Origin of the sequence: Scandinavium sp., from assembly GCF_051650185.1 — a bacterium.
Classification (GTDB): domain Bacteria; phylum Pseudomonadota; class Gammaproteobacteria; order Enterobacterales; family Enterobacteriaceae; genus Scandinavium.
The window spans coordinates 1-51332 of the sequence record NZ_JBOFIN010000091.1 but is presented as its reverse complement, the minus strand read 5'-3'; the positions used below and the strand labels follow the sequence as shown (position 1 = coordinate 51332).

Below are 51332 nucleotides of genomic sequence, written 5' to 3'. Positions count from 1 at the left end.
TCACGCCTGAAACGCGGTGGAGGATGGACGCTATCGCCGTTACGGGGAATCGGATCGTTTTGAGATCCAGATTGACAGGTCTTTGTTTTTTCACATTTTTTATCATGAATAACGCCCACATGCTGTTCTTATTGTTTCCTTCCTCCGGTCTGCGTGCGGGTCAGACAGCGTCCTTTTCTATAACTGCGCGTCATGTAAAAACTCCATCTCAAGAGCTAAAACGACACATTACAACGCTGGGTGGCTCGGGATTGCAGGGGGTTTCCGGAGACCTGGCGGCAGTATAGGCCGTTCACAAAATCATTACAATTAACCTACATATAGTTTGTCGGGTTTTATGCGGAACAGTGATCGATGTCACGATAACAACATTATTTTAATTTTTACTCACCTGATTTGACAAATATTAAACATTATTGTTACAACCATCACCTAAAAAGGCATATAATGCGTAAAAGTTATGGGGTCATGCTTTCACCTGAGAATAAGTTATGTAACAGTGAGAAAGTATTGACCGATGTAATCTGACAGTGAATAGTGATAGACAGGTTTGAATAAACGGACTGCTAAGACCCTGATTTGCTGTAGTTTCATGGTGTAATGAACGTATGCCCCCAGGCGCCCTTTGCTCTGTACCCTGGTTTCCCTCTGACGCGGAGCTGTGAGCCAAATAACAAACTGGTAACGTCTAACTGCACCCTGGAAGCGAATCCGGCATCCGGCAGTCTTATGCAAATAAGGCGCTAAGGAGACCGTAAATGGCTGATACTAAGGCAAAGCTCACTCTCAATGGTGATGCTGCTATCGAACTGGATGTGCTAAAAGGCACGCTCGGTGAGGATGTTATTGATATTCGTAGCCTCGGCTCGAAAGGCATGTTTACCTTCGACCCAGGTTTTACTTCTACCGCATCCTGCGAATCCAAAATCACTTTTATCGACGGTGACGAAGGCATCCTGCTGCACCGCGGTTTTCCTATCGATCAGTTAGCGACCCAATCTAACTACCTCGAAGTGTGCTACATCCTGCTGAACGGTGAAAAACCGACTCAGGCGCAGTACGAAGAATTCAAAACCATCGTGACTCGTCACACGATGATCCACGAGCAAATCACCCGCCTGTTCCACGGCTTCCGTCGTGACTCACACCCTATGGCGGTGATGTGTGGCGTGACCGGCGCACTGGCGGCGTTTTACCACGATGCCATGGACGTGAATAACCCACGCCACCGTGAAATCGCGGCGTTCCGTCTGCTGTCGAAAATGCCGACCATGGCCGCGATGTGCTACAAGTACTCCATCGGTCAGCCGTTCGTTTATCCGCGCAATGACCTCTCCTACGCGGGCAACTTCCTGAACATGATGTTCTCAACACCATGTGAAGAGTATGAAGTGAACCCGGTTCTGGAACGCGCGATGGACCGAATTCTTATCCTGCACGCCGACCACGAGCAGAACGCTTCGACGTCAACTGTACGTACCGCTGGCTCTTCTGGCGCTAACCCATTCGCCTGTATCGCTGCCGGTATCGCTTCCCTGTGGGGGCCAGCACACGGTGGTGCAAACGAAGCCGCACTGAAGATGCTGGAAGAAATCAGCACCGTGGAACACATTCCGGAATTCGTTCGTCGTGCGAAAGACAAGAACGATTCGTTCCGTCTGATGGGCTTCGGTCACCGTGTGTACAAAAACTACGATCCGCGCGCTACTGTGATGCGTGAAACCTGCCACGAAGTGCTGAAAGAGCTGGGCACCAAAGACGACCTGCTGCAGGTTGCGATGGAGCTGGAACACATCGCTCTGAACGACCCGTACTTCATCGAGAAGAAACTCTACCCGAATGTAGACTTCTACTCAGGCATCATTCTGAAAGCGATGGGTATTCCGTCTTCCATGTTTACCGTGATCTTCGCGATGGCGCGTACCGTGGGCTGGATTGCACACTGGAGCGAAATGCACAACGAAGGCATGAAAATTGCCCGTCCTCGTCAGCTTTATACTGGCTACGAGCGTCGTGATTTCAGTTCAGATTTGAAAAAGCACTGAGTGTAATGGGTGCGGTCTGATGCCCTCACCCCAACCCTCTCCCACGTGGAGAGGGCGCAAACACTAAAAACGGTAACCTGAGGGTTACCGTTTTGCTTTTACCTCGCCCGCCAGCGCAAAGCTTGCCGGGCCTGTGTAGGCCGGGTAAGGCATCGCCGCCACCCGGCTTTTTTTATGTCTTAAGGAAGGCGAAAGGCAAGTTTTAGCGAGTCCTGAACCTGTGCGGACTGCGCCTGCAACTGGGGCATGTTGAGCTGGTGCAGAAGCCTGGCGACGGGTGTCGCTGCCCGCACTGCCAGCACCGCACTGGAGATCTCTTTTGCCAGCGACTGAGCGGCTGGCTGAGTTAGTGGCCCGATATTGAGCCCCACCTGCTCAAGAGGAATGAGGGAATCTTCCTGATGCCAGACTCCAGTGTCGATTTCCCCCAGGAACACCGCCCGGGGAAGTAGCGTAAAGTCCACTTCGACGTATTCGTGCCGATCTTCAGGAAACTGCGCACGCGTCAGACGCTGATGATCGCTGGAGTGAAAATCAATGCCCACCCGCAAACGCGTTGAAGAAGACGGCTGCGCCTTTTCCACCACCACCAGACTGTCTGGCCTGTAGTAGCTGCCATAGCCCACGTCGAACAGTTCGTAACCCCGTTCAGCGGCGTCCTCAAGCAGCATTTGCGCGGAACCGGAAGAGAGCAGAACGATATCCACCTCCCCCGCTTCCAGCGCCGTCAGACGAGAGCGTGCGCCACGCAAATAGCCGATGGTGGTTACCGCGCCCCATTCGTCCGCCTGAAGAACAAATGCGGAGGCAACCTGTGTTGCCTCCAGAGAGCCGCGCGGTGGCAAAAGCATGTGAATCGGGGGAAGACGGGCCGCGTCCCAGAGCGTAGTGAAATCCCAGGCAACAACAAAAGTCCCCTGATGACCGCGAGAAACGAGGGTCACAGCGCCATTTTTTTTCAGCTCCAGCAGCGCTTTTTGTACCGTGCCGGAGCCTATATCCAGCACCTCCTGAAACCAGGAGGTGGTAGGTAATCGGCCAGACAGACCGAGCGAAAGCACCGTTCGGGCGATAAACGCGACCGGTGAAAGCTGTTTCGCATCGTGTGCTATCACTGTCATTCTCTTTGTTGACTCTCCTGATCGAGCAACCGCAGTGCCTGCTCGACGCTTTGATTCTCGTGGACCACCGCATTCAGTGCCCGCAGGACACGAGCAGGATGCTCTGCCCGGAAGATGCGTCGGCCAAACATCACCCCTTTCGCCCCGGCCTCGATAGCCTGTGCGGCGAGTTGCAATGTCGAGCGCGGATCTTCGCCGCCAGCACCGCCCGCAAGGAGCACCGGAGTATAGCAGGTGCTTGTTACAGCAGCAAAATCCTCCACGGAACCCGGCCACAGCGCCTTCACCAGATCCGCCCCAATGTCGGCGGCTATGCGGCAGTACATGCTCATGACTTTCGCGCTCAGCGCATCCGGGTCGATCCCTTCCAGCGCAGAACGAGGTTCGATGATCACCGCGATCCCATGGCGCTCGCAGTCGCGAACAATCCTTGCGTTTCGCACGATCTCTTCCTGCTCCAGCGCCGTATCTTTCTGCCCGAGATACATATACGTCATCACCGCATCAATACCACAGGCCGCCACATCGCTGATGTCAGCCAGCTGTGCCAGCACGCCCTCACCTCGCCCGTCTTTTCCCGGCGTATAAAGCGAGCGCGCATGGTTTTTCCAGTCGAGATGCAGCACAAAACCCGGCCTGTCGCGTCCGACAAAAGTCTTCTCCACCAACGGGATCATGCCAGGTGTTACCATTACGCCGTCTGCACTGCGTAATTGTGCGAAGACGGTTTCAATTTCATCTCGGGTTTTCAGCCCTGACGGTGGGCCAGCCATGACACCATGCGAGGCCGCCACCACGACCGCGCGCCCACTTTCCGGGCGAAGAATACGACCTAAACGAACGGCTTTTCCGGTACGGGGATCCATCTTGCTCTCCTTCACAAATTTGAGGAAAAACGAAAAATGCAATTTGCAGCTTTCTGCAAATTGATCGTATATTAGCCATCAACACGATGTCAATGAAATCTGCCAGCGCGTTTTCACCTCACAAAATCGCCCGGCAGCTCTCTTTACCCGTCACCGCAGGAGCATGTATGTCTGACCTTTCCACGCTGATTTCCGCCCTGAAACGTCTGTTACCCGAACGACAAGTGCTGAACGATCCCGACACCCTTCAGGCCTCCAGTCATGATACCTGGCCGCTCTCCACAAAACTCAGGCGGCTAGGGTGCCATGATTATCAGGCAGATGTTGTGGTGAAAGTCACTGATGAGCAGCAGATCCAGGAAGTGCTGGCGCTGGCCACTGCGCAGGATATCCCCGTCACCCCTCGCGCCCTCGCCTCTTCCGTGACCGGGCAGCCGTTGCCCACGCGCGGTGGCATAGTGCTCGATCTCACGGAGATGACCCAGCACCGCGATATCAACACCACTAACCTGACGGTGGAAGTCTCCGCCGGTTACAACGGCGGCAAGCTGGAAGATGAGCTTCAGGCGATGGGCTGGACGTTGGGCCACTCGCCACAATCGCTTTATCAGTCAAGCGTGGGCGGCTGGCTGTCCACGCTCGCCACCGGTCAGTTTTCCTCTTATTACGGCGGCATTGAGGGTCTGATTACGGCCTACACCGTGATCCTCGCCACCGGGGAACGAATTCGCCTGAAAGCGTCTCCCCGTGCGGCAATGGGCCCGGATCTTCGCCAGCTGTTTATCGGGGCAGAGGGTACGCTGGGGGTGGTGACCTCCGTGCAGCTCAAGATTTTCCCTCTTCCTCAAACCCGTCTTTACGAAACGCTGGAACTCCCCTCTGTCGAAGCGGGTCTGGAAATCATGCGGGAGCAGGCAATGAGCGGGTTGCGCCCTTTCCTGCTGCGTCTTTATGACACCGCTGAAGCCCGTCACGCCATGCAAAACCCGGCGCAGGATAAACCAGTGATGTTCCTTGGCACACAGGGCGTCAATGCCATCGCTCATGCTGAAATGGAAGCCTTCATGAGCATCGTTCGGCGCCATGGGGGCATAACGCTGGGCTCTCAGGGCGTGCTGAAATGGATGGAGCGCCGCTTTGATTTCTCGACCGTGGAAAACCTGCTGGACACTACGGGTGGCTTTGCCGAAACCATCGAAGTGGCCCACACCTGGGACGGCATTGGCGACCTCTACCATGCGCTGAACAAGGCGCTGACGCCGCTGGCGGGCGAAGTGCTTTCGCATTTTTCACACGTCTATCCGCAGGGCACATCCATGTACATGATCCTGCTTGGTCAGGAAGCGAGCGACAGGGAGGCCGTCGAAAAATTGCGCGCAATCTGGCGCGAAGCCATGCGAGTCTGCCTGGAGCACAACGCCGAACTGTCGCATCACCATGGCGGCGGGCTGGTGCGTTCCCCGTATGCTCGGGAATCTCTTGGCTCATCTCACATGTTGCTGCGTCGCCTCAAGCATGCGCTCGATCCAAATGGCATTCTGAACCCAGGGAAACTGGGACTTAACTGACAACACAAGGGGATCACCATGTGGTTTCTTGGGATAGATATCGGCACCACGCATCTGAAAATTATCGGTAGCGATGAAACCGGCACGCTGTTGCCGGTGAAAAAATGCCGGACGCCCGTCATACAGCGCAATGGGCTGACTTTTCACGATGCCCACAGCGTCTGGGAAATGCTCTCTTCTCTGATCGTGGAATACTCGCGCTACGAGGCGAAACAGTGCGGCCCGCTGGCTGCGGTCTCTCTCGGCACGTTTGGTCAGGAAGAGTCCGTGGCTGTCAACCGCCACGGTGATGTGATCTATCCCTCGCTCGCATGGTGGGAGAACTATCCGCAGGCCGCTCTGGATGCAGATACCCAACAGTGGCTGGACAGCGAAGAGCACTACGCAGTATCGGGGATGCGCTCCCGCCCCAATCAGAGCCCGGAGAGGCTTAGCTGGCTGCGAAAACATCACCCTGATATCTGGCAGCAAACGGACAAATGGGTGGATTTCGGCAGCTACGTCATGTGGAAACTCACCGGGGAGTGGCGGGCCTGCTCCTCACAAATTACCCACTCACAGTGCGTGGATTTGCAAACCCTGAGCCTGCATGAACCGACGCTTGCACGGCTTGAATTGCCGCCAGAGCTGTTCGTCGCCGCGGCAGATACGGGCGAGCGCTGCGGGGAAATCCTCTCGCAGGCGCTGCCGGGCGTGCCTCTCCAGCCAGGGGCCAGCGTCTTTATCGGCGGTCACGATCAAATCGTGGGTGCCTGGGCGGTGCAAAACCGCCAGCCCACTCATGTTTTTGACTCCATCGGCACGTCGGAATACCTGATGGTGCTGACGCCACACTACCCGGACACGCATTTTGCCTGGCAGTTGGGCGTCGACATCGAACGCACCTGGCAGGCAGGTGAGTTTGTGATGGGCTGCGCCACGCCGTCAGGGAAAATTATTCAGACCCTCGCAGAGCTGTTTTATCAGGGCGATTACGACCAGCTTTTCCGCGAACTCCTTCAGGAGGCATCCGATTCAGATGTGCTGGTCGCCATTAACGATGATGGCGCATCGGGTCTCTTCTCGCTCCAGCATCTGAATGCGGGCGTCAGGCCAGGGCAGATTGTGCGGGCAACGCTCAACCAGATTGCCGATCGCGCTTTCCGCTTACTGCAACAAATGGGGGAAATTGGCGCCGTTCGCCCACAGGATGCCGTGCTGATGGGGTCACTGTTCCTGCGTCAGGAGATGCAGGAGCACCGGCGACGCCGCTGGCAAATGCCGCTGTTCGTCAGCGAACTCACCGAACCCGTTGCCATGGGGGCGGCGATGATCGCCCGTGAAAGCTGGCTGATTGCAACCGATCAGGAGAGACGCCTGTGAACGTACTCATAGCTTCCATCAATACCGCCATTGAGCGCTTGCTGCGTGTTGAAGAGCAGCGCCCCGGCGACGTTCACCGTCTGCTGGAAGACTCAACGCTTGCAGGCGGCAAAGGCGTTAATGTGGCAAGGGTGCTGCGCCAGCTACAGCCCCAGCTCGACAATGCCCCCTCGCCTTTCCTGACAGGCTTTCTCGGCGGTGCCACCGGGCGCTTGTGCCGGGAGTTACTGGACCAGGAAAAGCTGGAGGGCCGCTGGTGTGAAATAGCCGCCAGCACCCGCATCTGCGAAGTCATTACCGAGCGAAAAGCCCCTGAAAAAGCCAGCGTGTTTAACGCCGTCGGGCCAGTTATCCAGCCCGACGAACGTGAGCAACTGCACCAGTTACTCAATGAGCTGCTGCCGCATGCCAGCGCGCTTATCTGCACGGGGTCACTGGCAAGAAACCTGCCTTACGATGAATATGCCCGCTGGATCAGTGCCGCACGAGAACACGACGTACTGACTCTGCTGGATACGCAGGGCCCGGCGCTAAATCAGGCCATTTCAGCCCGCCCGGACATCATCAAAATCAACCGTGATGAGCTTCGCCAGGCCTGTAATGGCACCGAACAGGACCTCCCCGCCGTCTGGCTCAGCCAGGGCGTGCAATGCGTGATCATCACTGATGGCCCTAATCCTGTTATCGCCCACACGCCGGACGGCACCTTCAGCGTCACACCGCCCGCAGTAAGCACCGTCAGCTCGGTCGGTTCCGGTGATGCCTACTGTGCGGGACTTATCGCCAGCCTGCTTTCCCAGCCGCATGCCGGTTGGGTGGCTCACTTAACCCTGGCAGCAGCCTGTGGAGCCGCAAACGCCACCAGCCCGACAGCCGGGCTACCCGCCGATGCCAGCCTTGCTGCTTTACAGCAGCGCTGCACGGTTTCTCGTTTAACTGACCGCTAACGGAGAGTTCTATGACCACACATGCACATATCTCTGCCAAAAATGTCTGGATGCGTAACGTGGTCCTGATATCTCTGGTCACAGCCGTCGGCGGATTTCTGTTCGGTTTCGATAACGGCAGCATTTCTGGCTCGGTGGGCTTCCTGCAAAGCAAATTCGCCCTGGACGCCGACGGCATTGGCTGGGTGACCTCGTCGATTATCGTCGGTTGTATTCTCGGCGTGGCGCTGGCAGGCCCGCTGTCGGATGCCGTTGGACGAAAAAAAGTGCTGCTGCTGACCGCGCTGATTTTCATCTTTGGCGTGCTCGGCGAAGCGCTGGCAACCTCAGCAGAGATGCTGGCGTGGTTCCGCATCCTCGTGGGAGTCGGCATCGGCGTGGAAACCACCATCGCTCCGCTTTATATCGCTGAAGTCTCGCCTGCGCATCTTCGCGGGCGTCTGGTGTCGCTGAATCAGCTCTTCAACTGCATCGGCAATCTGGCTATTTTCTCGATAGCCGCCATTATCGCAAGCCTCGCCAGCGAGGCCTGGAACGTCGAGCACGGCTGGCGGATTATTTTCGCCACGGGTATCGTCCCGGCGATTATTTTCCTGCTGCTGCTGGCGCGGATACCGGAGAGCCCACGCTGGCTGCTGCGCAAAGGGCGTGACGCTCAGGGGCTGAACGTTCTGCGCCAGATAAACCCGGATGAAGCGGCAGCCAACGATCAGCTCCAGGCCATCAAAGTCGCGCTGAAACATGAGCGCCCGTCGCGGCTCAGCGAACTTCTGAACCCTCGTTTGCGTAAGGCGCTGGTGATTGGCTTTTGCGTCGCCCTGTTCCAGCAGATAACCGGGATCAACGCCATTTTCTACTACGCGCCGGAGATCTTTAAAACGGCGGGAGTGGACGTCAGCGGTGCGATGTCTTTTACCGTCTTGATTGGCCTGACGCTCGTTATCTCCACGCTTATCTCCATGTGGATAATCGATAAGGTGGGCCGCCGTTCACTGCTGATTTTTGGCTCTGTGGGGATGGCTGTCGCTCTGACCTGCACCGGGATGTTATTCAGGGCCGCTGAAGCGAACACCACTGCGCTGCTGATTTGCATTCTGGCTTATGTCGCCATTTTCGCCGTCTCTTACGGCACGGTGGCTTACGTCCTTATCTCGGAGATTTTCCCCATTCACGTACGTGGCCTGGCCGTTTCTGTGGCCACCTTCGCGCTGTGGGGCGGAAACTTCTTTGTTTCCCGCTTTTTCCCCGTGCTGGTCGAAAATATCAGCGCCGCCAACACCTTTTTTATTTTCGCAGGAACCTCAGTGGTCGCTCTTATTTTCGTAATGACCATGGTGCCGGAAACAAAAGGTAAAACACTTGAAGAAATTGAACTCGAATTACACGGTAAATAAAGAGCAGTCTCGATGTAAATAAAACCACCTATCTATTTCACTACCCTTATCCGGAGTACATGATGAGACCTGGAAAAATATTGCATCCGCAAATCGCCGGCGCCTTAGCCAGTCTCGGCCACGGTGATATTATTTTAGTGACCGATGCCGGAGCCCCCATTCCGGCAGAAGCCAACAGAATCGATCTCGCGTTTTGTGCCGGGAGCGTCGACCTGCTGGAAATACTGCGCGTATTACGTCACGAAATTTTTATCGAAAACGTTATTTTTGCGGCGGAAGTGCCGGACAGTAACCCCAATCTGTTCAGCAACGTCACCGATATCTTCACCGGTTCAGGCGCTGACTTCACCCTTGTACCGCACAACGAGCTGGTGGCTAATGTCTACCCCCGAGCGAAAATGGTGATACGTTCAGGCTCGTTAATGCCCTGGGGGAATTTTGGCCTGGTCGCCAGCACCGATCCCGATGCCTGGTTTGATGATTCGATGAGGATTATTCCTGAGTACGTCGAACGATCTCAAAAAATCAAAAACAACGCCGTCCCCGGAATCCATAAAGCTCAATGACTGGTGTAAAAAATGACAAATACACATCGAATGAGTTACAGGCTATCGCTGATCGCCTCATTAGCAGGATTATTATACGGGTTTGATTCCGCCGTTATTGCGGGCGCCATTTCCCACCTCGCTAACTATTTTTCCCTTAATGATATCGGCACTGGCTGGGCCGTCTCCTCCGTCGTATTGGGTTTTATGATTGGAGCCTTTAGCGGGCAATTTATTACCAACGCTCTGGGGCGTAAAAAAGCATTAATGCTGACAGGTGTTCTGGTTTTCCTGGCTGGCATATTTACCGCCTTCCCCTACAATTTTACGCTATTTATTATTTTCAGAATTATTGGCGGTATTGGCGTTGGGCTGGGTTCAGCCACAGCGCCGGTCTATATCGGTGAAATCTCCGCTCAGGACGTGCGCGGCAAAACCCTTGGCTTTTACCAGATGATGATTGCCTTAGGGATTTTATCCGTCTATCTGGTCAATGCGCTGGTCGCCAGCTGGGCAAGCGATGCGGAGTGGGCCACGCAGTACTCCTGGCGCTATATGCTGGGCGCAATGTCGATTCCGGGCTGCATTTTTATGATCATGGCCTGCTATTTACCCGAATCGCCGCGCTGGCTTATCAGCAAAAACCGTACTGCGGAAGCCAACGATATTCTTCTGTATGTGAACGGCCCGGGCTACGACACACACAAAGCGATTGCTGAAATTCAGGCCTCGTTTCAGCAGACTCACGCTTCGGTCAAAAGCGAAGCCATCTTGTCGCCAAAGTACCGCCGGGTGTCGCTCGTCATCCTGGCGATGGCGCTGCTGGCGAACCTCTGCGGTATCAACGCCGTGCTCTATTACGGCAATATCCTGTTTGAAAACATCGGCATCGCCAATGAGCAAACCGCCTATTATCAGCAAATTGTCATCGGCATTGCCTTCTTTGCGGCGGCGGTCTGGGCGGTACTGCGAATAGAGAAATACGGTCGGCGTCGGCTGCTGATTGTTGGTTCGTTTGTCTGCTTTGCGTCGATTACGCTGCTTGGGATCTTAATCTGGATGGGGGTCACCAACCTGTTTATGCTGGCGATCATGATTGTCTACATCCTGTTCTTCGGTGGCACCGTCGGCCCGATTTTGTGGATCATTATCCCGGAGCTTGCACCGAATATTCTGCGCGCCAGGCTGATGTCATGGGCCACGTTTTTAATCTGGACCGGCAGCTTTATCGTCTCCCAGACGTTCCCGATGCTGACGAATAACCCGACGCTCAATGCCCTGTTCAACGGCAGCTTCCCGTTCTTCCTCTACGGCTTTTTCTGCCTGCTATGGTTCCTGCTGAACGTGTTCTTTGTGCCAGAAACGAAAGACAAATCGCTGGAGCAAATCAGCGCTGAAATGAGTGCTGCCTGAGGATTGCCAGCCCGAAAGGGCTGGCTTTTACTGCTGGCAATGAGGGCACCAGTAAAAAGGCCGCGAAGACATCATGGTGCGCTCAATTACCCCGCCACACCGCTCGCATGGCTCTCCGTCACGGTGAAACACCTTAAAGCGGAATAACGCGCCATGGTGCTTGTTGTCATCCACGTTGCCGCGAGTGGCGTACGAAAGTCTCGGAATCGCCAACAGCGCTTCAGACAACGCATTAAGCTGCTTGTCAGTCAGCTCGCTGGCTTTGTGTGTTGCCGCCAGCCCACACTCCCACAGGATTTCAACGCGCAGATAGTTGCCAAGCCCGGCCAGAAAAGCCTGATCGAGAAACAGCCCCGAGAACTGGCGGTTGCGAAACGGTCTGGACAACAATCGCGCCCTCACCTCTTTTGAGGTTAAACGCTCATCAAGCACATCTGGCCCGACTCGCTGAAGAAAAGGATGCGTGTTGAGTTGCTCCGGCGTCAGCATGGCGATATCAGACGCACTGTAGAGCAGAATGGCCTTATCCGCAGTTTGTAGCTTCACGCGCAGCACTCGCTTACTTTCCGGCTGCTCGTCGGCGTCCACCACCCGCCAGACGCCATAAAGCTGGTTGTGGCTGTACAGCGTTAAGCCGCCTGAAAAATGCGTGAGCAACGCTTTGCCTCGGGTTTCGATGTGGGTCACCGTCTGGCCCACCAGCGTGGGCTCAAACGCTTTCAGCGAATCAAAAGCAAACCAGGCCTGAGTCAGGGGTTTGCCTTTAATTGCCGCTTCGAGGGTATCCGCCGCGCGGCGAATTTCCGGTCCTTCCGGCATCGTTTTGTCCTTAACCTTCTCCGTTCAACCGCCAGGCCAGCTGCTCCAGATAGCGACGCTGATCTTCGCGTGCCTTAAGCGCCTCTTCCAGGGTACATGGCACAAAGTGAATCGGCTGGCCTAACGGAATTTGCGCCAGCTGGTACATATCGGCTTCGATAATGCAGGCAATCCTCGGATAGCCTCCGGTGGTCTGCGCATCATTCATCAGCACGATAGGCTGACCGTTATGTGGCACCTGTACCACGCCGGGTATCAGGCCATGGGACAGCAGTTCGCGATCGGTGGTACGCACCAACGGTTGCCCTTGCAGGCGATATCCCATGCGATTGCTCTGCGGGCTGAGTTTCCACGGCGCGCGCCAGAAGTTTTCCTGCGAGGCAGTATCAAACTCATGATACTCCGGCCCCGGCAGCGCCCGAATGCGGTTCCCGCGCAGCAGCTGTTTTACCCCTTGCGGGCCATTGAAGGCTCTTTTTGCAGGCAGCAGTTTTAGCGTGTCGCCATCCTGCAATCGCCGCCCTTCCAGGCCGCCAATCCCGACTTTAAGGTCAGTACTTCGTGACCCTAAAATCTCAGGCACATCAATGCCACCTGCCACCGCGAGATAGCTACGAATGCCGTGCAGAGGGCGTTTAAGCACCAGCGTCTGCCCTGCCGAGACAGGAAGACGCCAGCCCGCCCATACAGCTTCACCATCCAGCATGGCTTCACAACCTGCGCCAGTAAGCGCAAACCAGCCATCCTGACCGAACTGAACCGTCAGTTGCCCGAGCGTGATTTCCAGCGCAGCCGCCTCCGGTTCGTTCCCCACCAGCAAGTTCGCGGTGACCAGGGCTGGCTTATCAAGCGCACCGCAGCGACTCACACCAGACTGACGGAATCCGTTACGCCCTCCATCCTGAACCGAGGTATACATGCCGGCACGAAGTATTTTCAGCATACGCCCTCCTTTTGCGGCACGAAGCGCACGGTATCGCCGGGCTGCAACAACACAGGTTCAGTCTTGCTGGCATCAAATAAGGCAAGCGTTGTATGACCAATTAACTGCCAGCCACCCGGCGTGGTGAGCGGATAAATACCGGTCAGCTCACCGCCAATCCCTACGCTGCCCGCAGGCACCTGCACGCGCGGTTCTGCCCGGCGTGGCATAGCCAATTTCGGGGATAATCCGCCGAGATAGGCGAACCCTGGCTGGAAACCAAGGAACCAGACCACGTAATCCGCAGAAGCATGAAGCTCCACAACCTGCTTTGGGGAAAGCCCACTGTGTTCCGCCACCAGCGGTAAATCGGGGCCGTGTCGGCCGCCATAAATCACAGGAATATCCACGCGGCGGGAGTCTGGCTCCAGCACTTCACTCTCTTCCCACCAGCGCTGCAGCCGCTCGATGGCATCCAGCGCCAGCGCCTGTGGATTGCGCAAAATGACGGTGATGTTATTCATCCCGGGAATGGCTTCCACCACTTCCGGGTAGTCCGGCAGACGCTGAGTCAGCCGCCAGATACGTTTTTGACTTTCCAGCGTCACAGGCGGTTCAAGCTCCAGAACAACTGCCGTTTCACCTAACAGATAACAACGCGCTCGCTGCACTTTACCCCTCTCTCATCAGGCTGGGTTGGGAATATCAATAAAGGTCACATCCAGATCAGTCGTTTCCGTTAGCCATTCGCTGAGGGCACGAATTCCCCCGCGTTCCGTCGCGTGGTGGCCTGCCGCATAAAAATGCAGGCCTTGCTCACGGGCAGAGTGAATAGTTTGCTCGGAAACTTCACCGGTAATAAAAGCGTCCACGCCGAAACGGGCCGCGCTGTCGATAAAGCTCTGGCCGCCGCCAGTACACCACGCCACACGCGTCACTTTCTCAGGCCCGGTGTCGCCGCACCACAGCGGTTTACGCCCCAGACGAGCTTCAATCCATGAGGCTAGCTCCAGGCCAGATACCGGCATAGACAGCTCCCCCCATGGCACTAACGGCTCGATTGCTCCGCGAATAGTAATGCCCAGCAGCGCCGCAAGTTGCGCATTGTTGCCAAGCTCAGGATGCGCATCGAGCGGCAAGTGCCAGCCAAAGAGGTTGATGTCGTGTGCCAGCAACGTTTTCAGGCGATTGCGCTTCATGCCGCGAATCACCGGCGACTCCCCTTTCCAGAAATAACCATGATGAACAATGACGGCATCGGCTTCCAGACGCACCGCTTCATCCAGCAGTGCCTGGCTTGCCGTCACGCCGGTGACGATTTTGCGGATCTCGTCACGCCCTTCAACCTGCAGCCCATTCGGGCCGTAATCGCTGAAGGTTGCGCTGTTGAGTTTTTCATTAATCAGGTGTTCCAGTTCGCTGTTTTTCATCGTCACTCCAGACATACGTTCAATACTGAGGGATAACATAGCCGCCAGAGGGCCGCACGTCGATAGCAGGCCTACAACGCTTTTGGCCCTTCCCGATTTTCCCCCGCAAAAACCGCTTAACGCCACCCAGCACAATCGTGTATATTTATGCATTAGGACAGCATATAAATTAAGCATTTATGCTTAAAATCCATGGATAGCATAAAAGAAACGCATAATGCGGAATGATTATCTTCTGCAATTCTGGCAAGACTGAGAGCAACATGAAGACACCATCGTCACAACCACGCGCTATCTACTACGTGGTCGCACTGCAAATCTGGGAATACTTTAGTTTTTACGGCATGCGCGCCCTGCTGATTCTGTATTTAACCAATCAACTGAAATACAACGACAATCACGCCTACGCTCTGTTCAGCGCTTACTGTTCGCTGGTCTACGTCACGCCGATCCTCGGCGGCTGGCTGGCGGACAAAGTGCTCGGCAACCGCATGGCGGTGATGATTGGCGCCTTTTTGATGGCGGTCGGGCATCTGGTGCTCGGGGCCAGCGAAATCTCTCCGATGTTCCTCTATCTGTCACTGGCAATTATCGTTTGCGGTTACGGCTTGTTTAAGTCGAACGTCAGCTGTCTGCTGGGTGAGCTGTATGAACCGACCGATCCACGTCGCGATGGCGGTTTCTCACTGCTTTATGCTGCCGGTAACGTCGGGTCAATTATCGCCCCTATCGCCTGTGGCTATGTGCAGGAAGAGTACAGCTGGGCGATGGGCTTCGCGCTTGCAGCGGTAGGCATGCTGGCGGGTCTGGTGATTTTCCTTTGCGGGAATCGTCATTTCAGCCACACCGTTGGCGTGAATAAAGCCGTACTGTGCAGCAAAAAAGCGGGTCTGCCGGTTTGGGGTTGGCTGCTGGCGCTGCTGATTGTTTCGCCGGTGGTTATCGCCGTGCTGTTCTGGAAAGAGTGGTCGCTGTATGCGCTGATTGTCGCGACCGTTATCGGCCTGGCCATGCTCGGCAAAATCTACAAGAAAGCCGAGAACCAGAAACAGCGTAAAGAGCTGGGGCTGATTGTGGTCCTGACCTTCTTCAGTCTGCTGTTCTGGGCCTTTGCTCAGCAGGGCGGCAGCTCCATCAGCCTCTATATTGACCGCTTCGTTAACCGCGATATCTTCGGCTATGAAGTGCCGACGGCGATGTTCCAGTCGGTCAATGGCTTCGCCGTGATGATGTGTGGGGTATTCCTTGCCTGGGTTGTCAAAGAGTCGGTCACAGGAAACCGCGCGGTGCGCATCTGGGGAAAATACGCGTTAGGCCTGGGGCTGATGAGCGCAGGTTTCTGTATTCTGACGCTGAGCGCCCGCTGGTCTGCAAGCTTCGGCCACTCTTCCCTGCCGCTGATGGTGCTGGGCATGGCGGTGATGGGCTTTGCCGAACTGTTTATTGACCCGGTGGCGATGGCACAAATCACGCGCATCGAAATCCCGGGCGTAACAGGCGTGCTCACCGGGATCTACATGCTGCTTTCTGGGGCGATCGCCAACTATGTCGCGGGCGTTATCGCCGATCAGACTTCACAGAGCGCATTTGATGCCGCAGGCGCGATCAACTATTCAATCAACGCCTACATCGAGGTGTTCAGCCAGATAACCTGGGGAGCCCTGGTCTGTGTCGGGATGGTACTGGTCATTTGGCTGGGCCATGCGATGAAAGTGAGATCCCGCCGCCTGGCACTGGAGTCCTAAGCAATTCTTGCGGCTTCATAGGCCGCCAGCGTCTTCAGCCGCGCCTGCTTGTGATCGACAATCGGGCGCGGATAATTCAGCTCAATCCCTTCTTTCTGCGCCCACTCCCACGGTGAGTGAATCGCTTTCCCCGGCACTGTTTTCAGCTCCGGTAACCAGCGACGGATAAACTCACCTTCTTTGTCGAATTTTTCGCCCTGGGTGGTCGGGTTGAAAATCCGGAAGTACGGCGCGGCGTCGGTGCCTGTTGATGCCGCCCACTGCCAGCCACCGTTATTGGCGGCCAGATCGCCATCAATCAACTGCGAGATGAAATAGCGCTCACCTTCCCGCCAGTCAATCAGCAAGTCTTTGACCAGAAAACTGGCGACAATCATCCGCAAGCGGTTATGCATCCAACCCGTTTCATTCAACTGACGCATGGCAGCATCCACAATCGGATACCCTGTATTACCTTCCTGCCAGGCTTTTAGGGCATGAGGATCGTTGCGCCATTGCACTTTATCCGTCCAGGTAATAAACGGCTTGTGGCGACAGAGCTCAGGGTGGTAAGTCATCAGGTGGCGATAGAATTCACGCCAGATCAGTTCATTGAGCCAGACCGCGCCAGCCCCGCCTTCCAGCGTATCCGGGCATTCTGCTAAAAGACGATGAAGGCATTGACGCGGTGAGAGCACGCCAAGCGCTAAGCAGGCTGAAAGTCGGCTGGTGCCCTCTATTGCCGGGAAATCCCTCTGCTGCTCATATTCAGCGGCTTGTTGTTGGCAAAAATGGCGCAATCTGGCGAGCGCGCTTTTCTCGTCTGCCGGGAAATATTCCTGATCAAAAGCTTGCTGCGGATAGCCCAGGGTGATGGCCTCTGCCGTCACGTCTTTTCCCTCACGTACGGCAGGTGCACGAACGCACTCAGGAAGCCCTTCTTTCAATCGCTTCAGATACGCATTTTTGAAGGGAGTGAAGACTTTATACATTTGATGATTGCCGGTCATCACGCTGCCCGGCGGCAGCATGACGCTGTCGTCGAAGCCCTGGCAGACCACTTCATTCAGCGTTTTTTCTACCCTCGCATCGCGCTGACGTTCGTTGATTTCATACTGATAGTTATAAAAAAGGTGTGTCACGTTCTGTTCCGCACAGAACCGGGCAAGCTCATTGACCGTCGCCGTAAAATCGGGGACTTCACGGAACAGCAGCGGAATACCCTTTTCAGCCAGGCCACTTTGCAGCGCCTGCAGATGTGTCTGCATAAACGCAGCCTGACGCGGGGCCATGTTATGTTGATGCCATTGTTGCGGCGTGGAGATGAACAACGCGATAACGTTCGCCTTGCTATCGCGGCAAGCGGCGGCTAGCGCCAGGTTGTCATGCAGACGTAAATCCGTGCGAAACCAGATCAGATGAGTGGGCATAACTCTCCAGTTAATGTCCGTAACGTAAACGTAAAGCCTCCGGCCACGGGTCGAAGTAGCGTTGCCCGGCCAGGTAAGCATCAGGAAATTCAGCCATATAGTGTTTTAACAGCGTGACGGGCGCAAGCAGCGGCTGCGTGCCCTGGCGATACCTGTCGATAAGGCTTGCCAGCTCTTGTCGCTGACGGCTGTTAAGCTGGTTACGGAAGTAGCCCTGAACGTGCATCAATACGTTGGTGTGATTGCGACGGGTGGCGGGATGGGCCATAAGCGCCATAAGGCGCAGACGATATTCGAGGAAATACGCTTCCAGTGAAGACCACTCACTCATTGCGGCGACAAATCGCCCCAGTTCGCGGTAAAGCGGCTGAGAATGGGCCAACAGCAGTAATTTATAGCGGCTATGGAAAGCCATTAAATCGCCACGAGTCAGACCGCGCGCTCTTAAAGCATGCAGTTCGTGGAGGGCGTAAATGCGTTCCACAAAGTTCTCTCGTAGAACCGGGTCCTGTAACCGACCGTCCTCTTCCACCGGCAACCAGGGCCAGGCATCCATTAACAGCTTAGTGTAAATCCCTCGCCCCGCTTTGCGGTTGTTCTTCCCATCGGCTTCGTAAACCCGTACCCGCTCCATCCCGCAGCTGGGCGAATTTTTACAGACGATGTAGCCACACAGGTTGTCGAAACGTGCAATGCGATTGCAGGTAAATTCGGTCATGGCCTCGGTTAAATCCCCCTCGGCTCCGTTACTGAAGCGCAAATGCGGGCTGCCCTGCTCATCTTTTACTAACCGTAATGCAGGACGCGGGACGGGAAGACCTATCGCCATTTCCGGACAAACAGGCTCAAAAGCCACCCACGGGCTCAGCTCTTCAACGGCAAAAGTCAGACGCTTGTGACCGCCATCAAAACGAACGTTTTCACCCAGCAAACAGGCGCTGATGCCAACCGGGATTTTCTCTTTCATAACCACTCCTCAAGTGCCTCTTAAGAAGTGTAGACGCAAGAAACTGAAAAAGGCCGCACAGGGCGGCCTTGACGCTACTTGACCAGGGCAAAGGAAGACATTGAGGTAAGCGACTCTGGCTTATCCGACGTCAACACCATTGTGCTGGTAACAATGAACACTACGCAGAGATAGCGTTTCATTATGCGGTCCTTGCGACAGACCGCTTCACCGTTTTACCACCGGCGATATTCCGGTGAATACAAGTTCCTTGGTAGGAACTCTACGGCCATGAATGATCCTTTCCCTGGACCGGTGCCCATGTGCGGCATGGCGGAAAGGGCCGCGAACATCATAATGGATTGTTTTTCGTTCACCACACGACTGGACGTGCTTTCAGATTTTATTAAGATCGCCCTGCTTGACGGCAGAAGGTCAGAGGCAGAAAATCAGGACTCCTTGGTAGGAACTCAAGCATTATCCCAACGGACCGCGGATCCTGAGGGCATAAAAAAACCGCCACGTTTAACGTTGGCGGTTTTTTTATGCCTGCTGACGAATCAGTAAAAATCACAGGTCGCTTTTTCTGCCTGATCCATCCACACCGGTTTGTCGCTGGTTTTTGACCACACGCGGTGCAGGTAGCTGTAAAAACGCCCGCGATCTTTCCAGAACAGCATCACAGGTAAGGCCACGATCCCCGCCACGACGGCGAAAGTGCGGCGCATCAATACGATATGTGCAGGAAACTCTTTGTACATTATTTCTCTCCCCTTTCATGGCCGGCAACACGCGCCGGTAAAAATGTTGTCTGACTAAAAGAGTACCTTTTTGCGTGTAATTTTACTACTCATCCGACCACTTATTTACGGTTATTTTGTGCTTTTTTACATTCGAGCCGTAACTAAGTTACAAAAAAGTTAAATTAAAACTAACCATGAGTTAATGCGTGGTTTTTAAGCATTTTTATACTTTTTTTACACCCCCCGCCGCATTTTTTGCGAAATCTTTGCACCGAAAATCCTACCGTTACTGCAGACCATTAAACACCTGGAGGTGGACTGTGAGTGCAGGCGTGCTAACCGGCATCGTGCTGGTTTTCCTGTTATTGGGTTATCTCATTTATGCCCTGATCAATGCGGAGGCCTTCTGATGGCAGCGCAGGCGTTTTTACTGATAGCCAGTTTCCTGCTGGTACTTTTCCTTCTGGCTCGTCCACTTGGCTTTGTGCTGGCGCGGCTAATTGCCAATACCGCTTTGCCTGGAACGGCGAGCGTTGAGCGGGGTTTATGGCGTGTGCTGGGGATATCATCTCAGGAGATGAACTGGCGGCAATATCTGTTCGCCCTCCTCTGGCTGAACATCATGGGCATCGTACTGCTGTTTGCGCTGCTGATGTTCCAGAACCTGTTACCGTTGAATCCGCAGCATTTCGCAGGGCTTTCCTGGGATCTGGCCCTGAATACTGCGATAAGCTTCGTCAGCAATACCAACTGGCAAGCCTATAGCGGTGAAACCACCCTGAGCTATTTCAGCCAGATGACCGGCCTCGCGGTGCAAAACTTCCTGTCAGCCGCCACCGGCATCGCCGTGGTATTCGCGCTGATCCGCGGTTTCTCTCGCCACAGCACCGACACGCTCGGTAACGCCTGGAAAGACATCATTCGCGTGACGCTTTGGGTTCTGCTGCCGCTCTCGTTGATCATCGCTTTGTTTATGATCCAGCAAGGTACGCTGCAAAACTTTCTTCCTTACCAGCACTTTACCTCGCTGGAAGGGGTAAAAGGCGTGCTGCCAATGGGGCCAGTGGCTTCGCAGGAAGCCATTAAAATGCTGGGGACCAACGGCGGCGGTTTCTTTAACGCCAACTCCAGTCATCCGTTTGAAAACCCAACGGCTTTAACCAATGCCGTCCAGATGCTGGCGATTTTCCTGATCCCGACCGCGCTCTGCTTTGCCTTTGGTGAAGCCGTCAACGACAGTCGTCAGGGACGAGCCATTCTGTGGGCCATGAGCCTCATTTTCGTGGTTTGTGTGGTGGTGGTGATGTGGGCTGAGCTCAAAGGCAACCCGCACTTCCTGCAACTGGGTGCTGACAGCGCAGCCAATATGGAAGGCAAAGAGAGCCGCTTCGGTATTCTGCAAAGCAGCCTGTTTGCGGTTATCACTACCGCCGCATCCTGCGGTGCGGTGAACGCCATGCATGACTCTTTCACCGCACTCGGCGGCATGGTGCCAATGTGGCTCATGCAGATTGGTGAAGTGGTGTTCGGCGGGGTGGGTTCCGGCCTTTACGGCATGCTGCTGTTTGTCCTGCTGGCGGTCTTTATCGCCGGTCTGATGATTGGCCGCACGCCGGAATATCTCGGGAAAAAGATCGACGTGCGCGAAATGAAAATGACCGCGCTGGCGATTCTGGTAACACCTGCTCTGGTTTTGCTTGGCACCGCGCTGGCAATGATGACGCAAGCCGGTCGCGCGGGGATATTCAACCCCGGTATTCACGGCTTCAGTGAAGTGCTGTATGCCGTGTCTTCCGCCGCCAACAACAACGGTAGCGCCTTTGCAGGCCTTAGCGCCAACTCACCGTTCTGGAACTGTCTGCTCGCCTTCTGCATGTTTGTCGGTCGCTTCGGGGTGATTATTCCGGTGATGGCGATTGCGGGCTCGCTGGTCGGCAAGAAAATCCAGCCAGCAAGCCCCGGCACCCTGCCAACCTGCGGCCCACTTTTTGTCGGCCTGCTTATCGGCACCGTCATTCTGGTGGGCGCCCTGACCTTCATCCCTGCCCTGGCCTTAGGCCCGGTGGCTGAACATCTCTCTTCGTTATAAGTTTGCCGGAGACACGTTTTATGAGTCGTAAACAACTGGCCCTCTTCGAACCCGCTTTGGTTCGCCGGGCGCTGATGGATGCCGTCAAAAAACTGAGCCCTGCGGTACAGTGGCATAATCCGGTGATGTTTATCGTCTGGCTTGGCAGCGTGCTGACAACGCTGCTGGCTGTCGCCATGGCGACTCGTCATCTGCCAGGCAATGCCGGTTTCACCGCTGCGATCAGTGTCTGGCTGTGGTTTACCGTTCTGTTCGCTAACTTCGCTGAAGCACTGGCGGAAGGCCGCAGTAAAGCCCAGGCCAACAGCCTTAAAGGCGTACAAAAAACGGCATTCGCCCGGAAACTGCGTGCTCCACAGCATGATGCGCCAATGGACCACATTCCGGCAGACGACCTGCGCAAAGGCGATATCGTGCTGGTCGAAGCAGGTGACATCATTCCCTGCGACGGGGAAGTGATTGAAGGCGGTGCGTCAGTTGATGAGAGCGCCATTACAGGTGAATCGGCCCCCGTTATTCGTGAATCCGGCGGCGATTTCGCCTCGGTAACAGGTGGGACACGCATTCTTTCCGACTGGCTGGTGATTCGCTGTAGCGTGAATCCCGGTGAAACCTTCCTCGACCGCATGATTGCGATGGTCGAAGGTGCCCAGCGCCGTAAAACGCCCAACGAAATCGCCCTGACAATCCTGTTAGTCGCCCTGACTATCGTTTTCCTGCTGGCAACCGCCACGCTGTGGCCGTTCTCTGCTTATGGCGGTGTGGCTGTTAGCGTGACGGTTCTGGTTGCGCTGCTGGTGTGTCTGATTCCTACCACCATAGGTGGCCTGCTTTCCGCCATCGGCGTGGCCGGGATGAGCCGGATGCTGGGCGCGAACGTGATAGCCACCAGCGGACGTGCCGTGGAAGCTGCCGGTGACGTGGACGTGCTGTTACTGGATAAAACCGGCACCATCACGCTCGGCAACCGTCAGGCTTCAGAATTTCTGCCCGCGCCGGGCGTGGACGAAAAAACGTTAGCCGATGCCGCGCAACTGGCATCTCTGGCTGATGAAACGCCGGAAGGCCGCAGTATCGTGATCCTCGCCAAACAGCGCTTCAATATTCGCACTCGCGACGTGCAGGAATTGCAGGCGACGTTTGTGCCGTTTACCGCCCAGACTCGCATGAGTGGGATCAACATTCATGACCGCATGATCCGCAAAGGCTCCGTGGATGCCATTCGTCGTCACGTGGAAGCCAACAACGGCCACTTCCCACCGCAGGTCGATACGCTTGTCGAAGGTGTCGCTCGCCTGGGAGGTACACCGCTGGTCGTCGTTGAAGGCGCCACGGTGCTCGGGGTAATTGCCCTGAAAGACATCGTCAAAGGTGGCATCAAAGAACGCTTTGCTCAGCTGCGCAAAATGGGCATCAAAACGGTGATGATCACCGGTGATAACCGTTTGACCGCTGCGGCCATTGCCGCCGAAGCGGGCGTCGATGATTTCCTGGCTGAAGCCACGCCAGAAGCTAAACTGGCGCTGATTCGCCAGTATCAGGCCGAAGGCCGTCTGGTGGCGATGACCGGCGATGGCACCAATGACGCACCAGCCCTGGCACAGGCTGATGTCGCCGTGGCGATGAACTCGGGGACCCAGGCGGCGAAAGAAGCCGGGAACATGGTCGATCTCGACTCCAACCCGACCAAGCTGATTGAAGTGGTGCATATCGGTAAACAGATGCTGATGACGCGCGGGTCGCTCACCACCTTCAGCATCGCCAATGACGTGGCGAAGTATTTTGCCATCATCCCGGCGGCATTTGCCGCGACCTATCCCCAGCTGAATGCGCTGAATGTGATGCATCTGCACTCACCCGCTTCAGCCATTCTCAGCGCCGTCATTTTTAACGCGCTGATCATCGTGTTCCTGATCCCGCTGGCATTGAAGGGCGTGAGCTACAAGCCATTGTCAGCGGCAGCAATGTTACGTCGCAACCTGTGGGTTTATGGTCTGGGCGGTCTGCTGGTGCCGTTTGTCGGCATCAAAGTTATCGATCTGCTGCTGACTCTGTTTGGTCTGGTGTAAGAGGATTTAAAAATGGCGACTTTACGCCCTGCTTTGTTGGTTCTGCTTTTTCTCACGGTGATAACAGGGGGCGTTTATCCTCTGTTGACGACAGCGCTTGGACAAGGCTTGTTTAAGGATCAGGCCAACGGCTCGTTGATTTTACAGAATAATGAAATACGAGGTTCACGCCTGATCGGCCAATCATTTTCCGCCGCAGGATATTTTCACGGCCGCCCTTCCTCCACCGCCAATAGCCCCTATAATCCAGAGGCATCCGGCGGCAGTAACCTGGCGGGCAGTAATCCGGAGCTGGATAAAGAAGTGGCGGCACGTATTGTGCAGTTGCGTAAGGAGAATCCGCAGGCTGACACGAAAGTGCCAGTAGAGCTGGTCACAGCGTCTGCAAGCGGTCTGGATTACAGCCTGACGCCGCAGTCTGTAATCTGGCAGATCCCACGCGTAGCGCAAGCCCGTCATCTGCCAGATGAAGTGCTGATACAGCTGGTGGAAAAATACACGCAGCAACCGCTGGCAAGTTTTATCGGTCAGCCAGTGGTCAACATTGTTGAACTGAACATGGCGCTGGACGGCCTGAAAAAACAGTAAGGATTGAGCATGACCGACGAGCCCTTTCGTCCCGATCCCGACCGCCTGCTGGAGCAATCCTCCGGCTGGCATCGTGGCAAACTGAAAGTTTTCTTTGGCGCCTGCGCAGGCGTCGGGAAAACCTACGCCATGCTTAGCGAGGCGCAGCGACTTCGGGCGCAGGGGCTCGATATTCTGGTCGGCGTGGTCGAAACCCACGGCCGACAGGAAACCGCCGCCCAATTGAAAGGCCTGGCGACACAGCCACGGAAGCGTATTCATTATCGCGGTCGTCAGGTCGAAGAGTTTGATCTCGATGCTGCTCTCGCCCGCCGCCCTGCGCTGATCCTGATGGATGAACTGGCGCACACTAATGCGCCCGGTTCACGCCACCCGAAACGCTGGCAGGATGTCGAAGAGCTGCTGGAAGCCGGAATTGATGTCTTCACTACCGTCAACGTTCAGCACCTGGAAAGCCTTAATGACGTAGTGAGCGGCGTGACAGGCATCAAAGTGCGGGAAACGGTTCCAGATCCGTTCTTCGATTCTGCAGATGAAGTTGTGCTGGTTGACCTGCCGCCCGACGATCTGCGCCAGCGTCTGCATGAAGGCAAAGTGTATATTGCCGGGCAAGCAGAACGGGCCATCGAGCATTTCTTCCGTAAAGGCAACCTGATTGCACTGCGAGAGCTGGCGCTGCGGCGTACAGCTGACCGCGTCGACGATCAGATGCGCGCCTGGCGCGATCGCCAGGGGGAAGAAAAGGTCTGGCACACGCGAGATGCGATTCTGCTTTGCGTTGGCCATAGCGGCGGCAATGAAAAACTGGTGCGCACTGCCGCACGCCTTGCCGCCAAACTAGGGAGCGTCTGGCATGCGGTTTATGTTGAAACACCGGACCTGCATCGCCTGCCTGAACACCAGCGCCGCAATATTCTGAGCGCCCTGCGCCTTGCCCAGGAGCTTGGCGCGGAAACGGCGACACTGTCCGACCCGGCAGAAGATAAAGCGATTTTGCGCTACGCCCGCGAGCACAACCTCGGCAAAATTATTATCGGTCGCCGCAGCCAGCGCCGCTGGTGGAGCCGCGAATCCTTTGCCGACAAACTGGCGCGCCGTGCGCCTGACCTCGATTTGGTGATTGTCGCGCTCGAAGAGCATCAAAGCAGCACACCTTCGCGGAATGCTGACAGCCGTCCGTGGCTTGATCGCTGGCGCGTTCAGCTTCGGGGCTGCGTCGTAGCCCTGGTGCTTTGTGCCTTTATTACCCTCTTCGCCAGCCATTTTCTGATGGCTTTTGATGCCGCAAACCTGGTGATGCTGTATCTGCTGGGCGTGGTGATTGTGGCGCTGTTTTACGGCCGCTGGCCCTCGGTGCTGGCGACCATTATCAATGTGATTAGCTTTGACCTGTTTTTTATCGCCCCACGCGGCACGCTTGCGGTGTCGGATGTGCAATACGTTTTGACCTTCGGCGTGATGCTCACCGTCGGACTGGTTATCGGGAATCTTACCGCTGGCGTACGCTATCAGGCGCGAGTCGCCCGCTATCGTGAACAACGTACTCGCCATCTTTATGAGATGTCGAAAGCCCTTTCTACCGGGCGCAATCAGCAGGATGTCGCCCGCACCAGCGAACAGTTTATTCATTCAACCTTTCACGCCCGTAGTCAGGTTTTGCTGCCGAATGAAGACGGGCATCTCACGGCCATAACCGAAGGTAACGACATTACGCCGTGGGACGACGCCATCGCCCGCTGGAGCTACGACAAAGGCCAGCCAGCCGGAGCGGGAACCGACACGCTGCCGGGCGTGCCTTATCTGATTCTGCCGTTGAAAACCGCAGAGAAAACGCACGGCGTGCTGATTGTTGAACCGGGGAATCTGCGCCAGCTGATGATCCCGGAACAACAGCGTCTTCTGGAAACCTGCACCTTGCTGGTCGCCAGTGCGCTTGAACGCCTGGCGCTGACCACCAGCGAAGAGCAATCGCGTCTGGCGAGTGAAAGAGAGAGTATCCGCAACTCGCTGCTGGCAGCCCTTTCTCACGATTTGCGCACGCCGCTGACGGTGCTGTTCGGACAAGCTGAAATTCTGACGCTGGACCTCGCCAGTGAAGGTTCTAAACATGCACCACAGGCCAACGAGATTCGCCAGCATGTGCTCAACACCACCCGGTTGGTGAACAATCTGCTGGATATGGCACGTATTCAGTCCGGTGGCTTTAATTTGCGCAGAGAATGGCTGACCCTGGAAGAAGTGGTCGGAAGCGCGATTCGCACACTGGAAATGGGCCTTAGCGGGCGACATATTCAGTTAGCTCTGGGCGATCCGTTGACGCTTATCCATGTCGACGGCCCCTTGTTTGAGCGAGTGCTAATCAATCTGCTGGAAAATGCGGTGAAATACGCGGGTTCTTCAGCCACGATAGGGATTGCCGCCGAACGTCAACCGGACAAGTTAACGCTGGAAGTCTGGGATTCCGGCCCCGGCATCCCTGCTGGTCAGGAGCAAGCTATCTTTGCTAAATTCTCGCGTGGACATAAAGAATCGGCTATTCCGGGCGTCGGTTTGGGTCTGGCAATTTGTCAGGCTATTGTTGAAGTGCACGGCGGCGAACTGCATGCCCACAACCGCCCACAGGGCGGGGCGGTATTTGTGGTCACCTTACCGCTGGAAGCCCCACCAGAGCTGGATGAACTCCCTGAGGAACTGTGATTAACGTACTGATTATCGAAGATGAACACGCTATTCGCCGTTTTCTGCGCAGCGCGCTGGAAGGCGACGGCCTGCGCGTGCACGAAGCAGAAACCCTGCAACGTGGGCTGCTCGAAGCCGCCACGCGCAAACCTGATTTGGTGATCCTCGATTTAGGCCTGCCCGATGGCGATGGCATTGAGTTCATCCGCGATTTTCGTCAGTGGAGCCAGGTGCCGGTTATCGTGCTCTCAGCCCGCGCGGAAGAGACAGACAAGATAGCCGCACTCGATGCCGGGGCGGATGACTATCTCAGTAAACCTTTCGGTATTGGTGAGCTACAGGCGCGTTTGCGCGTGGCACTGCGTCGGCATGGCAGCCAGGAACAGAATCAGCCAGTGTTTAGCTTCTCAGAGATTCAGGTGGATATCGCCAACCGCCGTATTCAACGTGCCGGGGAAGAGATTCACCTGACGCCGATTGAATTTCGCCTGCTGGCGGTGCTGCTGAATAATCACGGAAAAGTTCTCACCCAACGCCAGCTGTTAAGCCAGGTGTGGGGGCCGAACGCCGTGGAGCACAGCCACTATCTGCGGATTTATATGGGGCATTTGCGGCAGAAACTGGAGGTCGATCCGGCAAGACCGAAACACCTTCTGACGGAGACCGGGATCGGGTATCGGTTTATGCTGTAAAAGAAAAAGGCGCCCATTGGCGCCTTGAGTCGGTTTTTGCTGTTTACTTAGGCGTTTTTCAGCACTTCGCTGACAATCTCTACCGCTTCTTTCTCAATCAGCTTACGGTGTTCCGCGCCGAGGAAGCTTTCGCAGTAAATTTTGTAGGCGTCTTCGGTGCCCGATGGACGGGCCGCGAACCAGCCGTTTTCGGTCATCACTTTCAGACCGCCGATGGATGCGCCGTTACCCGGTGCAGCCGTCAAACGTGCGGTGATTGGGTCACCCGCCAGCGTGTTAGCGCTCACCATTTCTGGGGAAAGCTTAGACAGTGCCGCTTTCTGTGCCGAAGTCGCAGACGCTTGCAAACGGTTGTAGCTTGGCGCGCCAAAGCGTGCTGCCAGCTCGTCGTAATGCTGCTGCGGGTTTTTGCCCGTGACTGCGGTAATTTCTGCGGCCAGCAGGCACATGATGATGCCGTCTTTATCGGTAGACCATGGCGTGCCGTCGAAGCGCAGGAATGATGCGCCCGCACTCTCTTCACCGCCAAAGCCGAAGCTGCCGTCGAACAAGCCGTCTACAAACCATTTAAAGCCTACCGGCACTTCCACCAGTTTACGGCCCAGGTCGTTCACCACGCGGTCAATCATTGCTGAAGAGACCAGGGTTTTACCGACAGCCACATCTTTGCCCCACTGTGGGCGATGCTGGAACAGGTAGTTAATGGCAACGGCCAGATAATGGTTCGGGTTCATCAGGCCAGCAGGCGTGACGATGCCGTGACGGTCATAGTCCGGGTCGTTAGCAAAAGCCAGATCAAACTTATCGCGCAGCGCCAACAGACCGGCCATCGCACACTCAGAGGAGCAGTCCATACGGATCGCGCCGTCTTTATCAAGGTGCATAAAGCGGAAAGTCTGATCGACATGATCGTTCACAATGGTCAGATCGAGCTTGTAGTATTCAGCAATGCGTTTCCAGTATTCGATCCCGGAACCGCCCAGCGGATCAACGCCCAGCTTCAGGCCCGCTTTCTGAATCGCTTTGATATCGACAATATCGGCCAGGCCTTCAATGAACGGCTGCACCAGATCTTGTTCTTTAATATGGCCAGACGCATACGCTGCATCCAGTGACAGACGTTTCACGCCCTTCAGGCCATCTGCCATCAGCGCGTTTGCACGGTCTTCCACCACTTTGGTGACGTTGGTATCAGCCGGGCCGCCATTCGGTGGATTGTATTTGATCCCACCATCATCCGGCGGGTTATGGGACGGAGTAATCACGATCCCATCGGCCTGTGGGCCACCTTTTTTGTTATGAACCAGGATGGCATTCGAGATGGCAGGCGTTGGGGTGTACCCGTTATTTTCCTGCACAATCACGTCCACGCCGTTCGCGGCCAGGACTTCCAGTACGGAAATGATCGCCGGCTCTGACAAGGCGTGAGTATCCTTACCCACGTAGCATGGCCCGGTGATGCCATTTTTCGCACGCTCTTCCGCAATCGCCTGGGCAATCGCCAGAATATGCGGTTCGTTAAAGCTATGGCGAGCTGCGCTCCCGCGGTGTCCGGACGTGCCGAATTTCACTGCGTGTTCTGCGTTGCCTGCTTCCGGCTTCAGCACATAATACTGAGACGTCAACTGGGCGACGTTAATCAAATCACTCTGTTGTGCAGGCTGACCCGCACGGTTATGAGTTGCCATTGCCTGGTCCTTCTTATGCAAGGGTTAAATTGTGCCGCAAACCTTTTCAATCAATTCCGCAGGGAACTGCATTGACTGCATGATGTGCTCAACCATGCTGCATTTACGGCCAGTATTGGTATTGGTAATGACCCAGTACGGCGTCTGAGGCACTTGCTTCGGCTTGGTGTGCGTGCCGTTTTTCAGCAGCGTCGCTTCATCAGCGGCGAAGTAAACACGCGTACGACCATGGAGTGACTCGGTGGCATCAACAAATGCTTTGCTGTCTAAGGAGTAAAGTGTAGTCAGCACCAGCATGAAGCGGTTAACCGCTTTTTTCTGCTCGGCGTACTCGTCGGAAAGCAGCAGTTCACGCACGGCGCGAACATTATCTTTCGGCGAGGAGACTTTTTTTACGGCTGCGACGACCGGTGCAGCAGGCTGAAGCGGCGTGTCTTTGACCACGGTTGCTGCGGGTTGCGAGGCGGCGGAAAATTTCAGCATGCGCCGCAAAATGTCGGATGCGCTCTCGCCGATGTGCCTGGTGTGGCTGGCGATAAAGGCATAGAGTTCGTCATCAACTTCGATCGTTTTCATCTTAATCCAGTGAGATATCTTTTCTGAATACAAGTCGTTGGGATTATAAAGTCAAACCCCAACAGCGGATAGCGTGTCGGCAAAAACTCAGACAACCACTGAGAGTTGCAGCCGGGCGGCAGAATGTTCAACATGATACCCTAACCCGACGAAGCGAAAAAAAGAACTTTGCCATGAATTTACATACCCGAGCGCAAACTGCACAAAACCTGCACAATAATTCTCCCATCGTCCTGGTCCACGGCCTTTTTGGTAGTCTGGATAACTTAGGGGTCCTCGCCCGCGACCTTGTAAGCGACCATGACATCCTGCAAGTCGATATGCGTAACCACGGCCTGTCCGAACGTTCATCGGAAATGACTTACTCCGCGATGGCTCAGGATCTTTTAGATACTCTTGATGCCCATAACATTGAAAGGGCCACATTGATTGGTCATTCAATGGGCGGAAAAGCGGTGATGGCCTTCACGGCGTTAGCCCCAAATCGCGTGGATAAGCTGGTCGCTATCGACATCGCGCCGGTGGATTATCACGTGCGTCGTCACGATGAGATTTTTGCGGCCATCAACGCTGTGACTGAAGCGGGCGTGGCAACACGTCAAAAAGCCGCCGAAGTGATGCGGGAACATCTTGATGAAGAAGGCGTCATTCAGTTTCTGCTGAAGTCGTTTGTCGATGGCACGTGGCGCTTTAACGTGCCAGTGCTGTGGGATCAGTATTCCAACATTGTTGGCTGGCAGCCGATTCCCGCGTGGGATCACCCTGCCCTGTTCATTCCCGGCGGAAACTCACCGTACGTCACCCCAGAGTATCGTGATGATTTGCTCTCTCAGTTTCCGCAAGCTCGAGCCCACATTATTGCTGGCGCAGGACACTGGGTGCATGCCGAAAAACCCGAAGCCGTGCTCCGCGCCATTCGCCGTTATCTGGCTGAATGATTAAAATGCGAGCGACCGCACGCCAATGTGGCTCACGGCGTTGGCGTGTGGGGTTCGCTGATGTATGATTGCGCGCTATCTGCGCCGGGCCTGTCGTCCGGCGGCTTGTTTCCCCGAAGTCACTCTGAATCATGGCAAAAGAACAAACGGACCGAACGACATTAGATTTGTTCGCAAATGAGCGTCGCCCGGGAAGGCCGAAAACCAATCCGCTCTCACGCGACGAACAGTTACGCATTAATAAACGTAACCAGCTTAAACGTGACAAGAGTAAAGGTCTCAAGCGAGTTGAGCTGAAGCTCAATAACGACGCCGTTGATGCGCTGAATGAACTGGCTGACGCCAGAAACATGAGCCGTAGCGAACTCATCGAAGAGATGTTGATGCAACAACTGGCCGATCTCCATCGCCAGGAACTTGTCTGAAAATCCAGCAAAACGTCACTTTCATGTAGCAGAGAGTGCAGTCCAGCGCGTTTGCTGTTTCCGCGCACTTCACCTCCTGCTATCATTGCCTTTATCTGTGGGCAACATTCCACCATCATTTCAATACGTTTCAAGAGGTTATTTTACTCATGGCAATTACAGGCATTTTCTTCGGCAGCGACACCGGCAATACCGAAAATATCGCGAAGATGATTCAGAAGCAGCTTGGGAAAGACGTTGCTGAAGTGCATGACATTGCCAAGAGCAGTAAAGAAGATCTCGAAGGGTTCGATATTCTGCTGCTGGGTATCCCAACCTGGTATTACGGTGAAGCGCAGTGTGACTGGGACGACTTCTTCCCTACGCTTGAAGAGGTAGACTTCAACGGCAAGCTGGTCGCCCTGTTTGGCTGCGGTGACCAGGAAGATTACGCAGAATATTTCTGTGATGCACTGGGCACAATCCGGGACATCATTGAACCACGCGGCGCAACTATCGTCGGGCACTGGCCAACAGCGGGCTATCATTTTGAAGCCTCTAAAGGCCTGGCAGATGACGATCACTTCGTCGGCCTGGCGATTGACGAAGACCGCCAACCAGAACTGACCGCTGAGCGCGTTCAGAAATGGGTTAAGCAGATTTCGGAAGAACTGCACCTCGAAGAGATTAAAAACGCCTGATTGGGTGACGGCGCAGCGCCTGCGTTGCGCCGTATTAGCGATAGGTTGTGTTACATTAATAGCTAAAAGCAATCAAATTAATCGCTACAAATTTTTAACTTTTGAGCGCATGTCTGTACAATGTCCACTGTTTCGACGAGGTCTGAGGTTTCGCTTTGCCGGACGCCTCGTTTTTTGAAAAGCCTACTTTGCTCAGGGATTGCGGTTTTCATTTAGGTACGGCAGTTCTATAATGAGACGCATTATCCTGAATTCATTCTTAGTAATGCTTCCTGATAAGGAAGTGTATCGTATAGCAACAGGACTGATTCCGCATGACTGACAACAATACCGCATTGAAGAAGGCCGGCCTGAAAGTCACGCTTCCTCGTTTAAAAATTCTGGAAGTGCTTCAGGAGCCGGACAATCACCATGTCAGTGCGGAAGACCTTTATAAACGCCTTATCGATATGGGCGAAGAGATTGGTCTGGCAACGGTTTATCGCGTTCTGAACCAGTTCGACGACGCCGGCATTGTCACCCGCCACAATTTCGAAGGCGGTAAATCTGTTTTCGAACTGACACAACAGCATCATCACGATCACCTGATTTGCCTCGATTGCGGCAAGGTAATTGAATTCAGTGATGATTCCATTGAAGCGCGTCAGCGCGAAATCGCCACGAAACACGGCATTCGTCTGACCAACCACAGCTTGTACCTTTACGGCCACTGCGCAGAAGGCGACTGCCGTGAAGATGAACACGCACACGATGCGGCTGAGAAATAATTCTTAGCCCCAGAACGATAAAAGCCAACCTCGCGGTTGGCTTTTTTATTGGCGATACTTCTGTTTGGCGATAACAGAGTTATAAAACAGAGATTACGGCCTGGTGGTCGTATTGTTGCTGCGAATTTCCTGCCAGATCTTGTCGCAACGCGCTTTCACGGCCTGATCGTTGCCGGTTCGTGTGGCCTGAATACACTGCTGATAATCCAGCGTGCGCACCGTTTCCTGATCGGCAAACTGCTTATGCTCTTTTTCCTGTCTCAGAACATCCAGTACGCTCTGGCAGGCCTTGATTTTATCCGGGTTGCCTTCCGCCGTATTGATACAAGCGCTATAAGCGTCCTTCAGTTTACTGTCTTCTTTCGGTGCAGGCGGTTGCGCACAAGCCACCAGCCCGGATGCCATGACAGCGATGAGAATCAATTTTTTCATAGTAGGGCCTCAGGTTACGCGGCAAACGTTACGCCTGCCGCGTGACGGATCAGAAGATGGTAAACGGTGCAATCACGATGAACTTCACGTCGCGCTCATCCTGGAACATGTTGCCGTAACCACCGCCCCAGCTTGGGATGTCTGAGTGGTTGTCATACTGAGTGAAGTGCAGCTTGAACAAGGTGCCCTTCGCACGGCCTTCCTGAACGGTATACATCGCATCAAGGCTGTAAGAGGACTCTTTGATTTTGTTGGAAGCCATGTCTTCGCGCTGACCGGCGCTGTTGATAAACCAGTCGGACGGTTTAGCATCCCACGCGTAGACATAGGACGCGCCCACAGCCCAGCCTGGCAGATCCCAGTTTTTCAGGTCATACATCGCGCCCAAGAATACGGCTTTTTCGCCGTTGGCGTTGAAGTCTGAACGGTTATCCCACCAGATATCCAGACGACCGTTGGAAGAAGCGTAAGTTGGCGTCATACGCTGCAGGAAGTAACCCTGCTGCCCTTCCGCCTTAACCCAGGTCCCTTCCAGACGCAGGTCAACGACGTCAGCCACTTTGTAGCCGAAGGTCAAAGCCTGCAACCATGCCGTGCCGTCATAAATATCGTTGACGGTGCTGCTCTTCACGGTGTCACGAGCGCCATAGAACTGGTAGCTGGTAGACAGCGGCGTACCTGCTACATCAAATTTGTAGCTGGCTTTGGCGAAGTACTGATCCATAAAGCCTTCTGCCTGACCGAAAGCGGCTTCCAGCACGAGGTCATTTTTAAAGTCATATTTCGCACCGATGGAGTGCAGATAATCGACTTTGGTTTTCTTGTCGTTCTGATAGAAATTGTCGGTCTCAAGGTGCCACGGCGCCTTGTACTCGTTGGTCCACATGTACGAGAAGCTCAGAGCGCCCGCATCGCCGTAGTCAAAGTTTGCCCCGGCTTCAGCCCCCTGGTAAGTACCCGGCATGAAGCTCCAGTGTGGGGCTAACAGCGTCTGACCTGTTGGCTGGATGTAACCCGCGCGCGCCCAGGCTGGACCAAGTTTAAATTTAGCTGCCGCTTTATACAGGCTGATCCCGCTCTTATCACCAGAGTAATCTTCGTCGTAAGCCTTATTGATGGAAGAGAACGCGATTTCGTTCGGGTGACCACTTTCTGCAGATTCCGCCATTTCAATAGCGGTGAAAGCGGCAATATCAAGACCGATAAAATCGGCAGCATAGCCAGACTGGAAGTCGAGGTTGGCGTTCCAGGTGGAGTGAGAAAGGTTGGTTTTGTATTTGTCGCCGTCGGTCACGTCTTTACGGTCACGCTCACGCTGCCAGTAATAGATGCCGCCGGTTAAGGTTGAATCGTCGATAAAGCCTGCTGCGCTGGCTTGCGGAACTGCAATCCAGCCCGACATTGCGGTGACCCCGGCAATAGCCAGCGCCAGCGTACTACGTTTGCCACTGAACGTACGCATGTGTCTATCCTCTTTGACTTTTAAAAACGCTCCCGCAAAGGCGAGAAAGCGATAAAAAATAAGCACTGCAAAAAAAGTAGCGGGAAGAATTCTCCTAAAGCTACGTCTCCTAGACTATTTTTCGCGACGCGAATTATCAATCCTTTTTCCGCACGAATACGCAAGAGTATGACAGCGCGCACATATTTGATTGCGTTTTGTTACAAAGAAGGATTTCAGAAGAAAACGTGAGAAGCCGCAAAGAAACAGCTTATTTCAGCGAACAGGTGAGATTTCTGGCGGAAAAATGTAACAGGCACTTGTCAGTGTTTCATAACGCTAAATGATATTATTTCGCATCACGAAAATGTCATAAAAAAGCGCCGCACAAGGCGACGCTCTTTGTTTGACTCAGCGGATTATTCGCCCGCTTTCGCCCAGGTATCACGCAAACCGACGGTGCGGTTGAAGACCAGTTTATCAGCAGTGCTGTAGCGGCTGTCGAGGCAGAAGTAACCTTCACGCTCGAACTGGAAAGCTTTGCTGGCTTCTGCTGCTTTCAGCGACGGCTCAGCGTAACCCTGTTTGATAACCAGAGATTCCTGGTTGATTACAGACAGGAAGTCATCCGCGGCACCAGGATTTGGCACGCTGAACAGGCGATCGTACAGGCGAATTTCTACCGGCAGCGCATGCTGTGCACTCACCCAGTGAATCACGCCTTTTACTTTACGGCCGTCAGCCGGATCTTTGCTCAGGGTCTCTGCATCATAAGTACAGAAGATAGTCGTGATATTCCCTTCAGCATCTTTCTCAACGCGTTCAGCTTTCACCACATAGGCGTTACGAAGACGAACTTCTTTGCCCATCACCAGACGCTTGTATTGCTTGTTGGCTTCTTCGCGGAAGTCTGCGCGATCGATCCAAATCTCACCGCTGAACGGCACTTCGCGGCTGCCCATTTCAGGTTTGCTCGGATGGTTTGGCATCGCCACCATCTCGCTCTCACCCTGAGGGTAGTTTTCGATAACCAGTTTAACCGGATCGATAACGGCCATCGCGCGCGGGGCGTTCTCGTTCAGATCTTCACGGATGCAGGATTCCAGAGAAGCGATCTCAATGGTGTTGTCCTGTTTGGTCACACCAATGCGCTTACAGAATTCACGGATGGCAGCAGCAGTGTAGCCACGGCGACGCAGGCCAGAGATGGTCGGCATACGCGGATCGTCCCAGCCTTCTACGTGCTTGTCGGTCACCAGCAGGTTCAGCTTACGCTTGGACATCACGGTGTATTCCAGATTCAGACGAGAGAACTCGTACTGACGCGGGTGCACCGGAATGGAGATGTTGTCCAGTACCCAGTCGTACAGGCGACGGTTGTCCTGGAATTCCAGCGTACACAGGGAATGCGTAATGCCTTCCAGCGCATCGCTGATGCAGTGGGTGAAGTCGTACATCGGGTAGATGCACCACTTGCTGCCGGTCTGGTGGTGATCGGCAAATTTAATGCGATACAGCACAGGATCGCGCATCACGACAAAAGAAGAAGCCATGTCGATTTTGGCGCGCAAACACGCTTTGCCTTCTTCGAAGCCGCCAGCACGCATTTTCTCGAACAGCGCCAGGTTCTCTTCCACGCTGCGATCGCGGTACGGGCTGTTTTTGCCCGGTGCAGTCAGGGTGCCGCGGTACTCGCGGATTTCGTCAGCGGACAGCTCATCGACATACGCCAGACCTTTGGTGATCAGTTCGACCGCATACTGGTGCAGCGTATCGAAGTAGTCAGAAGAGTAGCGAATATTGCCAGACCAGTGGAAACCTAACCACTCGACGTCGTTCTTGATGGACTCAACGTATTCGATATCTTCTTTCACCGGGTTGGTGTCATCGAAACGCAGGTTGCATTGCCCTTGATAATCCTGAGCGATGCCGAAGTTCAGGCAGATAGATTTTGCGTGACCGATATGCAGATACCCGTTCGGCTCTGGCGGAAAACGGGTATGAACGGTCGTGTGCTTACCACTAGCCAGATCTTCATCGATAATCTGGCGAATAAAGTTAGTCGGGCGGGCTTCTGCCTCACTCATCGCGGGTTCCTCAAGGCGTAAACAACATATAACGGCATATGGTCTTATAAGCCGGGAGGTGTGACAACTGTTTGTTGCAGAAAACTGGCGATTTATAGCCCTGATGTGCGGAAAACGGTGAGGAGGTGCTTCCTTCCGGCGCTGGGTGCCGAAAGGAAGCGGCGGGAACGTTAGCCAATCTGCCCCAGGTTCATATATTTCGTTTCGAGATACTCTTCCAGCCCAACATCCGCGCCTTCCCGTCCAAGACCAGATTCTTTCACGCCGCCAAACGGGGCCACTTCTGTCGAAATAATCCCTTCATTAACGCCCACCATTCCGCTTTCAAGAGCGCGTGTTGCGCGGAAAGCACGGGCCAAATCGCGGGTATAAAGATAAGCGGCCAGGCCGAACGGCGTGGTATTTGCTCGCTCGATGACCTCCTCTTCGCTTTCGAAACGGAAGCACGCGGCGACCGGGCCAAACGTCTCTTCACGGGCAATCAGCATGGATTCGGTGACCTCTGCCAGTACCGTCGGCTGATAAAAACTTTTGCCCAGCGCGTGACGCTCACCGCCGCACATCAGCCTTGCGCCTCTGCTCAGCGCGTCACGTACGTGAGAATCCACTTTCACAACGGCTTGCTGATGGATAAGCGGCCCTTGTTGCGCGCCTTCGGTCATACCTGGCGCAACACGCAGAGCACTCGCCTCTTCCGTCAAACGCTTGACGAAACGGTCATAAACCCCGTTCTGGATATAGAAGCGGTTTACGCAGACACAGGTTTGCCCGCTGTTGCGAAATTTCGCTGCCATCGCGCCTGCTACCGCAGCTTCGATATCCGCATCATCAAAAACGATAAACGGCGCATTGCCTCCCAGTTCGAGCGACAGCTTTTTCACGTTGTCTGCCGCCTGGCGCATTAACAATTTACCTGTCGCTGTTGACCCAGTGAACGATATTTTGCGCACCGCTGGACTGGACATCAGCGTTTCACCAATTGCTTTTGTATCACCGGTCACGGCATTCAGCACGCCCGCAGGCACACCAGCCTGCTCTGCCAGCGCCAGTAACGCAAAAGCTGAAAGCGGTGTTTCGTTGGCGGGCTTAATCACCGCCGTACAGCCCGCCGCAAGCGCCGGGCCAAGTTTACGTGTCAGCATCGCCAGCGGGAAATTCCACGGTGTGATAGCCGCCACCACCCCAACAGGCTCTTTAAAGGTGATAATACGGTTACCGTTTTTACTTTCCGGGATTGTTTTGCCATAAGCGCGTTTGCCCTCTTCGGCAAACCACTCAATAAAGCTTGCTGCGTAGGCGACTTCACCCAGCGCTTCGGCCAGCACTTTCCCCTGCTCTGCCACCACCAGCTCTGCCAGACTCTGCTGATTTTCCATAATCAACTGATACCAGCGCTGAAGAATTTTGGATCGGGCTCCTGCCGTTTGCGCTTTCCATCCCGCCAGAGCCTTTGACGCTGAATCAATGGCTTGCAGCGTTTCACTTCTGCCTGCCATCGCCACCTGTGCAACAGTCTCTTCGATTGCCGGGTTGATAACCGGATAATGTTCACTGGCACTTCGCCATTCACCGCCACAATACCAGCCGGTGCGCACTAAGTTGTCATAACGGCTCATGCGATTTTCCTTGTACTGAATTCGTCGATAAAGACACCCTGCGCCGGGCGTGAGTCACGGGCAATGCGTTTCCCTGCGGTGTAGTCGTTGATGACGTCGCAAGGGGTGTAGTTACGCTCCAGTTCAAAGCGTTCGTCAGCGCTCAACGTGGTTTCCATCGCGGCTATCGCACAGTCGATTTGAGTGACCGAATCCGCCCCCACCAGCATGCAGTCAACACCTGGGTGACTCAGTACCCACGACTGAGCCACCTGCGCCGGCGTCACGCCACGCAGCGCGGCGACACGGCTGACTGACTTCGCCACTTCTAATGACACAGCATCGGCGTACATCTCCTGGGTGAAGAAATCCGTTTTGTTACGCACTGACTCGAAATCGCAGCTCAGTAAGCCACGCGCCAGCGGGCTGAAAACGGAAACCCCCAGTCCCTGATCCTGACAGAACGGGATCATTTCGCGCTCTTCTTCGCGGTAGGCGCAGTTGAGCTGAAGCTGCATATTGATCGGTTTGACATAACCGTTGCGTTCACAGCACCAGAGAATTTTCGCCAGTTGCCAGGTGTACATCGTCGACACGCCGACATAGCGGGCTTTGCCTGAACGCACGATCTCATCCATCGCCGCCCAGGTTTCTTCTACCGGCGTATTAACGTCGAAATAATGCAGCATGTAGATATCAACATAGTCAGTGCCAAGGCGGCGCAAACTGGCGTCGATGCTTTCCATAATGTGCTTGCGTGAATGCCCCTGATTGTTGGCACCGCCGCCAAGTGGATAGCCCACTTTGGTCGTCAGCACCAGCTCATCACGCTTTGCAATGCGCGAAACAACGCGCCCCACCACTTCTTCACCTGCTCCACTGGAGTAAAAATCTGCGAGATCGATAAAGTTAACGCCCTTTTCCAGCGCGTGGCGGATCAGCGGCTCGCTCTGTGCCTCATCAAAAATCCACGGCTTCCACTGCTTACTGCCCATGTTCATCGTCCCCAGACACAGACGGGAGACTTTCAGGCCGCTTTTTCCCAGATGAATGTATTGCATGCTCAGTTCCTCAGGCCTTTGGGGTATAGAACGGGTTTGACGGTTGGGTCACGGCATCGGCGATTTCGCTACGCTGCGGAAGCCCTTTCATCGCCGCCTGAATCGCATTGCGACAGGCGTTGTAGTTATTGCGATAAACCTCATCGAGATCGTTGCAGCCAGGGTTAACCCAGTTGGCCGTGACAATGCACCACTCGTTTTCCGCTTCCGCTGGCAACACGCCTTCCAGCAGCGCTTCGGTAACCGCTTTCGCGATAGCCGCCTGTGACGCGCCCCAAGTGGCGTTGGCGTGGGTTTCGCTGCCAATCTCGGCTTTGTTGACATACAGCGTCATCGGTTTTGCCGGGATATTTGGTTTGATCACCACCATAAACGGGCAGTGGCCCTGGCTTGGGGAGGCGAGACTTGAAGAGAATGCCTGTCCGACGACGCCGTTACGCGGCCCAATCATGATGTTAATGTGCGAGGCGTTGACGCCATTCCCTTCAAAACCTTCACCGATATACATTTCCACGTGAGACTCCTCAGATGATGTTATTCAGCCGAAACCACGGCATGCGTTTCAGGACGTTGATGCGGGTCATGGGCGGCATCGACCAAAGTGAGACCTTTGGTTTCCGGTGCCCATGCGAGAGAAACAATGGCGCCAACCACCAGAATCAGCGCGAGAATGCCGGTAGTGACTGGCATCCCAAAATGAACGATAGAGAGCGGAAGCATTGCTGTACCGATAGCCGAGCCAAGACGGCTCATTGAGGTCGCAAAACCAACCCCCATAGAGCGAACTTCAGTCGGGAAGCTCTCCGCCGGGAATACGCCAACCAGATTGCTGACCGCCGACATCATCAACGTGAAGGCGGCGAACAGGGCGATCAGGCCGATGTGGAAACTTCCCGGGAGCAAACTCATTAAAGCCAGACAGGCGGCGAGGAAGACGAAAGCGCCAATCAGGAAACCCCGACGCGAGCAGATCTGCGTCAACACGATCCCCAGCAGTGCGCCGATGATCAGCAGCCCATTGAGCAGCAAATCGGTGCCGAAGCTTTGATCAAGCCCCATCACGTTCAGGATCGACGGCAGGAAGGTGTAGATCGCGAAATAAGGGATCACCAGACAGACAAAGAACAGGCTGTTAAAGGCAGTGCGACGGCGATATTTCGGACCAAACAGGGAGAAGAAACGCTGGCGCGAAGCCACGGGAGCCTCATCAATCAGCAGGACATGCGGGCCTAAATGGCGATGGACAATATCCAGTGCCTGCGCGCGCCGCCCTTTTCCCATCAGCCAGCGCGGCGACTCCGGCGTGCCAATGCGCATCAACAGAATAATGAAAGCAGGCACAGCGGAAGAAGAGAGCAGCCAGCGCCAGGCCTCCGGGCCAAGTGCGGTCATAAAGTGCCCGGCAAATCCTGCGGCGACATAGCCCACCGTCCAGATAACGCTGAACGAGCCGAGTAACACCCCGCGATGTTTACGTGGTGAGAACTCAGCCAGCATCGTATGCCCCACGGCGAAATCCCCGCCGAGGCCAAAGCCCACCAGAACACGAAGCCAGAATAACTGCTCCGGTGTGGTGGCAAAAAACTGCGCAGCGGAAGCCAGGGTTATCACCACGAAGCTGAAACAGAAGATTTTTTGCCGACCGATGTAGTCGGAGATCCAGCCTAAAAGCAGGCTGCCGAGAAACAGCCCCAGCAGCGCAGAACTGCCGAGCATGCCTTCCTGAAACGGCGTCAGCGCCATCTGAGGCCGGATTTGTGAGATCGCAAATCCAATAACTCCCAGCACGTAACCGTCGGTGAAATGCGCGCCAAAGGTCAGGCCCGCAATTTTAAGATGGAACCGATTTAACGGGACATCATCCATCCGCACAGCTTGTTGTGTCAGTTGTTGCATTGACTCGTCCTCCATCAGGCGCTGTGTTTGTAGGGATAGCGTAATTTTTATGTTTCATTTCGGTTAACAACATGACAACAAACGCATCAGCTGGCGAGCGCGTTCTGTGCATACCCCTATGAGTAAAATGCATGTGATCGCCCTCCTCTTTCTGAGAAATAGTCATACCCTCGCAGGTAGAAAGACTGCTATCTGATAACAATCAATTAACATCAAGATCACCTTTAAGGCTCATCATCGTGAGAAAGCTGCCCTCGCTTAGTACCCTGCGCGTCTTTGAAGAGACCTGCCGGACCCTGAGCCTCAGCAAAGCCGCTCAGGCGCTGTGCATTACGCAAAGTGCCGCCAGCCGGCAGATAAAGCAGTTAGAAGAGTTTTTAGGCAAATTGCTGTTTGTTCGCGCTCACAGCGGGCTGGAGCTGACGCAGGACGCGGCGCTGTTGCTGCCGGTTGTACGGCAGTCGCTGGATATGCTGGAGGGCGGCATCAGCCAGGTTCAGCTGCGTAACCCTTTGCAGCATTTGCGTTTGCAGGTCGCTCCTACTTTCGCCACGCGCTGGTTAGCCCCCAGGCTGGTCGCATTACGTCAAAAAAACAGCCAGTTGCAGATAGCGCTGGTCAGCGAAGCCCGGCAAAAATATTGCGATTTTGACTGCGCGGTACGCTTTGGCACGCCCTCTCAGGCACAACAGCATGGCGAGTGGCTTTGCCACGAACGGCTGGTGCTGGTTGCCAGCCCCTTGCTGATGATTGAAGGTGTTTTCCCGCCGCTTAGTCTTCACCCTCAGTTGCATATCCTGAATGGCGACGTTCGGTTAGATAACTGGGAACGCTGGCTGGAAGCCTCTGGACAGCAGGTTCGTTTAGAGGAAGGTGGCCTGGAATTCAGTACTGAGGATCAGGTGATCAATGCCTGTGTCACCGGGGCGGGTTTTGCTGTGCTCGACAAGATGATGATCCGTAATGAGCTGAATGCGGGACTGCTGATGTTGGTCTCAACGACTGAATTGCAGAGTCAGAATGGTTACTGGCTGGAAACGGCACCAGGGAAAGAAAGCCTGCCACGCGTCGCCTATTTTCGCGACTGGCTTAAAACCGAGATCGACAGTTTCTGGTCTCTTTTCGCGTTTGCAGATATCGCAAAAGCCGGATAAAAAAGCGGCGGAGGAATTCCCCCGCCGCTAAGGCACATAAGGTTTACTCAGGAACGATTATTTGCCTTTAATCTCATACAGCGCGGTTTCGCCTGCAACGACGTGACCCTGGGCCTTGATAACCAGACCGCTGAAATCGTCGATATTGCTGCAAACTACCGGGCTAATCATGGAGCGTGCATTCGCGTTCAGGAAATCCAGATCCATTTCGAGGATTGGCTGACCTGCCACAACTTCGGCCCCTTCTTCCACCAGGCGAGTAAAGCCCTGACCGTTCAGCGCAACGGTATCGATACCCATGTGGACAACGATTTCCGCGCCTTTTTCGGTTTCCAGGCAGAACGCGTGGTTGGTGTTGAAAATTTTAACGATGGTACCGGCCGCCGGAGACACAACTGTTTTTTCAGTTGGTTTCACTGCGACACCGTCGCCTACCGCTTTGCTGGCAAACGCTTCGTCAGGCACCTGCTCCAGCGCCACCACTTCACCCGTTACCGGGGAAACCAGTGCGGCGATAGTGGCTGTCGCATTTGGAACGGCCTGCGGTTTTGCCGCTGCCGGAGCCGCTGCCACTGGCGCTGCTTCTGCTGCTGCAACGTGACCGGTGGTTTTCATGGCGTTCGCAATTTTCTCGGCCACGAAGCCAACGATGATCTGCACGCTGGTTTTGTTCAGGCGGATAACACCTGATGCACCCAGACGTTTAGCCAGCGCTTCATTGACCAGAGAAGAGTCTTTCACGCTCAGACGCAGACGAGTGATGCAAGCATCGATGCCTGTCAGGTTGTCAGAACCGCCAACCGCAGCGATGTACTGACGAGCCAGCGCGGAAGCGTCCTGCTCTTTGTCAGTGCTCACATTCGTGTCCTGACCATCTTCTTCGCTACCAGCTACCGCCAGTTCACGACCTGGAGTCATCAGGTTGAATTTGGTGATAGTGAAGCGGAACACCACGTAGTAGAGCGCGAAGAACACCAGACCCTGAGGGATCAGCATCCACCAGTGAGTCGCCAGCGGGTTACGCGAGGACAGCACCATATCCACCAGACCGGCGCTGAAGCCGAAGCCCGCAATCCAGTGCATGCTTGCTGCGATGAACACGGAAATACCGGTCAGAACAGCGTGGATGAAGTACAGGACTGGCGCCACGAACATGAAGGAGAATTCCAGCGGTTCAGTGATACCGGTGAAGAAGGCAGCAAACGCACCCGCCATCATGATACCCAGCACTTTGGCTTTGTTCTCAGGACGTGCACAGTGGTAGATAGCCAGCGCCGCACCCGGCAGACCGAACATCATGATCGGGAAGAAGCCCGCCTGATAACGACCGGTGATACCGACAACCGCTTTACCTGCTTCGATAGACTGAGCGCCACCGAGGAAGTTAGGGATATCGTTAATACCGGCAACGTCGAACCAGAATACGGAGTTCAGCGCGTGGTGCAGACCGACAGGGATCAGCAGACGGTTGAAGAACGCATAGATACCTGCGCCCGCAGAACCGAGTTTCTGAATGTGCTCACCGAAGCTCACCAGGCCACCGAAGATGACCGGCCAGATGTACATCAGCAGGAACGCCACAGCGATCATCAGGAAGGAGGTCAGGATCGGCACCAGACGGCGACCGCTGAAGAAAGACAGCGCTTTCGGCAGCTCAACGCCGCTAAAGCGGTTGTACAGTTCCGCAGAGATAATACCGACGAGAATACCCACGAACTGGTTTTCGATTTTGCCGAAAGCCGCAGGAACCTGATCCAAAGGAATCTTCTGGATCATTGACACCGCTGCAGGTGAACACAGGGTGGTTAATACGAGGAAACCGACAAAGCCCGTCAGCGCAGCTGCGCCGTCTTTATCTTTGGACATACCATAAGCCACACCAATCGCAAACAGCACTGACATATGATCGATGATGGCCGAGCCGGATTTAATAAACAGTGCCGCTAAGGCGTTATCACCGCCCCAGCTGACTGGGTCAATCCAGTAGCCGACACCCATCAGGATGGCTGCCGCTGGCAGCGTGGCTACCGGCACCATTAGTGCGCGACCCACTTTTTGTAAATAACCTAGAACACTCACTTTTCTTCCCCCTATGAGACCCCGAACCGACTTAGTCAAAGCCGTTTTTTATAGTATGACTACTCTTAACAACGCAGCGACGTACGACCTGCTATCAGAGTGTGTGGAAAATTAATTCGCCTCGCAAATTAAACGCACCTTTTTTGTGATTTTTATCACCAAATATCGTCATCACCCCCTCTTCCGACTGGCTAACAGTGAAAACTTATTTTATCATTCGAAAAATCAGGACGGATTACCGCCTCTTGTGGCGAAACCAGGTTACTCTTAACAGAGAGTCGGTGCCAATCCGCTAACGCTTTTCTAAATTAAACTATTGAGGTGAACAATGAGACTGATTCCCCTAGCGACAGCTGAACAGGTAGGTAAATGGGCCGCGCGTCATATCGTAAACCGCATCAACGCTTTTAAACCGACCGCGGACCGTCCTTTTGTTCTGGGTCTGCCAACCGGTGGTACTCCGCTCACCGCCTACAAAGCCCTGGTTGAAATGCATAAAGCGGGCCAGGTTAGCTTCAAGCATGTTGTGACCTTCAACATGGATGAATACGTTGGTCTGGCAAAAGAGCACCCGGAAAGCTACCACAGCTTCATGCACCGTAACTTCTTCGACCACGTTGATATTCCTGCAGAAAACATTAACCTGCTGGATGGCAACGCGCCAGATATCGACGCAGAATGCCGTCAGTACGAAGAAAAAATCCGCTCCTACGGCAAAATCAACCTGTTCATGGGTGGCGTAGGCAACGACGGTCACATCGCGTTCAACGAACCGGCTTCTTCTCTCTCTTCCCGCACTCGTATTAAAACCCTGACCCATGACACTCGCGTGGCAAACTCCCGTTTCTTTGATGGCGATGTGAATCAGGTACCTAAATACGCCCTGACCGTTGGCGTGGGTACGCTGCTGGATGCTGAAGAAGTGATGATTCTGGTGCTGGGCCACCAGAAAGCGCAGGCCCTGCAGGCTGCGGTTGAAGGCAACGTTAACCACATGTGGACCATCAGCTGCCTGCAGCTGCACCCGAAAGCGGTCATGGTGTGTGACGAGCCGTCCACCATGGAGCTGAAAGTGAAAACGCTGAAGTACTTCAACGAATTAGAAGCTGAAAACATCAAAGGTCTGTAATTGAATTTCCGCCTCTGTTTTCAGGGGCGGTCGCATTTTTGAAAACCGGGGGTCGTAGTCAATGTATGCACTAACTCAGGGCCGAATCTTTACCGGCCACGAAATTCTGGATGACCATGCGGTCATTATCGCCGATGGTCTGATTGAACGTGTCTGCCCACAGGCCGATTTGCCGTCCGGGATTGAGCAACGCTCGTTAAATGGCGCCATCCTCGCTCCCGGTTTTATCGACGTCCAGCTTAACGGCTGCGGCGGCGTGCAGTTCAACGACAGCCCGGATGCGGTGACCGTTGAAACGCTGGAAATTATGCAGAAAGCCAACGAGAAATCAGGCTGCACCAGCTATCTGCCAACGCTGATTACTTCCAGCGACGATCTGATGAAACAAGGTATCCGCGTGATGCGCGAATACCTGGCCAAATACCCAAATCAGGCGCTGGGTCTGCACCTTGAAGGCCCGTGGCTGAATCTGGTGAAGAAAGGCACCCACAATCCGGATTATGTCCGCAAGCCAGATAACGAGCTGGTGGATTTCCTGTGTGCTAACGCAGACGTGATCACCAAAGTCACGCTGGCGCCAGAAATGGTGCCAGCCGACGTGATTACTCGCCTGGTTGACGCGGGCATTGTGGTCTCTGCGGGTCACTCTAATGCCACCCTGAAAGAAGCCAAAGTGGGCTTCCGCGCAGGTATCACTTTCGCAACGCACCTTTATAACGCGATGCCCTATATCACAGGCCGCGAACCAGGTCTGGCGGGCGCCATTTTCGATGAAGCCGACGTGTATTGCGGCATCATCGTGGATGGCCTGCATGTGGACTTTGCCAACGTGCGTAACGCTAAGCGTCTGAAAGGCGACAAGCTCTGTCTGGTTACGGATGCAACTGCACCGGCTGGCGCAAACATTGAAGAGTTCATTTTTGCTGGTAAAACAATATACTACCGTGATGGACTGTGCGTAGACGAAAACGGCACGCTGAGCGGTTCTGCCCTGACCATGATTGAAGGCGTGCGTAACCTGGTTGAACACTGTGGTATCGCGCTGGATGAGACGCTGCGTATGGCAACGCTCTACCCGGCTCGCGCTATCGGCGTTGATAAGCAACTGGGCAGCATTGCACCAGGCATGGTGGCAAACCTGACAGCGTTTACCCGCGATTATAAAATCACCAAGACTATCGTTAATGGTAACGAGGTCGTTACAGAGTAAGTGAAAGTATGACATCAGGCGGACAAGCTCAAATAGGTAATGTTGACCTCGTTAAACAGCTGAACAGCGCGGCCGTTTACCGCCTGATTGACCAGCATGGGCCAATCTCGCGCATTCAGATTGCTGAACAGAGCCAGCTTGCGCCCGCCAGTGTCACCAAAATTACTCGTCAGTTGATTGAGCGCGGCCTGATCAAAGAAGTCGATCAGCAGGCCTCCACCGGAGGCCGTCGCGCTATCTCTATCATCACCGAAACCCGCAATTTTCACGCTATCGGCGTGCGGTTGGGTCGTCACGACACCACCCTGACGCTGTACGATCTCAGCACTAAAGTCATCGCGGAAGAACACTATCCTCTGCCGCAGCGCACGCAGGAAACGCTTGAGCACGAGCTGCTCAACACCATCGCCACCTTTATAGAGCACTGCCAGCGTAAAATTCGCGAGCTGATTGCTATCTCGGTGATCCTTCCCGGGCTTGTCGATCCAGAAAGCGGTGTGATCCGCTATATGCCACATATCCCGGTTGAGAACTGGGGTCTGGTAGGCGCGCTGGAGAAACGCTTTAAAGTGACCTGTTTTGTCGGCCACGACATCCGCAGCCTGGCGCTGGCGGAGCACTACTTTGGTGCGACACAGGACTGCGAAGATTCAATTTTGGTGCGAGTCCACCGCGGTACCGGCGCAGGGATTATCTCTAACGGTCGTATCTTTATCGGTCGCAACGGGAATGTGGGTGAAATTGGCCATATTCAGGTTGATCCGCTGGGCGAGCGCTGTCACTGCGGCAACTTTGGCTGCCTGGAAACCGTTGCCGCTAATGCTGCCATCGAGCAACGGGTTCGCCACCTGTTAGAAAAAGGCTATCAAAGCAAAGTCACGGCGGAGGACTGCAATATCAAATCTATCTGCAAAGCTGCCAATAAAGGGGATGCGCTGGCGAGCGAAGTGATTGAGCAGGTTGGCCGTCATTTGGGCAAAACCATTGCGATTGCCATTAACCTGTTTAACCCGCAGAAAGTCGTCATCGCCGGTGAAATCACCGAGGCAGAGAAAGTGCTGCTGCCCGCCATTGAAGGCTGCATCAACACTCAGGCGTTGAAAGCATTCCGTCATAATCTGCCCGTTGTGCGTTCGGCACTGGATCACCGCTCCGCCATCGGCGCCTTTGCGCTGGTGAAGCGCTCGATGCTGAACGGGATGCTGCTCCAGCGCCTGCTCGAAGGCTAATCTCTCCCCTCTTCCTCCCGTGTTAAGGCGACCGGGAGGGAAATGTGTATAATTACGCCTTTCTCAGAAGAAGACTCCGGACAGTCCATGACCATTCAGAACATCATTTGCGATATTGACGGCGTGCTGATGCACGATAACGTGGCCGTTCCCGGTGCTGCAGAGTTTGTTGCGCGGGTGCTGGAAAAGAACATGCCGTTTGTCTGCCTGACTAACTATCCTTCGCAGACGGGCCAGGATCTGGCAAACCGCTTTGCTACCGCCGGGATTGACGTGCCAGACAGCGTGTTTTACACCTCTGCCATGGCGACTGCCGATTTTCTTCGCCGCCAGGAAGGGAAAAAAGCCTATGTGGTCGGCGAAGGCGCGCTGATCCACGAGCTGTATAAAGCAGGCTTCACCATCACCGATGTGAATCCGGATTTTGTGATTGTCGGCGAGACCCGTTCCTTTAATTGGGAAATGATGCATAAGGCCGCTTTCTTTGTGGCTAATGGCGCGCGTTTTATCGCGACCAACCCTGATACCCACGGGCGTGGCTACTATCCGGCGTGTGGCGCGCTCTGCGCAGGCATCGAGAAAATCTCCGGACGCAAACCCTTTGTGGTCGGCAAGCCAAGCCCATGGATTATTCGCGCCGCCCTCAACAAAATGCAGGCGCACTCTGAGCAAACCGTCATCGTCGGCGATAACCTTCGCACCGACATCCTGGCCGGTTTCCAGGCTGGGCTTGAAACGATTCTGGTTCTGTCCGGCGTTTCAACCATGGATGACATCGATAACATGCCGTTCAGGCCGTCCTGGATTTACCCCTCAGTCGCCGAAATCGACGTTATCTGACACGAAACCACGTCCCGGGACGTGGTTTTTTATTTTCGCCCCATTCAAAACACGCATCCATCTAATAAAAACCGCCATTCACTGAATAATCATCAATAGCATCGTACAAAGCATACGCTTTTTTTAGTATTCACTAATCCTCATTGCACTATTTTCGTTTCCCCTGCTTATTCCCTTGCTTAGGTGGCCGCTTTACGGCATTTTTTAATGCATGCAACGACACAACATCACGCAACAGGGTTAACGGAGAAGTCGCTATGTGTTCTATTTTCGGTGTACTGGATATCAAAACTGACGCGGTAGAGCTGCGTAAAAAAGCGCTGGAGCTCTCCCGTCTGATGCGCCACCGCGGGCCGGACTGGTCTGGTGTTTATGCCAGCGATAAAGCCATCCTTGCTCACGAACGTTTGTCGATTGTTGACGTCAACGCGGGTGCCCAGCCGCTGTATAACGAAAAGAAAACCCACGCGCTGGCCGTCAACGGTGAAATCTACAACCATCAGGCGCTGCGCGCGGAATACGGTGACCGCTATCAGTTCCAGACTGGTTCTGACTGTGAAGTTATTCTGGCGCTGTATCAGGAAAAAGGCCCTGAATTCCTCGACGATCTGCAAGGCATGTTCGCCTTCGCGCTGTATGACAGCGAGAAAGACGCTTACCTGATTGGCCGCGATCACATCGGGATCATCCCGCTGTACATGGGCCACGATGAGCACGGCAACCTGTATGTGGCTTCTGAAATGAAAGCCCTGGTGCCGGTTTGCCGCACCATCAAAGAATTCCCGGCAGGCAGCTATCTGTGGAGCCAGGACGGTGAAATTCGTCCTTATTACCAGCGTGACTGGTTCGATTATGACGCGGTGAAAGACAACGTCACCGATAAAAACGAGCTGCGTCAGGCGCTGGAAGATTCCGTAAAAAGCCACCTGATGTCTGATGTGCCTTATGGCGTGCTGCTCTCCGGCGGTCTGGACTCCTCGGTGATTTCTGCCATCACCAAGAAATACGCCGCTCGTCGCGTGGAAGATGACGAACGTTCAGAAGCCTGGTGGCCGCAGCTGCACTCCTTCGCTGTCGGTCTGGAAGGTTCTCCGGATCTGAAAGCGGCTCAGGAAGTCGCTCACCATCTTGGCACTGTGCACCACGAGATCCACTTCACCGTGCAGGAAGGACTCGACGCCATTCGTGACGTGATTTACCACATCGAAACTTATGACGTGACCACCATTCGTGCGTCCACGCCGATGTATCTGATGTCGCGTAAAATCAAAGCGATGGGCATCAAAATGGTGCTTTCTGGCGAAGGTTCAGACGAAGTGTTTGGCGGTTATCTCTATTTCCACAAAGCGCCGAACGCGAAAGAGCTGCATGAAGAAACCGTGCGTAAATTGCAGGCCCTGCACATGTTTGACTGTGCCCGAGCGAACAAAGCCATGTCTGCGTGGGGTGTGGAAGCACGCGTCCCGTTCCTCGACAAGAAATTCCTGGATGTGGCGATGCGCATCAATCCGCAGGATAAAATGTGCGGCAACGGCAAAATGGAAAAACACGTTCTGCGTGAATGCTTTGAATCCTATTTGCCAGCAAGCGTTGCATGGCGCCAGAAAGAGCAGTTCTCTGATGGCGTGGGCTACAGCTGGATTGACACGCTAAAAGAAGTGGCGGCGAAGCAGATTTCCGATAAGCAGCTGGAAACCGCAAGCTTCCGTTTCCCTTACAACACGCCATCGTCCAAAGAAGCGTACCTGTACCGTGAAATCTTTGAAGAGCTGTTCCCGCTGCCAAGCGCAGCAGAATGTGTGCCGGGTGGCCCGTCTGTCGCCTGCTCTTCTGCGAAAGCCATTGAGTGGGATGAAGCGTTCAAAACCATGAACGATCCGTCAGGCCGTGCAGTGGGTGTTCACCAGTCTGCTTATAAATGATCTTAACGGGCCCTTCGGGGTCCGTTTTTGCAATGACGCTCAGCGGATCCTCAGGGATCCGTTGTTCTTTATAAGCGTCAGATTTCGCCTAAATAATCCATTTTTGCCGATTATTCCGTCACGCTGTTCGCAACCTAACCAAACAGTCACATTCAGGGCATTTTCATTGAAAAAGGTGTTGACGCTACAAAGCTCAATACGCATAATGCGCCCCGCAACGCCGATAAGGTAACGCGAAAAAAAGATGGCTACGTAGCTCAGTTGGTTAGAGCACATCACTCATAATGATGGGGTCACAGGTTCGAATCCCGTCGTAGCCACCATCTTTTTGCGGGAGTGGCGAAATTGGTAGACGCACCAGATTTAGGTTCTGGCGCCGCAAGGTGTGCGAGTTCAAGTCTCGCCTCCCGCACCATTCCCAGGTAAGCGTTGCACGGATGGGGTATCGCCAAGCGGTAAGGCACCGGTTTTTGATACCGGCATTCCCTGGTTCGAATCCAGGTACCCCAGCCATTTTTCTTCGATTAGCGGTTCTCCGCGGCATTGGGGTATCGCCAAGCGGTAAGGCACCGGTTTTTGATACCGGCATTCCCTGGTTCGAATCCAGGTACCCCAGCCATCGAAGATTGCAGTACTGGCTACGTAGCTCAGTTGGTTAGAGCACATCACTCATAATGATGGGGTCACAGGTTCGAATCCCGTCGTAGCCACCAAATTAAGATTGTCGATTTTTCGGTAATCAAGACAAATTGTTGGGGTATCGCCAAGCGGTAAGGCACCGGATTCTGATT

At 54.6% G+C, this 51332-nt stretch carries 44 protein-coding genes, 5 tRNA genes and 1 pseudogene; 30 read left to right on the top strand and 20 right to left on the bottom strand.

What is annotated here, in order from left to right; genetic code table 11:
• Positions 1–121: pseudogene (locus tag ACRCWW_RS11655) on the bottom strand (succinate dehydrogenase cytochrome b556 subunit); the annotation flags it as partial.
• Between the two features lie 326 nt (positions 122–447).
• Between ACRCWW_RS11655 and ACRCWW_RS11650 the strand changes: the two are divergent.
• Positions 448–528: a hypothetical protein gene (locus ACRCWW_RS11650; RefSeq protein ID WP_420472519.1), complete on the top strand. Its 81-nt coding sequence runs from the start codon at positions 448–450 to the stop codon at positions 526–528.
• Positions 529–758: 230 nt separating this feature from the next.
• Positions 759–2045, top strand: coding sequence for a citrate synthase (locus tag ACRCWW_RS11645; RefSeq protein WP_438682559.1), 1287 nt, complete (start codon positions 759–761; stop codon positions 2043–2045).
• Between the two features lie 179 nt (positions 2046–2224).
• Here the strand turns inward: ACRCWW_RS11645 and ACRCWW_RS11640 are convergent, their stop codons facing one another.
• Positions 2225–3166: a YhfZ family protein gene (locus ACRCWW_RS11640; RefSeq protein WP_438682558.1), complete on the bottom strand. Its 942-nt coding sequence runs from the start codon at positions 3164–3166 to the stop codon at positions 2225–2227.
• Entirely contained in the window at positions 3163–4032 is an 870-nt protein-coding gene (locus ACRCWW_RS11635) for a class I fructose-bisphosphate aldolase (protein ID WP_438682557.1), read from the bottom strand. The genes ACRCWW_RS11640 and ACRCWW_RS11635 overlap by 4 nt, the downstream gene beginning before the upstream one ends.
• Before the next feature lie 167 nt (positions 4033–4199).
• Between ACRCWW_RS11635 and ACRCWW_RS11630 the strand changes: the two genes are divergently transcribed.
• The 6 genes from ACRCWW_RS11630 (at position 4200) to ACRCWW_RS11605 (ending at position 11261) form a co-directional block, all read left to right on the top strand.
• The gene (locus ACRCWW_RS11630) at positions 4200–5600 is read left to right on the top strand and encodes an FAD-binding oxidoreductase (RefSeq protein ID WP_438682556.1); all 1401 of its coding nucleotides are present in this window, start codon (positions 4200–4202) and stop codon (positions 5598–5600) included.
• An 18-nt stretch (positions 5601–5618) separates the two neighbouring features.
• Positions 5619–6962 carry an FGGY-family carbohydrate kinase gene (locus ACRCWW_RS11625; protein ID WP_438682555.1) on the top strand — a complete coding sequence of 448 codons (1344 nt, stop codon included), beginning with the start codon at positions 5619–5621 and terminating at the stop codon, positions 6960–6962.
• Positions 6959–7909: a 1-phosphofructokinase family hexose kinase gene (locus ACRCWW_RS11620; RefSeq protein WP_438682554.1), complete on the top strand. Its 951-nt coding sequence runs from the start codon at positions 6959–6961 to the stop codon at positions 7907–7909. Before ACRCWW_RS11625 ends, ACRCWW_RS11620 begins: the two co-directional genes overlap by 4 nt.
• Positions 7910–7920: 11 nt before the next feature.
• The gene (locus ACRCWW_RS11615) at positions 7921–9303 is read left to right on the top strand and encodes a sugar porter family MFS transporter (RefSeq protein ID WP_438682553.1); all 1383 of its coding nucleotides are present in this window, start codon (positions 7921–7923) and stop codon (positions 9301–9303) included.
• Between the two features lie 62 nt (positions 9304–9365).
• A complete protein-coding gene (locus ACRCWW_RS11610; protein ID WP_438682552.1) occupies positions 9366–9869 on the top strand; it encodes an RbsD/FucU domain-containing protein in 504 nt (167 codons plus the stop codon).
• Between the two features lie 12 nt (positions 9870–9881).
• Complete coding sequence (locus ACRCWW_RS11605; protein ID WP_438682551.1) at positions 9882–11261, top strand: sugar porter family MFS transporter; 1380 nt, start codon at positions 9882–9884, stop codon at positions 11259–11261.
• A gap of 27 nt (positions 11262–11288) precedes the next feature.
• On the opposite strand, the gene nei is transcribed toward ACRCWW_RS11605, so the two are convergent.
• The 4 genes from nei to ACRCWW_RS11585 are packed head-to-tail and all read right to left on the bottom strand — an operon-like array spanning position 11289 to position 14432.
• On the bottom strand, positions 11289–12080 hold the full coding sequence (nei, locus tag ACRCWW_RS11600; RefSeq protein WP_438682550.1) for an endonuclease VIII: 792 nt from the start codon (positions 12078–12080) through the stop codon (positions 11289–11291).
• A 10-nt stretch (positions 12081–12090) separates the two neighbouring features.
• Complete coding sequence (gene pxpC, locus ACRCWW_RS11595) at positions 12091–13023, bottom strand: 5-oxoprolinase subunit PxpC (RefSeq protein ID WP_438682549.1); 933 nt, start codon at positions 13021–13023, stop codon at positions 12091–12093.
• On the bottom strand, positions 13017–13673 hold the full coding sequence (pxpB, locus tag ACRCWW_RS11590; RefSeq protein ID WP_438682548.1) for a 5-oxoprolinase subunit PxpB: 657 nt from the start codon (positions 13671–13673) through the stop codon (positions 13017–13019). The genes pxpC and pxpB overlap by 7 nt, the downstream gene beginning before the upstream one ends.
• A gap of 15 nt (positions 13674–13688) precedes the next feature.
• The gene (locus tag ACRCWW_RS11585) at positions 13689–14432 is read right to left on the bottom strand and encodes a type 2 GTP cyclohydrolase I (protein WP_438682547.1); all 744 of its coding nucleotides are present in this window, start codon (positions 14430–14432) and stop codon (positions 13689–13691) included.
• A gap of 263 nt (positions 14433–14695) precedes the next feature.
• Here ACRCWW_RS11585 and dtpD point away from each other — a divergent pair, with 263 nt between their 5' ends.
• Positions 14696–16177, top strand: coding sequence for a dipeptide permease DtpD (gene dtpD / locus ACRCWW_RS11580; protein ID WP_438682546.1), 1482 nt, complete (start codon positions 14696–14698; stop codon positions 16175–16177).
• On the opposite strand, the gene phrB is transcribed toward dtpD, so the two are convergent.
• The 3 genes from phrB to ACRCWW_RS11565 form a co-directional block, all read right to left on the bottom strand.
• The gene (phrB, locus tag ACRCWW_RS11575; protein WP_438682545.1) at positions 16174–17586 is read right to left on the bottom strand and encodes a deoxyribodipyrimidine photo-lyase; all 1413 of its coding nucleotides are present in this window, start codon (positions 17584–17586) and stop codon (positions 16174–16176) included. The two genes, dtpD and phrB, sit on opposite strands and share 4 nt — an antisense overlap.
• A 10-nt stretch (positions 17587–17596) precedes the next feature.
• On the bottom strand, positions 17597–18553 hold the full coding sequence (locus tag ACRCWW_RS11570) for a YbgA family protein (protein ID WP_438682544.1): 957 nt from the start codon (positions 18551–18553) through the stop codon (positions 17597–17599).
• 539 nt (positions 18554–19092) lie between these two features.
• Positions 19093–19293, bottom strand: a complete 201-nt coding sequence (locus tag ACRCWW_RS11565; protein ID WP_438682543.1) for a YbfA family protein — start codon at positions 19291–19293, stop codon at positions 19093–19095.
• 302 nt (positions 19294–19595) lie between these two features.
• On the opposite strand from ACRCWW_RS11565, the gene kdpF reads away from it, so the two are divergent.
• From kdpF to kdpE, 6 genes are read left to right on the top strand one after another with little or no spacing between them, the layout of a single operon-like run.
• Positions 19596–19685: a K(+)-transporting ATPase subunit F gene (gene kdpF / locus ACRCWW_RS11560; RefSeq protein ID WP_404658497.1), complete on the top strand. Its 90-nt coding sequence runs from the start codon at positions 19596–19598 to the stop codon at positions 19683–19685.
• Positions 19685–21364, top strand: a complete 1680-nt coding sequence (gene kdpA, locus ACRCWW_RS11555) for a potassium-transporting ATPase subunit KdpA (protein ID WP_438682542.1) — start codon at positions 19685–19687, stop codon at positions 21362–21364. Before kdpF ends, kdpA begins: the two co-directional genes overlap by 1 nt.
• A 20-nt stretch (positions 21365–21384) precedes the next feature.
• Positions 21385–23433, top strand: coding sequence for a potassium-transporting ATPase subunit KdpB (gene kdpB, locus ACRCWW_RS11550; protein WP_438682541.1), 2049 nt, complete (start codon positions 21385–21387; stop codon positions 23431–23433).
• 12 nt (positions 23434–23445) lie between these two features.
• Positions 23446–24021, top strand: coding sequence for a potassium-transporting ATPase subunit KdpC (gene kdpC / locus ACRCWW_RS11545; RefSeq protein ID WP_438682540.1), 576 nt, complete (start codon positions 23446–23448; stop codon positions 24019–24021).
• Between the two features lie 9 nt (positions 24022–24030).
• Positions 24031–26718, top strand: coding sequence for a two-component system sensor histidine kinase KdpD (gene kdpD / locus ACRCWW_RS11540; protein WP_438682539.1), 2688 nt, complete (start codon positions 24031–24033; stop codon positions 26716–26718).
• A complete protein-coding gene (gene kdpE / locus ACRCWW_RS11535) occupies positions 26715–27392 on the top strand; it encodes a two-component system response regulator KdpE (protein WP_438682538.1) in 678 nt (225 codons plus the stop codon). The genes kdpD and kdpE overlap by 4 nt, the downstream gene beginning before the upstream one ends.
• A 47-nt stretch (positions 27393–27439) precedes the next feature.
• Here kdpE and pgm read toward each other — a convergent pair whose 3' ends face one another.
• Together pgm and seqA are read right to left on the bottom strand one after the other, a co-directional pair.
• On the bottom strand, positions 27440–29080 hold the full coding sequence (gene pgm, locus ACRCWW_RS11530) for a phosphoglucomutase (alpha-D-glucose-1,6-bisphosphate-dependent) (protein ID WP_438682537.1): 1641 nt from the start codon (positions 29078–29080) through the stop codon (positions 27440–27442).
• A gap of 24 nt (positions 29081–29104) precedes the next feature.
• Positions 29105–29656 (bottom strand): replication initiation negative regulator SeqA, encoded by a 552-nt coding sequence (gene seqA, locus ACRCWW_RS11525; protein ID WP_438682536.1) that lies wholly within the window; start codon positions 29654–29656, stop codon positions 29105–29107.
• Positions 29657–29829: 173 nt separating this feature from the next.
• Here seqA and ybfF point away from each other — a divergent pair, with 173 nt between their 5' ends.
• The 4 genes from ybfF to fur all read left to right on the top strand — a co-directional run bounded on the left by ybfF (position 29830) and on the right by fur (position 32466).
• Positions 29830–30594, top strand: coding sequence for an esterase (gene ybfF / locus ACRCWW_RS11520; protein ID WP_438682535.1), 765 nt, complete (start codon positions 29830–29832; stop codon positions 30592–30594).
• Between the two features lie 131 nt (positions 30595–30725).
• A complete protein-coding gene (gene ybfE, locus ACRCWW_RS11515; protein WP_404659216.1) occupies positions 30726–31019 on the top strand; it encodes a LexA regulated protein in 294 nt (97 codons plus the stop codon).
• Positions 31020–31168: 149 nt separating this feature from the next.
• Complete coding sequence (gene fldA / locus ACRCWW_RS11510) at positions 31169–31699, top strand: flavodoxin FldA (protein WP_176504346.1); 531 nt, start codon at positions 31169–31171, stop codon at positions 31697–31699.
• A gap of 314 nt (positions 31700–32013) precedes the next feature.
• Positions 32014–32466: a ferric iron uptake transcriptional regulator gene (fur, locus tag ACRCWW_RS11505; protein WP_404659217.1), complete on the top strand. Its 453-nt coding sequence runs from the start codon at positions 32014–32016 to the stop codon at positions 32464–32466.
• A 93-nt stretch (positions 32467–32559) separates the two neighbouring features.
• Here fur and chiQ read toward each other — a convergent pair whose 3' ends face one another.
• The 7 genes from chiQ to ACRCWW_RS11470 all read right to left on the bottom strand — a co-directional run bounded on the left by chiQ (position 32560) and on the right by ACRCWW_RS11470 (position 40978).
• Positions 32560–32898 (bottom strand): ChiQ/YbfN family lipoprotein, encoded by a 339-nt coding sequence (gene chiQ, locus ACRCWW_RS11500; protein ID WP_438682534.1) that lies wholly within the window; start codon positions 32896–32898, stop codon positions 32560–32562.
• A gap of 49 nt (positions 32899–32947) precedes the next feature.
• Entirely contained in the window at positions 32948–34360 is a 1413-nt protein-coding gene (gene chiP, locus ACRCWW_RS11495; RefSeq protein ID WP_438682533.1) for a chitoporin ChiP, read from the bottom strand.
• A 398-nt stretch (positions 34361–34758) separates the two neighbouring features.
• Positions 34759–36426, bottom strand: coding sequence for a glutamine--tRNA ligase (glnS, locus tag ACRCWW_RS11490; protein WP_438682532.1), 1668 nt, complete (start codon positions 36424–36426; stop codon positions 34759–34761).
• A 170-nt stretch (positions 36427–36596) separates the two neighbouring features.
• A complete protein-coding gene (locus ACRCWW_RS11485) occupies positions 36597–38042 on the bottom strand; it encodes an NAD-dependent succinate-semialdehyde dehydrogenase (protein ID WP_438682531.1) in 1446 nt (481 codons plus the stop codon).
• Positions 38039–39082, bottom strand: coding sequence for an aldo/keto reductase (locus ACRCWW_RS11480; protein ID WP_438682530.1), 1044 nt, complete (start codon positions 39080–39082; stop codon positions 38039–38041). Before ACRCWW_RS11480 ends, ACRCWW_RS11485 begins: the two co-directional genes overlap by 4 nt.
• 10 nt (positions 39083–39092) lie before the next feature.
• Complete coding sequence (gene fae / locus ACRCWW_RS11475; protein ID WP_404659223.1) at positions 39093–39596, bottom strand: formaldehyde-activating enzyme; 504 nt, start codon at positions 39594–39596, stop codon at positions 39093–39095.
• A 20-nt stretch (positions 39597–39616) separates the two neighbouring features.
• Positions 39617–40978 (bottom strand): MFS transporter, encoded by a 1362-nt coding sequence (locus ACRCWW_RS11470; RefSeq protein WP_438682529.1) that lies wholly within the window; start codon positions 40976–40978, stop codon positions 39617–39619.
• Between the two features lie 239 nt (positions 40979–41217).
• Between ACRCWW_RS11470 and ACRCWW_RS11465 the strand changes: the two genes are divergently transcribed.
• Entirely contained in the window at positions 41218–42132 is a 915-nt protein-coding gene (locus tag ACRCWW_RS11465; protein ID WP_438682528.1) for a LysR substrate-binding domain-containing protein, read from the top strand.
• Positions 42133–42189: 57 nt separating this feature from the next.
• On the opposite strand, the gene nagE is transcribed toward ACRCWW_RS11465, so the two are convergent.
• A complete protein-coding gene (nagE, locus tag ACRCWW_RS11460; protein WP_438682527.1) occupies positions 42190–44211 on the bottom strand; it encodes an N-acetylglucosamine-specific PTS transporter subunit IIBC in 2022 nt (673 codons plus the stop codon).
• Between the two features lie 328 nt (positions 44212–44539).
• On the opposite strand from nagE, the gene nagB reads away from it, so the two are divergent.
• From nagB to ACRCWW_RS11410, 10 genes are all read left to right on the top strand, one after another.
• Positions 44540–45340 carry a glucosamine-6-phosphate deaminase gene (gene nagB / locus ACRCWW_RS11455; RefSeq protein WP_330984467.1) on the top strand — a complete coding sequence of 267 codons (801 nt, stop codon included), beginning with the start codon at positions 44540–44542 and terminating at the stop codon, positions 45338–45340.
• Positions 45341–45401: 61 nt separating this feature from the next.
• Positions 45402–46550, top strand: coding sequence for an N-acetylglucosamine-6-phosphate deacetylase (gene nagA / locus ACRCWW_RS11450; RefSeq protein WP_438682526.1), 1149 nt, complete (start codon positions 45402–45404; stop codon positions 46548–46550).
• Between the two features lie 8 nt (positions 46551–46558).
• Complete coding sequence (gene nagC, locus ACRCWW_RS11445) at positions 46559–47779, top strand: DNA-binding transcriptional regulator NagC (RefSeq protein ID WP_438682525.1); 1221 nt, start codon at positions 46559–46561, stop codon at positions 47777–47779.
• Between the two features lie 87 nt (positions 47780–47866).
• Complete coding sequence (locus ACRCWW_RS11440; protein ID WP_438682560.1) at positions 47867–48619, top strand: HAD-IIA family hydrolase; 753 nt, start codon at positions 47867–47869, stop codon at positions 48617–48619.
• 257 nt (positions 48620–48876) lie between these two features.
• On the top strand, positions 48877–50541 hold the full coding sequence (gene asnB, locus ACRCWW_RS11435) for an asparagine synthase B (RefSeq protein WP_438682524.1): 1665 nt from the start codon (positions 48877–48879) through the stop codon (positions 50539–50541).
• 246 nt (positions 50542–50787) lie between these two features.
• Positions 50788–50864 (top strand) — tRNA-Met (locus tag ACRCWW_RS11430).
• 7 nt (positions 50865–50871) lie between these two features.
• Positions 50872–50956: transfer RNA gene (locus tag ACRCWW_RS11425), tRNA-Leu, on the top strand.
• Positions 50957–50979: 23 nt separating this feature from the next.
• Positions 50980–51054, top strand: a tRNA-Gln gene (locus tag ACRCWW_RS11420).
• A gap of 31 nt (positions 51055–51085) precedes the next feature.
• A tRNA-Gln gene (locus ACRCWW_RS11415) sits at positions 51086–51160 on the top strand.
• A gap of 17 nt (positions 51161–51177) precedes the next feature.
• Positions 51178–51254: transfer RNA gene (locus tag ACRCWW_RS11410), tRNA-Met, on the top strand.
• Positions 51255–51332 lie beyond the last annotated feature (78 nt).

What these genes read in the sequence shown, in the direction of transcription:
- ACRCWW_RS11650 (WP_420472519.1), top strand. Translation starts at nt 448, where the DNA reads ATGCGTAAAAGTTATGGGGTCATGCTTTCACCTGAGAATAAGTTATGT.
- ACRCWW_RS11645 (WP_438682559.1), top strand. Translation starts at nt 759, where the DNA reads ATGGCTGATACTAAGGCAAAGCTCACTCTCAATGGTGATGCTGCTATC.
- ACRCWW_RS11640 (WP_438682558.1), bottom strand. Translation starts at nt 3,166, where the DNA reads ATGACAGTGATAGCACACGATGCGAAACAGCTTTCACCGGTCGCGTTT.
- ACRCWW_RS11635 (WP_438682557.1), bottom strand. Translation starts at nt 4,032, where the DNA reads ATGGATCCCCGTACCGGAAAAGCCGTTCGTTTAGGTCGTATTCTTCGC.
- ACRCWW_RS11630 (WP_438682556.1), top strand. Translation starts at nt 4,200, where the DNA reads ATGTCTGACCTTTCCACGCTGATTTCCGCCCTGAAACGTCTGTTACCC.
- ACRCWW_RS11625 (WP_438682555.1), top strand. Translation starts at nt 5,619, where the DNA reads ATGTGGTTTCTTGGGATAGATATCGGCACCACGCATCTGAAAATTATC.
- ACRCWW_RS11615 (WP_438682553.1), top strand. Translation starts at nt 7,921, where the DNA reads ATGACCACACATGCACATATCTCTGCCAAAAATGTCTGGATGCGTAAC.
- ACRCWW_RS11610 (WP_438682552.1), top strand. Translation starts at nt 9,366, where the DNA reads ATGAGACCTGGAAAAATATTGCATCCGCAAATCGCCGGCGCCTTAGCC.
- ACRCWW_RS11605 (WP_438682551.1), top strand. Translation starts at nt 9,882, where the DNA reads ATGACAAATACACATCGAATGAGTTACAGGCTATCGCTGATCGCCTCA.
- nei (WP_438682550.1), bottom strand. Translation starts at nt 12,080, where the DNA reads ATGCCGGAAGGACCGGAAATTCGCCGCGCGGCGGATACCCTCGAAGCG.
- pxpC (WP_438682549.1), bottom strand. Translation starts at nt 13,023, where the DNA reads ATGCTGAAAATACTTCGTGCCGGCATGTATACCTCGGTTCAGGATGGA.
- ACRCWW_RS11585 (WP_438682547.1), bottom strand. Translation starts at nt 14,432, where the DNA reads ATGAAAAACAGCGAACTGGAACACCTGATTAATGAAAAACTCAACAGC.
- dtpD (WP_438682546.1), top strand. Translation starts at nt 14,696, where the DNA reads ATGAAGACACCATCGTCACAACCACGCGCTATCTACTACGTGGTCGCA.
- phrB (WP_438682545.1), bottom strand. Translation starts at nt 17,586, where the DNA reads ATGCCCACTCATCTGATCTGGTTTCGCACGGATTTACGTCTGCATGAC.
- ACRCWW_RS11570 (WP_438682544.1), bottom strand. Translation starts at nt 18,553, where the DNA reads ATGAAAGAGAAAATCCCGGTTGGCATCAGCGCCTGTTTGCTGGGTGAA.
- ACRCWW_RS11565 (WP_438682543.1), bottom strand. Translation starts at nt 19,293, where the DNA reads ATGTACAAAGAGTTTCCTGCACATATCGTATTGATGCGCCGCACTTTC.
- kdpA (WP_438682542.1), top strand. Translation starts at nt 19,685, where the DNA reads ATGGCAGCGCAGGCGTTTTTACTGATAGCCAGTTTCCTGCTGGTACTT.
- kdpB (WP_438682541.1), top strand. Translation starts at nt 21,385, where the DNA reads ATGAGTCGTAAACAACTGGCCCTCTTCGAACCCGCTTTGGTTCGCCGG.
- kdpC (WP_438682540.1), top strand. Translation starts at nt 23,446, where the DNA reads ATGGCGACTTTACGCCCTGCTTTGTTGGTTCTGCTTTTTCTCACGGTG.
- kdpD (WP_438682539.1), top strand. Translation starts at nt 24,031, where the DNA reads ATGACCGACGAGCCCTTTCGTCCCGATCCCGACCGCCTGCTGGAGCAA.
- pgm (WP_438682537.1), bottom strand. Translation starts at nt 29,080, where the DNA reads ATGGCAACTCATAACCGTGCGGGTCAGCCTGCACAACAGAGTGATTTG.
- seqA (WP_438682536.1), bottom strand. Translation starts at nt 29,656, where the DNA reads ATGAAAACGATCGAAGTTGATGACGAACTCTATGCCTTTATCGCCAGC.
- ybfF (WP_438682535.1), top strand. Translation starts at nt 29,830, where the DNA reads ATGAATTTACATACCCGAGCGCAAACTGCACAAAACCTGCACAATAAT.
- ybfE (WP_404659216.1), top strand. Translation starts at nt 30,726, where the DNA reads ATGGCAAAAGAACAAACGGACCGAACGACATTAGATTTGTTCGCAAAT.
- fldA (WP_176504346.1), top strand. Translation starts at nt 31,169, where the DNA reads ATGGCAATTACAGGCATTTTCTTCGGCAGCGACACCGGCAATACCGAA.
- fur (WP_404659217.1), top strand. Translation starts at nt 32,014, where the DNA reads ATGACTGACAACAATACCGCATTGAAGAAGGCCGGCCTGAAAGTCACG.
- chiQ (WP_438682534.1), bottom strand. Translation starts at nt 32,898, where the DNA reads ATGAAAAAATTGATTCTCATCGCTGTCATGGCATCCGGGCTGGTGGCT.
- chiP (WP_438682533.1), bottom strand. Translation starts at nt 34,360, where the DNA reads ATGCGTACGTTCAGTGGCAAACGTAGTACGCTGGCGCTGGCTATTGCC.
- glnS (WP_438682532.1), bottom strand. Translation starts at nt 36,426, where the DNA reads ATGAGTGAGGCAGAAGCCCGCCCGACTAACTTTATTCGCCAGATTATC.
- ACRCWW_RS11485 (WP_438682531.1), bottom strand. Translation starts at nt 38,042, where the DNA reads ATGAGCCGTTATGACAACTTAGTGCGCACCGGCTGGTATTGTGGCGGT.
- ACRCWW_RS11480 (WP_438682530.1), bottom strand. Translation starts at nt 39,082, where the DNA reads ATGCAATACATTCATCTGGGAAAAAGCGGCCTGAAAGTCTCCCGTCTG.
- ACRCWW_RS11470 (WP_438682529.1), bottom strand. Translation starts at nt 40,978, where the DNA reads ATGCAACAACTGACACAACAAGCTGTGCGGATGGATGATGTCCCGTTA.
- nagB (WP_330984467.1), top strand. Translation starts at nt 44,540, where the DNA reads ATGAGACTGATTCCCCTAGCGACAGCTGAACAGGTAGGTAAATGGGCC.
- nagA (WP_438682526.1), top strand. Translation starts at nt 45,402, where the DNA reads ATGTATGCACTAACTCAGGGCCGAATCTTTACCGGCCACGAAATTCTG.
- nagC (WP_438682525.1), top strand. Translation starts at nt 46,559, where the DNA reads ATGACATCAGGCGGACAAGCTCAAATAGGTAATGTTGACCTCGTTAAA.
- ACRCWW_RS11440 (WP_438682560.1), top strand. Translation starts at nt 47,867, where the DNA reads ATGACCATTCAGAACATCATTTGCGATATTGACGGCGTGCTGATGCAC.
- asnB (WP_438682524.1), top strand. Translation starts at nt 48,877, where the DNA reads ATGTGTTCTATTTTCGGTGTACTGGATATCAAAACTGACGCGGTAGAG.